Here is a 57,583-nt window from a genome sequence, read left to right as displayed (position 1 = left end):
CATCGCACTGGTACTGTTCGTTGGAAAAGCCCATACACCGGCAGCCAACGGCAAGATTTTCGTGAAATCCAAATAATTTTTCCCAGTCAGCCGACATGACCGGGAACCCATTTCAAACATAGAAGGAGGATGAAATATGTCGAATATTCCAACAGCTCACAACAATGCAAAAGCAAACGATTTTGCCAAAACCGTACTGATGCCGGGGGATCCGCTCCGCGCAAAATACATTGCAGAGACTTACCTGGAGAATCCAAGACAGGTGACAGCTGTCAGAAATATGTTCGGTTACACCGGAACCTACAAAGGAAAAGAAATCTCCGTCATGGGAGGCGGTATGGGTATGCCGTCCATCGGAATCTATTCCTATGAGTTATTTAATTTCTATGGTGTAGACCAGATTATCCGTATCGGTTCGGCAGGAGCCTTGCAGGATCATATTAAAGTGATGGACGTGGTGATCGGTATGGGTGCCTGCACGGATTCCAATTACGCATATCAGTACGGACTGCCAGGAACCTTTGCACCGATCGCAGATTATGAGTTAATGAATAAAGCCATTGAGACTGCAAAACGTCAGGGAACCAATGTAGTCGTTGGAAATGTCGTGTCCTCTGATGTATTTTACAATGCAGATCCGACTGTCAATGACCGTTGGCGCAGTATGGGAGTACTGGCAGTAGAGATGGAAGCGGCAGCTCTTTATATGAATGCAGCAAAAGCAAAGAAAAAAGCGCTCTGTATGCTGACTATTTCCGATCATATTTATACCGGAGAGGCTCTGTGTGCAGAAGACCGTCAGCTGGGATTCGGCAAGATGATGGAGATCGCACTGGAGCTGGCATAGTTTTCATATTACAGATAAAAAGGAGATCGATGAAAATGGACGTAAAAGAGATTTTAAAGCACGTGGATCATACACTGCTGACACAGACTGCTACCTGGGCAGAGATCAGACAGATCTGCGATGATGCGGTTAAATACGGAACTGCTTCTGTATGTATTCCACCTGCATATGTGAAACAGGTAAAAGAGTATGTGCAGGATCAAATGGCAGTGTGCACGGTCATCGGCTTTCCGAATGGCTATATGACCACCGCAACGAAAGAGTTTGAGACCAAAGATGCACTGGCGAATGGTGCAGATGAGATCGATATGGTTATCAATATCGGCTGGGCAAAAGACGGTAAATTTGATGCCATTGAGGAAGAAATCCGTACTCTGAAAAAAGCATGCGGTTCCAAGATTCTCAAAGTCATTATCGAGACCTGTCTGTTGACGGATGAGGAAAAGAAAGCAATGTGCAAGGCTGTGACTGCAGCAGGCGCAGATTATATCAAGACCTCTACCGGATTTTCAAAAGCAGGAGCAACCTTTGAGGATATTAAGCTGTTCTCCGAACATATCGGACCGAATGTGAAGATGAAAGCGGCAGGAGGTATCTCTTCTCTGGATGATGCGGAGAAATTCTTAAGCCTTGGCGCAGACCGTCTGGGAACCAGCCGTATCGTAAAGATTGTAAAACAGGAAGAGGCTACCGGATACTAAGAAGGAAAGTTGAGGAAGACGATGAAGAAACTGGAAGAAACACAGATTCAGGAACTGATCGAAAAAGCAATCAGCATGATGGATCATTCTTATTCCCCATATTCTCATTTTCATGTAGGTGCGGCACTACTGGCGAAGAATGGGAGTGTATATGGCGGCTGCAATATTGAAAATGCTGGTTATACACCCAGCAATTGTGCTGAGAGAACTGCATTTTTTAAGGCAGTCAGTGAAGGGGTGCTGGAGTTTGATGCAATCTGTGTGGTTGGCGGCATGAACAAGGTGCTGAAAGAGTATGCAGCTCCCTGCGGAGTGTGTCGTCAGGTCATGATGGAGTTCTGTGATCCGGATACATTTCAGATCATTCTGGCAACCAGTAAAGATCAGTATGAGATCTTCACGTTGAAGGAACTGCTCCCACTTGGATTCGGACCGAACAACTTGAAGTAGGAGAACACAATATGGAAAGATTTAAGAGAGTATTTGTAGTAGTCATGGATTCTCTGGGAGTTGGGGCTATGCCAGACTCTGCTGACTTTGGTGATATTGGAGTGAATACGTTAGGCCACATCTCTGAGTCTGTAGACACCTTCAAGATTCCAAACCTTCAGAAACTGGGAATGGCAAATATTATTCCGTTAAAGCAGGTTCCGGCAAACGGGCATCCAATCGGATACTATGGAAAGCTTCGGGAGACCAGCCGTGGCAAGGATACCATGACCGGACACTGGGAGATGATGGGTCTGGAAGTAACGAAGCCGTTTAAGACCTTTACAGAGACCGGATTTCCGCCAGAACTGATCAAAGAGCTGGAAGAACGTACTGGTCATAAGGTGATCGGCAACAAGAGCGCCAGCGGAACAGAGATCCTGGATGAACTGGCAGAAGAGGAAATTGCAACTGGACATATGATCGTTTACACGTCTGCTGATTCTGTACTGCAGATCTGCGGTAATGAGGAGACCTTCGGATTAGATGAGCTGTATCGCTGCTGTGAGATTGCCAGAGAACTGACTATGAAAGACGAGTGGAAAGTAGGCCGTGTCATTGCCAGACCATATGTAGGTAAGAAAAAAGGCGAGTTTGTCAGAACCAGCAACCGTCATGATTATGCACTGAAGCCATTTGGACCGACTGCGTTGAATGCTATGAAGGATGCAGGATTGGATGTGATCTCCATCGGTAAGATCAATGATATTTTCGTGGGCGAGGGTATTACGGAAGCTTATAAATCCAAGAGCTCTGTCCATGGGATGGAGCAGACCATCGATGTGGCGAAGAAGGATTTCCATGGACTTTGCTTTGTAAATCTGGTGGATTTTGATGCGCTGTGGGGACATAGAAGAAATCCATCAGGCTATGCACAGGAGATCGAAAAATTCGATGTGAACCTGGGTGTGCTGCTTGAGACCCTTCGCAAGGATGATCTTCTGATCATCACCGCTGATCATGGAAATGATCCGACTTACACCGGAACCGATCATACCCGTGAGAAAGTGCCGTTCCTGGCTTATTCCAAAGCTTTTGAAGGAAGTGGAGCACTGCCGGAGCAGGATACCTTTGCAGTGATCGGTGCTACGATCACAGAAGATTTCGGTGTGAAGATGCCGGAAGGAACCATTGGTCACTCTGTTCTGGATGAACTGAAATAATATGAATAATGGACAGCTGTTTTCTGTGCGGGAGACGGCTGTCTTTTTTAATAAAATTCCGGTCATGATTCATCATAGCCACGGTTTTTCAGATTTGCTATAATAAATCCAGAATGACCACAAGAGAGGAGCGTTTCATTTATGGAAGCGGCAGAACAGAATAAACTGATTGAACAACATCCTATATTGGCAGATCTAAAAGAAGCAAAAGAGATCGTCTGGATCAATCCGGACAAAGTTATCACGGCAGAAGGGCTTGCCAGATCATCTCTTGGAATGGCAGATATTGATGATGCGGAAGCAAGACTTAAGAGATTTGCACCATTTATCGAGCGGTGTTTCCCGGAGACCAGGGAGCGCCACGGTCTGATTGAATCCCTATTGAAGCCGATTCCAGGCATGAAGGCGCGGATCAATGAGCGGTATGGAAGTAATCTGAAAGGTGATCTGCTCCTTAAGATGGACAGCCATCTGGCCATTGCAGGATCGGTCAAAGCAAGAGGCGGTATCTATGAAGTGTTGAAACATACGGAAGATCTGGCACTGGAGCATGGGCTGTTAAAAGAAGGCGATTCCTATGCGAAGCTGGCAGATCCAAAATGCAGGGAATTTTTCAGTCAGTATAAGATCCAGGTTGGCTCAACGGGCAATCTTGGTATGAGCATCGGTATTATGAGCGCGGCAGTAGGATTTACAGTCATTGTACATATGTCAGCAGATGCCAAGCAGTGGAAGAAGGATCTGCTCAGGTCTCATGGTGTGACTGTCATGGAATATGAGTCTGATTACAGCGAAGCTGTGAAAAACGGACGGAAACTGTCTGATGAGGATCCGAAGAGTTATTTTGTAGATGATGAAAATTCCAAAGATCTTTTCCTTGGGTATGCGGTAGCTGCCAAACGTCTGGCAGAGCAGTTGGAAGAGCAGAAGATCAAAGTGGATCAGGATCATCCGTTGTTTGTATATATCCCCTGTGGAGTAGGAGGTGCGCCGGGCGGTGTGACCTTTGGTCTGAAAGAGGTATTTGGCGATGCGGTCCACTGCTTCTTTGCAGAGCCGGTACAGGCTCCGTGTATGGCACTTGGTATGATCTCCGGACTTCATAACAAGATCAGTGTACAGGATATGGGGCTGACCGGACTGACTGCAGCAGACGGACTGGCAGTTGGGCGCCCATCCGGATTCGTAGGTGGTGTGATGGCACCTCTGCTCAGCGGAGAATTTACCGTGGATGATGCCATGCTTTACGAATATATGCGTGATCTTCTGGATACGGAAGAGGTACTTCTGGAGCCAAGTGCATGCGCAGGATTCCAGGGTCCCGTGAAACTGTTTGTTACAGAGGCAGCGAACGCTTATCTGAAGGAACAGAGACTGGATGAAAAGATGGAGCATGCTTCTCATATTGTATGGGCGACGGGCGGAAGTCTGGTGCCGGAGACTATGAGAGAAGAGTATAAAAATACGTTTTGACAATTTTTCGACAAATTCTGAAAATCTACTGGACGAAATCGTGATTTTATGAAATAATAAATCCGTATGGGATTCTTGTGTCCAAAGACCCTTACAGGATTATTTGAAAGGAGTTTCAAACAAATGATTTATTCACGTGAAGTAGAAGAAATGTGTCCGGTAGCTCAGGGCGTACATCATGGCGCTGCTCCGATCCCGGAGGAGGCAAAATGGGTACAGGCGAAAGAAGTAAAAGATATTTCCGGATTTACCCATGGTGTGGGCTGGTGTGCTCCGCAGCAGGGTGCCTGCAAACTGTCTCTGAATGTTAAAGAGGGTATCATCCAGGAAGCACTTGTAGAGACCATCGGTTGTTCCGGTATGACCCACTCCGCAGCTATGGCAGCAGAGATCCTTCCGGGTCTGACTGTTATGGAAGCACTGAACACTGACCTTGTATGTGATGCTATTAACACCGCTATGAGAGAGCTGTTCCTTCAGATCGTTTACGGACGTTCTCAGTCTGCATTCTCTGAGGATGGACTTCCGGTAGGTGCAGGACTTGAGGATCTTGGAAAAGGACTTCGTTCTCAGGTTGGTACCATGTACGGTACTCTGAAAAAAGGACCTCGTTATCTTGAGATGGCAGAAGGTTATGTAACTGGAATCGCTCTGGATGCTGATGATCAGATCATTGGATACCAGTTCGTATCTCTTGGAAAAATGACTGACTTTATCAAAAAAGGCGACGATCCGAACACTGCATGGGAGAAAGCAAAAGGTCAGTATGGCCGTGTAGCGGATGCAGTTAAGATCATTGACCCGCGTAAAGAGTAATTCTGGGAGGTAAACGAAAAATGGCATTATTTGAATCATATGAGAGACGTATTGATAAAATCAACGCTGTTCTGAACAGCTACGGCATCGCTTCTATCGAAGAAGCTGAGAAGATCACCAAAGATGCTGGACTGAACGTATACGATCAGATCAAAGGCATCCAGCCGATCTGTTTCGAGAACGCTTGCTGGGCTTACACAGTAGGTGCAGCTATTGCAATCAAAAAAGGATGTCGTAAAGCTTCTGAGGCTGCTGCTGCAATCGGTGAAGGTCTTCAGGCTTTCTGTATCCCGGGCTCCGTTGCTGATACCCGTAAAGTAGGTCTTGGCCATGGTAACCTTGGAAAAATGCTTCTTGAGGAGGAGACCGAGTGTTTCGCATTCCTGGCTGGCCACGAGTCCTTCGCAGCAGCAGAGGGTGCTATCGGTATCGCTGAGAAAGCAAACAAAGTTCGTCAGAAACCGCTTCGTGTTATCCTGAACGGTCTTGGAAAAGACGCAGCACAGATCATTTCCCGTATCAACGGATTCACTTTTGTTGAGACTGAGTATGATCCGTACACCAACGAGGTAAAAGAGATTTCCCGTAAATCTTACTCTGAGGGTCTTCGTGCAAAAGTTAACTGCTACGGCGCTAACAGCGTTCCGGAAGGTGTTGCAATCATGTGGAAAGAGAACGTAGACGTTTCCATTACTGGTAACTCTACCAACCCGACCCGTTTCCAGCATCCGGTAGCAGGTACTTATAAGAAAGAAAGACTGGAAGCAGGAAAGAAATACTTCTCCGTAGCTTCTGGTGGTGGTACCGGACGTACTCTGCATCCGGACAACATGGCAGCAGGACCGGCTTCCTACGGAATGACCGATACTCTTGGCCGTATGCATTCTGATGCACAGTTCGCAGGTTCTTCTTCCGTTCCGGCTCACGTTGAGATGATGGGTCTGATCGGAGCAGGAAACAACCCGATGGTTGGTATGACTGTTGCAGTTGCAGTTTCGATCGAGGAAGCAGCACAGGCTGGTAAATTCTAAGGAATTTCAGAACTGAAAACAGGAATTATTAAAAGTGCCGTAATTGTTGAGATTACGGCATTTTTTGTGCTATATAGTGTAAAATTATAAAAAATCCTGTTGCAATCATAAAAATATTTTATAAAATTTGCTATTAAAACTGGATAAAACATCTGTTTTGTGATACATTTAACTAGGCAGTATGTGGAAAGCTTATTTATTGGGCTTTTGCAGTTCTTTTTTATGCAGAGAGAAAGGACTGCTCATAAGAACATAAATTTTTATAAGGAAGGTGAGCAATTGGAAAACTATACGAAGTACAGGCTGAAAAGCAGTGAAGAGCTCGCATCCGTACTGGAAGGCAAAGACAACCTTTTTGTGATTGCCTGCAACAAATGTTTCAAAGAATTTGAGACTGTTGATGAACCGGATTGCGATGAATTTCTGAAAATCGCTGCCGAGCAGGGAAAGACCGTTACAGGCAGTGCGAAAGTTGATTTCTTATGCAATAAGATGCATACAGAAAGAAAATTACAGGATCTGATTCCGGAAGGAACAGAGAATGTAGTAGTGATTTCCTGCGGCCTTGGTATTCAGACAGTTGCAGATCTGGCTGGAAAGCCGGTTATTGCTGCAAGCAACACTCTGAATTACAGAGGACATCACGGTATGGCACTTACTAAGAAGAGCTGTGACGCATGTGCACAGTGCTATCTGAATGTGACCGGAGGTGTCTGTCCGATCGTCGACTGTTCCAAGAGCCTTGTGAATGGACAGTGCGGTGGCGCAAAGAATGGAAAATGTGAAGTAGATCCCAACAAAGACTGTGCGTGGGAAAAGATCTACCAGAGACTGGCTGCTCAGGGCCGTCTGGAAGAATTCCTCAACCAGCCGGTACAGGTGCGCGATTTCTCTAAAGTGAACTTCAAGGTAATCAACGAGTATGTGAAGTCCATCAGAGAAGACAGACTGAATGGATACTATGGAGGCGTCCATCCGTCAGAGCATAAGGAATTCAGTGAGCATATTGATCTGAAGAGATTCCCGGAACCGAAGACTCTTGTGATCTCTATGTCACAGCATCTTGGAGCACCGGCCAATCCGATCGTTCAGGTTGGAGATAAGGTTAAAGTTGGTCAGAAGATCGGTGAAGCTGCTGGATTTATCAGTGCACCGGTACATTCCAGCGTAAGCGGAACTGTTGTTGCAGTAGAGCCGCGTATGCATGGTACCAGAGGCAGTGAAGTAATGGCTGTTGTAATTGAATCGGATGGAAAAGATACTCTGCACGAATCCGTTCAGCCGCATGGTGATCTTGACAGTCTGACTCCGGATGAGATCATTGAGATTGTCAAAGAAGCAGGAATCGTTGGTATGGGTGGTGCAGGTTTCCCGACCTGCGTCAAACTGAAACCGGCCAAACCAGTTGATACGATTCTTCTCAACGGATGTGAATGTGAGCCTTATTTAACAGCAGACCACAAGGTTCTCCTTGAGTTTGCGGATGACATTATTTTTGGACTGAAAGCAATCCTCAAGACAACAGGTGCCGAGAAGGGTATCATTGTGATCGAGGATAACAAGCCAGATGCCATTGAATTGATGCAGGAAAAAGTTGCAAATATTGGCAACATGGAAGTGTTTGTTGCAAAAACCAAGTATCCGCAGGGCGCTGAGAAGACTCTGATTAAGCGCGTGATGGGAAGAAAGGTTCCAAGCGGCGGTCTCCCTGCAGATGTTGGTGTTATCGTAGATAATATCAGTACCGTAAAAGCAATTTCCGATGCGATTCAGAAAGGTATGCCGCTGATCGAGCGTGTTACAACTATAACAGGCGAGAAGATCAAGAACCCGGGCAACTTTATTATCAAGATTGGTACCAGCGTAAAAGATCTGATCGACTATTGTGGTGGATTTACGGATGATGATGTTCTGGTTAAGATGGGCGGACCGATGATGGGATTCCCTCTGAATACACTGGAAGTGCCGATGATGAAAGGCTCCAATGGTATTATTGCTATTGAACCGGATGAGACAAAAGAACAGCCGTGTATCAAGTGCGGCCGCTGCGTAGATGTCTGCCCGATGGAACTTTCTCCTCTGTATTTTGTTAAATATGCAAAAGAAGAGAACTGGCAGGGAATGAAAGACATGAACGTGATGGATTGCGTAGAGTGCAGATGCTGTCAGTATATCTGTTCTTCCAAGATTCCGATCATCAACAGTATCAAAGCCGGAAAAGGTGCAGTAAGGGGGATGAAGTAATATGTTGATTACCCAGTTAAAAGCAAAAGAAACGATCACTTCCCTGACAGCTGGAAAGAAAGTTTTTATCATCAACTGTCATGGATGCAAAGAAGTTCGTTTTCCGGAAAAAGAAGCTGTTGAACTTCAGAAGGAACTTGCCGCTGAAGGAAATGTGACAGGAATCATGACAACGGATTATATCTGCAACCCGGAAAACATGGAATTACGTCTTAAGAAACATATGAGCAAGATCCAGGAAGCAGACCTGGTTTTAGTATTCTCCTGCGGTGTGGGTGTACAGACCGTTGCGGAATATCTGGATAATAAGATGGTCTGCGCAGCCTGCGATACATACCCGGTACCTGGTTTCCAGGGCGTGACACCGCTGGAGTACAAATGTGACCAGTGCGGTGAGTGCTATCTGAACCTGACAGGCGGGATCTGTCCGATCACGGCATGTTCCAAGAGCCTTGTAAATGGTCAGTGTGGTGGTTCCAAGAATGGTAAATGTGAAGTAGACAGTGATATGGAATGCGGATGGGAGCGTATCTACAGACGCCTGAAAGAGATCGGACGGCTGGATGTACTGAAATGTCCGACACAGATCCATAACTTCGCAACAGACGATGATGTAAAATAAAAGGATTGGAGCAAATATACGATGAAAATGAAAGAATTATTCGACCGTGGTGAATTTGTAGTTTCTGCAGAAGTAGGACCGCCAAAAGGAATCCATGTAGACGAGCTTGTAGAAGAGGCAAAGACCTATCTTAAAGGTGTTCATGCAGTGAATGTAACAGATAATCAGTCTTCTGTTATGCGTCTTGGATCTCTTGCAATGTGTAAAGTTCTCAAAGATGCTGGCATGGATCCGATCTTCCAGCTTGCATGTCGTGACAGAAACCGTATCGCTCTGGAGTCTGATCTTCTGAGCGCTGCTATGTTCGGCATTGAGAACATTCTCTGTCTGACTGGCGATCATACCAAGATGGGTGATCATCCGCAGGCAAAGCCGGTATTTGACCTGGATTCTGTATCCCTTCTTCATACTGTGAAGCTTCTGGAGTCAGGCAAAGATCTGGGTGGAAATGAACTGGTTGGCGAGCCGCCAAAATTCTCCAAGGGAGCAGTTGTATCTCCGTGCAGCGATTCTGTTGATGCACAGCTTGCAAAGATGGAAAGAAAAGTTGCTGCAGGTGCAGATTACTTCCAGACTCAGGCAGTATTTGAGCCGGAGAAATTCATCAAATTCATGGAGAAAGCAAAACAGTTCGGAAAACCGGTACAGGTTGGTATCATCATTCCGAAGTCAGCTGGAATGGCAAAATTCATGAATAACAATGTTGCCGGTATTCATGTTCCGGACGAGATGATCGAAGAGCTGAAGGCAGACAAAGAGAAAACCAAAGCAGGTATCACGGGCGTTGAGATCGCTGCACGTATTATCAAAGAGTGTAAGCCATACTGCCAGGGTGTACATATCATGGCACTTGGATGGGAGTCCAAGATCCCGGACCTGTTGAAAGCAGCTGAAATCTAAAAAATATTGAAGCTATTATGGGGGCTGCCTGAAAAAACAGGCGGCTCCTTTTTGATGCATTTTCTATAGATTTATTTGTTGAATTTATTGAAAATAGCTTGCTAAAAATCCCCCTGGGGGGTATAATACATTATAATAATGTCAAAAAATTAACAGAATGCAAATTTTGATATAGGATTTGACAAAAAAGGAGGCAAGTCGAATGCACGTAACGAATGAAGAACATAGTCATTGTGGATGCGGATGCGGCGGTCACGATCATGAGCACAGCCATGAACATACACATGATGGCGTGACTCATACTCATGCACATACCCATGAGGGGGAACATGATCACGAACATGCACACTGCGGATGCGGTCATGATCACGGAGCACAGCCAAAAGACGAAGACACCGCTGTTCTGGCATATATGCTGGATCACAATAAGCATCATGCAAGAGAACTGGCAGAGATCGCCAAACACCTGCGCGAACAGGGCAAGGATGATGCAGCAGCCCAGATTGAAAAGGGTGTTGAAGATTTCGAAAAGGGTAATATGAGATTATCCATTGCGCTTTCTCTTGTTCAGTAGAGGAGGGATTAACCAATGTGTCTTGCAACAATTTATGGTAAAAAGCAGGAGGACGAAACGATCCTGCTGAAAAATGCAAGCAGAATTGATGTAGATGGAACAACCATCCGCATCAGAGATATTATGGGCATGGAGATCACTGTGGAAGGCGCCATTACCATGGTGGACCTGGCAAACTCGGTTGTAAAGATCAACTGTACAAACAATTAAACTCCATGAAAGGTTACAACAATCAGGCTGTGGATACAGTCTGATTGTTAGTGCAGACAGGTATCTGGATCCTGAGCATGCCTGGATGATGTGATTCTGCCTGCGAACATAAAATTTACCATATGGAGGTGGTAATCCGCTCATATAGAAAAATTTAAAGAGAAGGTACATAAGCCTTCGAACAAATTATCAAGAAGTAAACTAGTTTAGGAGATGACAGTTATGCCATATACAATTGCAGTAGCCGGAAAAGGCGGTGTAGGAAAGACTACATTGACCGGCATGATGATTCAGCGTCTTGCCGAGCAGAAGAAAGGCCCGATCCTGGCAGTGGATGCAGACGCAAATTCCAACTTGAACGAAGTCCTCGGTGTAGAAGTGGAGATGACACTGGGAGATATCCGCGATGAGCTGTCAAATGCAGAGCTTTCCAATGAAAGCCCGATTCCGAAAGGAATGTCCAAACAGGACTATACTGAATTTAAGTTTGATTCCGCACTGGTGGAGGAAGATGATTACGACCTGTTAGTGATGGGACATACACAGGGAAAAGGATGTTATTGTTTTGTAAATGGTCTGTTATCTGCCCAGGTTGCCAAACGTGCCCAGAATTACAATTATGTGGTCGTGGACAACGAAGCAGGAATGGAACATATCAGCAGAGGTATCCTTCCCGGCGTTGACACGGTGATTCTGGTCAGCGATTGCTCACGCAGGGGAATTCAGGCGGTTGGACGTATCGCCCGTTTGGTTCCTGAATGTGGATTAAAACCGAAGAAGATCGGTTTGATCGTAAACCGTGCTCCTAAGGGAGTACTGAACGATGGCGTCCGGGAAGAAATTGAGAAACAAAACCTGGAACTTCTGGGAGTCGTTCCCCAGGATGAAGGCGTATATGAGTTTGACAGTGCCGGAACACCGACCACACAGCTTCCGGAAGACAATCCTGTCAGACAGGCGTTATACAAAATCATGGACGGTCTGGAATTATAAAAAGGAGATGACCTGACCGCGTAAAAGGAGATTTATATGGGAGACTTTAAATTAACAACAGTCGAAGAGATGGAAGCAGCGACTAACCGACTGCTTGAGACCGGCGCGAAAGTCGGTGCTGACGCATGGCAGATTCGTGTAAAGAATCAGACCCCGCATTGTAAATTCGGAGAGCAGGGTATCTGCTGTCGTATCTGTGCAATGGGACCTTGTCGTATTACTCCGAAGGCTCCGAGAGGAATCTGTGGATGTGATGCTCATGGTATCGTAGGACGTAACTATCTGAAATTTACTGCCGGTGGAGCAGCTACTCACTCTGATCATGGACGTGAGATCTGTCATACCCTGTATGCAGCAGATCCGAATGGCGCTTACAAAGTAAAAGATCCTGAGAAACTGATCCGCATCGCAAAAGAGTGGGGTGTAGAGACAGAAGGAAAAGATATCTATGATCTGGCTCATGAGATGGCAGAACTGGCTCTGATGGAATATGGTAAACCGTTTGGTGTTCAGAGATGGCTGAAGAGAGCTCCGGAGCATACCCAGAAGCTGTGGCATGACGCAGAGATCGAGCCGAGAGCAATTGACCGTGAAGTTGCTGCTTCCTTACATATGACTCATATGGGATGTTCATCAAAGCCGGAAGCACTGGTTCGTCAGTCCTTAAGAGCAGGTCTTGCTGATGGATGGGGCGGTTCCATGTGTGGTACTGAGTTCTCTGACGTACTGTTCGGAACTCCGAAGCCAATTGACACCGAAGCAAACCTTGGCGTTATGAATGCTGAGAACGTAAACATCGTAGTACATGGACATGATCCGTCACTGTCCGAGATGGTCTGTGAATATGCAGATGATCCGGAGATGATCGCATATGCAAAGAGCATGGGTGCTAAGGGAATCACCGTATCTGGTGTATGCTGTACTTCCAATGAGGTAGCAATGCGTCGTGGTATTCCGATGGCTGGTAACTTCCTGCAGCAGGAGAATGTAGTCCTGACTGGAGCATGTGAGGCTATCGTAGTAGACGTTCAGTGTATCTTCCCGGCACTTGGACCTCTGAGCAAATGTTTCCATACCAAGTTCATCACCACTTCACCGATCGCTCAGATGCCGGATTCCGATTACATCCGTTTTGATGTAGGAACCGCAGCAGAGAAAGCAAAACAGATCGTTATGACTGCATGTGAGAACTTCAAGAACCGTAAACCGGATCTTGTATATATCCCGGATATGAAGCAGAAAGCAACTGTTGGATATTCTCTGGAAGCACTTGTGAAAGTACTTGACGGTGTTACCAACAGCCAGGTAGATGTAACCGGAACAACCAAACCGCTTCTTGAGTGTGTAACATCTGGTGTTATCCGTGGTGCAGTTGCAATGGTTGGATGTAACAATCCGAAGATCCGCCCGGACTATGCACATATCGAGATGATGAAGAAACTGATCGCTAACGATATCGTAGTCGTAGCATCCGGATGTTCTGCACAGGCTGCTGCAAAAGCAGGTCTGATGGATAAATCCGCAAAAGATCTCTGTGGTGCAGGTCTGAAGAGAGTATGTGAGCTGGCAGATATCCCACCGGTACTTCATATGGGATCCTGCGTAGATATCAGCCGTATGATGATCCTTGTATCTGAGCTTGCAAAAGACTCTGGCCTTAAGATTTCTCAGCTTCCGGTTGTAGGATGTGCTCCTGAGTGGATGTCTGAGAAAGCAGTTTCCATCGGAAACTATGTAGTAGCTACTGGTATTGATACCTTCCTTGGTGTTGATCCGTATGTATCTGGTTCCAGCGAGATGGGCGAGTGGCTGACCAATGGCGTTCGTGATTGGGTTGAGGCTGCTTACACTGTTGAGACCGATATCGATAAGCTGTGTGATCTGATGATCGAGCGTATCGAAGAGAAGAGAACCGCAATCGGAATCTAATCCGGATGAAAAAAGTAAATTGATGACCGGAGGGAATAGAAAGTGAAAATAGCAATTACCGGAAAGGGCGGAGTCGGAAAGACGACCTTTGCAGCCACCCTTGCAAGATTATATGCAGAGGAGGGACGCACAGTTCTGGCAGCCGATGTGGATCCAGATGCAAATCTGGGACTGGCGCTTGGATTTCCGGAAGAGATTCTGGATTCGATCACTCCGATCTCCAAGATGAGAAGACTCATCGAAGAGCGGACAGGTGCGGGCCCGGATAATCAGATGTATAAGCTGAACCCAAAGGTGGACGACATCCCTGATACATATAGTAAAGTATATAATGGTGTGAAACTTCTGCTGCTTGGTACGGTTGAGACCGGCGGCGGCGGATGTGTTTGCCCGGAACATGTAATGCTGAAACGAATCATTAATCATCTGATCCTCCGCAGCAATGATGTGGTGATCATGGACATGGAGGCTGGTCTGGAGCATCTGGGCCGCGGTACATGCGAATCCATGGAACAGTTTGTTGTCGTGATCGAGCCAGGCGCCAGAAGCGTGCAGACATATAAGAATGTCAAGCGACTGGCTGAGGACCTGGGTGTGAAGAAGGTTCGCGTAGTCGCAAACAAAGTTCGTGGCACAGAGGATGAAGAATTTGTCCGCTCGAAGATTCCGGCGGAAGATTTACTTGGATTTATCCATTACAACCCGGAAGTGATAGACGCAGACCGCCAGGGCAAGTCACCATATGACGTCAGCGAGTCTGCAAAGGAGGAGATCCGAAAGATCAAGGAAATCCTCGATCAATCGAATTAAAATTTGGAGGTATAATACCGTGACATTATTTGATAGAGTATTCGGCGGCAACGATGCAGTCTATGGACTGACTGAGGCTGCCATCGATGGAGCAATTGCTCAGTACGGAGCAGATCAGGCAGTAGCTTTCCCGAACACTGCTTACAGCCTTCCCTGCTACTACGCCGTAACTGGTACAAAAGTTACCAATCTTGGAGAATTAAAAGAGGCTCTTGGAGTTGTAAAAACTCTTATGACCAGAGAAAAAAGACTGAATGATGCATTCATGAGCGGTGTTGCAACAGCTCTGTGTGCAGAGTTTATCGAAGTTCTGAAATATATCAACGGTGCAGAACCGTACAGCGAGCCGTGTTACGGACATCTTGCAGATGCTATCATCCGTGAGCTGGGTGTGCCGCTGGTAACCGGAGATATCCCGGGCGTTGCAGTTATCCTTGGAAGTGCTCCGAGCAAAGAAGAAGCAGTTGAGCTGGTTAAGAGCTATCAGGCACAGGGTATCCTGGTTACGCTGGTAGGCGGAGTGATCGATCAGTGTGTAGAGGCAGGCCTGAAGATGGGCAACGCTGTACGTATCGTACCGCTGGGTAAGGATGTAACAGCAGTTATTCACGTTGTATCTGTTGCACTTCGTGCAGCACTGATCTTCGGTAACGTAACACCTGGCGATGCAGGCGCACTGATGAAATACACCTTCGAGCGTGTACCAGCATTCGTAAACGCATTCAAACCGCTGGATGACGTAGTTGTAGCTTGCGGTGCAGGCGCAATCGCACTTGGTTTCCCGGTTGTTACCAACGAGACAGAGAACATCTTCCGTGTACCGAAGAGCCTGATCGTTCAGGAGGATGTATCCAAATTTAATGCTACTTCTCTTGAAGCACGCGATATCAAGATTAAGATCACCAAGATCGACATCCCGGTATCCTTTGCATCTGCATTTGAGGGCGAGATCATCCGTCGTGGAGATATGCAGGTTGAGTTCGATGGTTCCAGAAAAGACTGTTTCGAGCTTGTATGTACTAAGGATGCAAGCGAAGTTGAGGATCACAAGTTTACTCTTGTGGGACCGGATTTCGACCAGATGGAAGTTGGAAGCAAACAGCAGATCGCTTACATCGTAGATGTAGCAGGAAAGAATATGCAGTCTGACTTCGAGCCGGTATTTGAACGTAAATTCCACAGCTACATTAACTGTATCGAGGGTGTTATGCATACCGGTCAGCGTGATATGATCCGTATTCGTATCAGCAAAAATACATTCGATGCAGGCTTCAGAGCAAAGGATCTTGCAGAAGTTCTGTATGCAAATATTAAAAATGAGTTTGACGCAGTTGTTGATAAATGTGCAATTACTATTGTAACTGATGCTGAAGAGTGTACCAAGCTTCGTCATGAGCTGGCTGTTCCGGCATATGATCGTCGTGATGAGAGACTTACTTCTCTGACTGATGAGTCCGTTCCGGTATATTATAGCTGTATTATGTGCCAGGCATTCTCCCCAAGCCATGTATGTGTAGTAACACCTGAGAGACTTGGTCTTTGCGGTGCTGTATCATGGCTGGATGCAAAAGCTACCCATCAGCTGGATCCTCAGGGACCGTGTCAGGTAATCACCAAAGAGCGTGTTATTGATGAGAACCTTGGACGTTACGAGGACGTTGATGAAGCAGTTGCTAAATTATCCCAGGGTGCTCTTGAGCATGTAACCCTGTACTCCATCATGGAAGATCCGATGACATCCTGCGGATGCTTCGAGTGCATCTGTGGTATTGAGCCATTCTCTAACGGTGTTATCATCGCAAACCGTGAGTATGCTGGCATGACTCCGCTTGGAATGACCTTCCCGGATCTGGCAAGTATGACCGGTGGTGGAGTTCAGACTCCTGGATTCATGGGACATGGAAAACACTTTATCTCTTCCAAGAAGTTCATGAAGGCTGAGGGCGGTATCGAGCGTATCGTATGGATGCCGAAAGATCTGAAGGAGCAGGTTGCAGAAAGATTGAACGAGACAGCAAAAGAGCTGTATGGTATCGACAACTTCTGCGATATGGTTGGTGATGAGACCATCGCAACTGATCCGGAGACACTGCTGGAATTCCTTACCGAAAAAGGACATCCGGCACTTGGAATGGATCCGATGATGTAAGGAACCAAATCCGCATAGCGGATTTGCCGGATGTGCTTTGCACAGACGGTGAGGCTTCCGTCAGGAAGACGGGTTCCTTAGCTCTAAAAATGCGAAGCATTTTTAGAGCCTATCTAATGAATCCGTACGCAGAGTAAGCTGTGGCAGATGTGCGAAGCACAGATGCGATTCTTGAGCCTGAGTTCAAAGGGGAACCCTGTACCCACACAGGGTTGCCCTTTTGGAATGCATGAAAGTCTTTTACAATTCAGATTTTTGTGTTATAATTTTGACGAAATGTTTTTAAGGAGGAAATGTACCAATGCCATTCAATGGAAAATCAGGAAAATTCAACGCTTCCATCAATACAGTTGAGTTCGGCTGTGGTGATAAAGCAGTGAAAATCGGTGGCGAGAATGTATTACCGTTATATACATTTGACGCTCCGATCGAAAACGCACCGAAGATCGGCGTTATGATCTCTGACCTTGGTCTGGAGAACGAGCCGGCAGGTGTAAAAGCATACTATGAAGGATGTACCACTATCGGCGAGATCGCTAAAAAAGCAGCCGAGATGCCGGGTGCAGATTTTGTATGCCTGAAGCTTGAGGGCGCAGACCCCAACGGCGCAGACAAGACCACAGAAGAGTGCATGAAAGCAGTCAAAGAGGTTGTTGACGCCATCGACGTACCGCTTGTTATCGCTGGATGTAAAAATGTGGCAAAAGACGGTGAGCTTTTATCCAAAGCCGCTGAAGTTGCTCAGGGTAAAAATGTGATCATCCTGTCCGCTAAGGAAGAGGATTACAAAGGTATCGGAGCTGCAGCAGGTCTTGCATACAACCAGAAGGTTGGAGCTGAGTCTGCAGTAGATATCAACCTTGCAAAACAGCTTAATGTATTACTCTCTCAGCTTGGTGTCGCACCGAGCAACATCGTTATGAACGTTGGTACTGCAGCAGTCGGATATGGTTTCGAGTATGTAGTATCTACTATGGATCGTGTAAAAGCAGCAGCACTTGGACAGGCTGATGCACAGCTTCAGATGCCGATCATCACACCGGTAGCTGATGAGGCATGGAATGTAAAAGAGGCTATGGCTTCTGAAGATGATATGCCGGAGTGGGGAAATCAGGAAGAACGTGGTATTGGTATGGAAGTATCTACCGCTGCATCTGTACTTGCCTGTGGTTCTAACGCAGTCATTTTGAAACATCCGACTTCTGTTGCAACGATCTCTAAGTTGATCAAAGAAATGATGTAAGAGGGAGGAGGAAAATACAATGGCTTTAAAAGGATTAGACATCTTTAAATTAACACCGAAAACTAACTGTAAGGAGTGCGGAAGCCCGACCTGTATGGCATTTGCCATGAAAGTAGCGCAGGGTGCTGTAGAACTCAGCAAATGTCCGCATATGTCTGCAGATGCACTTGCAACTCTGTCTGAGGCAACTGCTCCGCCAATGAAATCCATCAAAGTTGGTACTGGCGACGCAGAGTACACCCTCGGAGGAGAGACTGTTCTTGCAAGACATGAGAAAACTTTCGTAAGCAAAACAAGATTTGCAGTAAAACTGTCTCCGGATATGGATATCGACGCTGCTCTGGCTGAGTCCAATAAAGTTGATTATGAGCGTATCGGTGAGAGAATGCATGCTGAGATGGTATATGTAGAGTATACAGGAGATGTTGCTGCATATGTTGAGGCTGTTAAGAAAGTAACTGGTATCGGCAAAACCATCATCCTTTCCTGTACTGATGTAGAAGCTGCAAAAGCTGCTCTGGAAGTATGTAAGGCTGAAAAACCGATCCTGGATGGAGCAAATGCTTCCAACTACGAGGCAATGGTTGAGGTTGCTAAAGCAGCAGGTGTTGTACTTGGTGTATCTGGCGCTGATATCAACGAATTGTATGATACTACCGCAGCTATTGAGAAACTTGGTTACAAAGACCTTGTTCTGAATACTACAGGAGCTACGATCAAAGAGACCTTCTCAACAACTGTTCAGGTCAGACGTGCCTGCCTGGCTAAGAATCCGGACAGAACCTTCGGATATCCGTCTATTGTTAATCTGTGCAAGATCGCTCCGAACGATGAGCCGATGCAGATTTCTCTGGCATCTGTATTCGTTCTGAAATATGGTTCCATCGTTGTTATGGATACCATGAACTACGCAAGAGCTCTTCCGCTGTACGGACTGAGACAGAACGTATTTACCGATCCGCAGAAGCCGATGAAGGTTGAGCCGGGCATCTATGCACTGAATGGCGGAGATGAGAATTCCGTATGTCTGACTACTGTAGACTTTGCTCTTACATATTTCGTAGTATCTGGTGAGCTGGAGCGTTCCGGTATTCCGTGTAACCTGATCATCAACGATGCAGGTGGACTTTCCGTACTGACTGCTTGGGCAGCAGGAAAACTTTCTTCCACATCTGTATCCAAGTTCATTCAGGAGACCGTAGAGCCGAAGATCAAATGCAGAAAGCTGATTATTCCTGGAAAAGTTGCTGTACTGAAAGGCGACATCGAAGCAAAACTTCCGGGCTGGGAAGTAATCGTTGCTCCGAACGAGGCTGTACAGCTTGTTAAATTCCTGAAAGATCTGAAAGCTAACGGCGAAATCTAATTGAAAATCATCGCAGTACCTGCCCAGTTAGGACATTTCCTTTGGGACAGGTATCTGACGAATTAAAAAGGAGAACAAAACTATGGCAAAATTTGTTACCATTGGTGAGAGACTTTCCACCACAGCACCGGCTGTAAACAAAGCATTTACAGAGAGAGATCCGGAGCCGATCCTGAAACGTGCAAAACAGCAGCTGGATGCAGGCGCTACCTATCTTGATGTAAACATCGGACCGGCAGAGAATGATGGACCGGAGCTTATGAAATGGGCTGTTGAGCTTCTTCAGAGCAACTTCGACAATGTACCGCTGGCACTGGATACTTCCAATGTAGCAGCTATCGAGGCTGGTATTTCCGTTTACAATCGTGCAAAAGGAAAACCGATCGTTAACTCTGCAGATGCTTCCGGAAGAATTGCGTATGTTGATCTTGCAGCAGCAAATGACGCAATCGTTATCGCTCTTTGCAACGGCGAAGGAATCGCTAAAGACAATGACGAGCGTATGATGTACATGCAGACTCTGATGGAGCGTGGTATGGAGCATGGTATGGATGTTGCTGAGGATATGTGGTTCGATCCGCTGTTCCTGGTTATCAAAGGAATGCAGGACAAACAGATGCAGGTTCTCGAGTTCATTAAGATGATTTCTGATATGGGTATGAAATCCACCGGTGGTCTGTCCAATAACTCCAACGGTATGCCGAAACATATCCGTCCGATCATGGACTCTGCTATGGTAGCTATGGCTATGATGAACGGTCTGACTTCTGCAATCGTTAACCCGAACGATCTCAGACTGATGGAGACCATCAAATCCTGTGATATCATCAAAAATAATAATCTGTATGCAGACTCCTATCTGGAGATCTAATTCTGAGAAGGCAGGAGGCACAATTTTTTGTGCCTCTATGTTTTTATATTAGCTATTTACAATGTCTGCCCTAGTTTAATGACTTCAGGACAGGAAAAATTTTATGGGAGGCATGACAAATGAGTGCTTTAACAGATCTGATTTACAGTGGATCAAACGCAGTCGCTGGACTGACAGAAGGTGCAGTCAACGATGCAATCGCAAAATATGGTGAGGATAAGAAAGTATCTTTTGGAGATACGGCATATTTTCTTCCGACCATCTATGCAGCAACCGGTGTAAAGGTTAGTCGTCTTGGCGATCTTCCTGCCTGTGTAGGAGTATTAAAAAGCCTGATTACCAATAAAGAGGAACTGGGAGATGCCCTGAATGCAGGACTTGCAACTGCAGTTGGTGCTGAGATTCTGGAAGCTCTGAAATATGTGGATAACGAGAATCCATATGCAGAGGACAGCGGAATCGGTTTTGTTCCGGATCCGGTTATTCGTTCTCTGGGTGTGCCGCTGGTAACAGGTGATATTCCTGGTGTGGCGGTTGTTCTTGGTAAAGCTGATAATGGCGCTGATGTGGCAAAAATTGTAAAAGATTACCAGAACAAAGGTATTATGACATTCCTGGTAGGTGATGTGATTGAACAGTGTGCAGAGGCTGGTGTTAAGATCGGTCTTGACTATCGTCTGGTTCCGCTGGGACATGATGTGACTTCTGTGATCCATGTTGTAACGGTTGCTATTCGTGCGGCTTTGATCTTTGGTAATATCAAACCTGGAGATCTACCTGGACTGCTTGCTTATACGAAAGAGCGTGTGCCGGCATTTGTCAATACCTTCGGAGCTTTAGATGCTGTGACTGTGTCTGCAGGTGCAGGTGCGATTGCACTGGGATTCCCTGTTGTTGCTGATATTGATCTTGGCGATATGCAGGTTCCGGGAGCACTGGAGTCAGTTCTCAACCATGAAGAGACCGTAAAGAAGAGTCTTGAACTTCGCAACATCAAGATCAAAGTAACAGAAATCCCGATTCCGGTTGCATTTTCCTCCACTTATGAAGGTGAGATCATCCGCCGTGGTGATATGCAGGTAGAGTTCGATGGATCCAGAGTAGACTGCTTCGAGTTGGTATGTACCAAAGAGGCCTCTGAAATAGAAGATCATGAATTCAAGCTGATCGGACCGGATTTTGATCAGATGGAAGTTGGAAGCAAACAGCAGATCGCATACATTGTAAATGTAGCAGGAAAGAATATGCAGTCCGACTTTGAACCAGTATTTGAGCGTAAATTCCACAGTTATCTTAACTGCATTGAAGGTGTGATGCATACCGGACAGCGTGACATGATCCGTATCCGTATCAGCAAAGCTACCTTCGAGGCCGGTTTCCGTGCAAAAGATCTGGCAGAAGTACTGTACTGTAACATTATGAATGAGTTCGACGCAGTTGTTGATAAATGCTCTGTAACGATCATCACAGATGGTGTTGAGTGTACCAGACTTCGTCATGAGTTGGCAATTCCGACTTACGACCGTCGTGATGAGAGACTTGAGTCTTTGACTGACGAGTCTGTACCGGTATATTATAGTTGTATTATGTGCCAGGCATTCTCTCCAAGCCATGTATGTGTGGTAACACCTGAGAGACTTGGACTTTGTGGTGCTGTATCATGGCTGGATGCAAAAGCTACTAATCAGCTGGATCCGGAGGGACCGTGTCAGGTGATCACCAAAGAGCGTGTGATTGACGAGAGATTAGGACGTTATGAGGATGTAGATGAAGCAGTTGCTAAATTCTCCCAGGGTGCTCTGGAACATGTTACTCTATATTCTATCATGGAAGATCCGATGACTTCCTGCGGATGCTTTGAATGTATCTGCGGTATTGAGCCGTTCTCTAATGGTGTCATTATTGCAAACCGTGAGTATGCAGGCATGACTCCGCTGGGAATGACCTTCCCGGATCTGGCAAGCATGACTGGTGGCGGAGTCCAGACACCTGGATTCATGGGACATGGTAAACACTTTATCTCTTCCAAGAAGTTCATGAAGGCTGAGGGCGGTATCGAGCGTATCGTATGGATGCCGAAGGATCTGAAGGATCAGGTAAGCGAGCGTCTGAATAAGACTGCAAAAGAACTGTACGGAATCGACAATTTCTGCGATATGGTCGGAGATGAGACTATCGCAACGGATCCAGAGACATTGCTGGCATTCCTGACTGAAAAAGGACATCCGGCTTTAGGTATGGATCCAATGATGTAAATGCGAGGAAGAAAATCAAGCACGAGCAGAGCGAGTATTTGATTTTATCCGAGCATTTAGCGACAGAATCAGGTACACAGCGTAAGCTGTGGCAGATGTGCGAAGCACAGATGCGATTCTGGAGCCAAAGGGCTTTAGAGCCCAATAACCTGAACAAAAGGCCCCGCAGACCTGCATTTGGCCTGCAGGGCTTTTTTAGAAAATATGGAGAAATAATATTATGCCAAAAGTAACATTTCAGTATGAAGATGGCACTTCGACCATCGTTGATGTGACAGCCGGAGAGAATCTGTTGGAGGTAGCGCGTAAAGCAAATGTAGCCATTGATGCACCTTGTTCAGGCAACGGATCCTGCGGTAAGTGCAGAGTCAGATATATCAGTGGCGAATTAGAGAGTGAACAGACAAGACATATTACAGATGAAGATTATGCTGCAGGATGGAGGCTTTCCTGTTGTAGTAAGGTAACCGGCGATGTGACGGTACTTGTACCCGATATTGCGTCTGCATATAAGAGCCGCATGAAAGTGGCAGATCTTAGCTCACCGGAAGAAGTCGCCATCTTTGACCGTGCAAAGCAGGATGTGGCAGATGCAGGAATTACTTTTGAAAATGAATTTACGGTTGTGGAACTTCAGATGACAGCTCCGTCATTGGATGATACCATGCCAGATAATGAGCGGTTGTCCTGGGCAATTGAGGCAGCAACCGGAATAGAGAATGTAAAATTAACTTATCAGGTATTGAAAAAGCTGCCGGATGCACTGCGGGACAATGATTTCCATGTGAATGTAGTTCTGAAGAAACTTCATCACAGTGTACTGGTTTATGACGTGGTACCTGTAACAGAGCAGAGAATCTGTGGAGCGGCTATTGATATTGGTACCACTACCGTATCAGGAGTTATTCTGGATCTGAGAGATGGGACGATCCTTGCCAAGGCATCTGCCGGAAATGGTCAGATCCGTTATGGTGCAGATGTTATCAATCGTATTATTGAATCCCGGAAACCGGGTGGAGAAGCGAAACTTCAGAAAGCGATCATTGATGAGACATTGAATCCCATGCTTCATAATATGTGCCGTGCGGCAGGTATCAAAGGAAGCCAGATTTATCATATGTGCATTGCGTCCAATACGACTATGAATCATCTACTTCTTGGAGTCAATGCGGATCCGCTCCGTATGGAACCTTATATTCCGGATTTCTTCGAGACAGAAGATGTCAGTGCCTACGACCTGCACCTGGATGTGCATCCCAATGCAAAGGTTATCATTTCTCCGAATATCGGAAGCTATGTAGGAGGAGATATTACAGCCGGTACTCTGGTCAGCATGATCTGGAACAAACCGGAGTTTAATCTGTTCATTGACCTTGGTACCAATGGGGAGATCGTATTTGGAAATTCTGATTTCATGATGAGCTGTGCATGCTCAGCCGGACCGGCATTTGAGGGCGGAGATATCAGCTGTGGTATGCGTGCAACGGATGGAGCTATCGAGGCTTGCTCTATTGATGCGAAGACCATGGAACCAACACTGCATATTGTTGGAAACGAAGGCCAGAAGCCAGTAGGTCTTTGCGGTTCTGGTATCATTGACGTGATTGCGGAATTGTTCCGCTGTGGAATCATCAGTCCGAAAGGTAAATTCATCCGTGAAGGAGACCGTGTCCGTCATGATCACTATGGAATCGGAAGTTATGTACTGGCATTTAAGGAAGAAGCAGCAGGACATAAGGATGTAGAGATCAATGAAGTCGATATCGACAATTTTATCCGTGCGAAGGGTGCTATTTTCTCAGCTATCTGTACCATGCTCCGGTCTCTGGATTTTGATGTGTCCATGATCGAAAACGTATATGTAGCAGGTGGTATTGGAAGCGGTATTAATATGAAAAATGCAGTGACCATCGGTATGTTCCCGGATGTGGAGATCGATAAGTTCCATTACATTGGTAACTCTTCTCTCACAGGCGCATATAATATGACGCTTTCGGTAGAAGCTGAGCATAAAGTGCATGAGCTTGCTCATAACATTACATACATGGAACTTAGTACAGATCCAAGCTATATGGATGAATTTGTGGCTGCATGCTTTATTCCTCATACAAATACAGCGCTGTTCCCAAGCGTAAAACAGGAGGAAATATAGTTGGAAATCGAAAATCACAAAGAAGAAGTCCCTTTTGAGCATTACTTAGACAAATTTCATACATTAGATCCCAAAGAGGCAGCACAAAGATTGAACATTCTGTATGATGAAAGTGCAAAAAAGTTTCAGCTTCGCTTCCTTGGACATCTGTATGAAGTGGAATATCCGGACTTCCATGTGACTGTATTAGACAAACCGCAGGAGGATATGGAAAAAGATCTTCTTATGACCAGTCTTCCTGCACAGACATTTATCATGCGTTATCTGCTGGAAGGACAGTATATTTCATCCAGCGGAAAATTCATGACTTTCAGGGAAGTACCCACTTACGGAGAATTGTATATTCAGCCGTTTACTGGTCGCTGTATCAAGCGTCTTACTTACGGATTCGGCTATAAACTGAAGGCTTTTTCAGAAGCAATGGAAAAAATCCCGGGCTGTGAGAAGATTGATATGGGAGATGTGGCCTACGAATTTGAGCTGGTCAATGGATATCGTATGAGATTTATTTTCTGGGAAGGAGACGAGGAATTTCCACCTTCTGCTCAGATCCTGTACAGTGATAATTTCCAGTTTGGATTCCATGCAGAAGATATGGTAGTTGCTGGAGACCTCTCAATCACAACTGTGAAAATGCTCTGTGTATAGTACAAACTGTATGATGTCAAAAAATTATCAAAGTAATATAATTTGGTCAGTGCAAGGGGGAAAGAGATAAATCCCTTTGTTAAAAACATCACAAAAACGCAAGGGCGTAAGAACACAAAAAATATTCACTGTGTTCATTAAAGAAAGGAGATTTTCTTTTATGGGATTCAAAACTGACATTGAAATTGCACAGGAGTGCGAAGCAAGACCAATTACCGAGATTGCTGCAAAAGCAGGTATTGATGACAAATATCTGGAGCAGTACGGTAAGTACAAAGCAAAAATCGACTACAATTTATTAAAAGAAGTTCCGGGTGAGAACGGAAAACTGATTCTTGTAACGGCTATCAACCCGACTCCGGCAGGAGAAGGAAAGACCACCACATCCGTAGGTCTGGCAGATGGTATGAGCAAGATTGGTAAGAAGGTTATGGTTGCTCTCCGTGAGCCGTCCTTAGGACCGGTATTCGGAGTAAAAGGTGGAGCAGCAGGCGGCGGATACGCACAGGTTGTTCCGATGGAGGATATCAACCTTCATTTCACCGGTGACTTCCATGCGATTGGTGCAGCTAACAACTTGCTGGCAGCAATGATCGACAACCATATCTTCCAGGGAAATGCGCTGAACATCGACCCGAGAAAGATCACTTGGAGAAGATGTGTGGATATGAATGACCGTCAGCTTCGTAATGTAGTAGACGGACTTGGCGGAAAGACCAATGGAATGCCTAGAGAGGACGGATATGATATCACTGTTGCATCTGAGATCATGGCAGTTCTGTGTCTGGCAAGTGATATTGCAGACCTTAAGAAGAGACTTGCAAGAATCATCATTGGTTATACATATGGTAAAGTAGCTGAGCAGAAACCGGTAACCGCTGGTGACCTGCATGCTGAAGGTGCTATGGCAGCACTTCTGAAAGATGCTCTGAAACCGAACCTGGTTCAGACTCTGGAAGGAACTCCGGCTATCGTTCATGGTGGACCGTTCGCTAACATCGCTCATGGATGTAACTCTGTAACTGCTACCAAGATGTGTCTGAAGCTTGCAGATTACACCATTACCGAGGCTGGATTCGGTGCAGATCTGGGTGCCGAGAAATTCCTTGATATCAAGTGTCGTATGGCAGGACTGAAACCGAATGCTGTTGTTATCGTGGCAACTGTTCGTGCTCTGAAATACAATGGTGGTGTTCCGAAGGCAGATCTGAATAATGAGAATCTGGAAGCACTGGAGAAAGGTCTTCCGAACCTGCTGAAACATGTAAGTAATATTACGAATGTATACAAACTGCCGTGTGTAGTTGCTATCAATGCATTCCCGACCGATACGGAAGCAGAGCTGAAGCTGGTTGAGGAGAAATGTAAAGAGCTTGGAGTTAATGTGGTTCTGTCCGAGGTATGGGCAAAAGGTGGAGAAGGCGGCGTGAAGCTGGCTGAGGAAGTTGTTCGTCTCTGCGAGCAGCCGAATGATTTCACATATTCCTATGAACTGGAAGGAACTACAATTGAGGAAAAACTGAACGCAATCGTTACCAAGATCTACGGTGGTAAGAAAGTTGTTCTGACTGCAAATGCACAGAAACAGGCAAAAGAGCTGACTGCACTTGGATTTGCTAATTGTCCGATCTGTGTAGCTAAGACCCAGTACAGCCTGACAGATGATCAGACAAAACTTGGTGCACCGACAGACTTTGAAGTAACCGTTCGTAATCTGAAGGTTTCCGCAGGTGCAGGATTTATCGTAGCTCTGACCGGTGAGATCATGACCATGCCAGGTCTTCCGAAGGTTCCGGCTGCTGAGAAGATCGATGTAGATGAGAACGGAAAGATTACTGGTCTGTTCTAAAAACAAATAGGACTTATACAATTCCGAATAAAAACATTTCATGGCAGGCAGGGAACAGGTGTCCCCTGCCATCTGCCATGTTCAGAATAAGGAGGACTTATATGGGATTTACAAAAAGCAGCTGTGAAGAATTTGTAGATGTACTTGCGTCCAAAGCTCCGGTTCCGGGTGGCGGTGGTGCATCTGCACTGGTAGGAGCCATTGGTATGGCTCTTGGCAACATGGTTGGAAGCCTGACAGTCGGCAAGAAAAAATATGCAGATGTTGAGGCTGATATCATTGCGCTCAAAGAAAAAGCAACCGCTCTGCAGGCAGATTTTCTTCGTCTGGTAGAGGCTGATGCAGAAGCGTTTGAGCCGCTGGCAAAAGCTTACGGAATGCCTCGCGAGACTGAGGAAGAGAAAGCTGAGAAAGCACGTGTCATGGCAATCGTACTGAAAGATGCATGCGCAGTTCCCATGGAGATCATGGAAAAATGCTGTGAAGCAATCGATGTGATTGAGGAATTTGCAGCAAAAGGATCTGCTCTGGCTATCTCTGATGCAGGTGTTGGTGTGACCTTCTGTAAGGCAGCACTTCTGGGAGCTTCCCTGAATGTATTCATCAATACTAAATCTATGGCAGATAAAGAGTATGCAGCTTCTCTGAATGAGAAAGCAGATAAAATGATCGCTGATTACAGCAAAAAAGCAGATGAGATTTTTGCGGCAGTGAATGCACGCCTCAGATAACAAAAAAGTGGGAGAATAATAATCATGGCAAAACAGTTATTAGGAAAAGAAGTAACCGCAGCTCTGAATGAAAAAATCATCGGACAGGTTGCACAGTTAAAAGAAAAAGGAGTTTCTCCGAAGCTTGGCATCATCAGAGTTGGCGAGAGACCGGATGATATCTCTTATGAGACAGGTGCAACTAAGAGATGTGATACCCTTGGTGTTGAAGTTGAGAAGATCCTTCTTCCGGAAGATGTATCCAAAGAAGAACTTCTGGAAGTGATTGATAAAGTAAATAAAGATGATTCTATTCACGGTGTTCTGATGTTCCGTCCGCTTCCGGCTCATCTGAAAGCAGTTCAGTCTGAGATCGAGAATGCACTGGATCCGGCAAAAGATGTTGACTGTATGACACATCTTTCTCTGGCAGGTGTATTTGAAGGAAAACCACTGGGATTCCCGCCGTGTACTCCTCAGGCATGCATGGAGATCCTGGATTACTACGGAATCGACTGCAAAGGTAAGAATGCTGTTGTCATCGGAAGAAGCCTTGTAGTAGGAAAACCGGCAGCTATGATGCTGATGGGCAAAAATGCAACGGTAACCGTATGCCATACCAAGACTGTTGATGTTCCGGCAATCGCAAGAGAAGCAGATATCCTGATCTCCTGTGCAGGTGTCCTGAACAGTCTGACAAAAGAATATGTTCGTCCGGGTCAGGTAGTGATCGACGTATCCATCAACTGGGATCCGGAAAAGATCAACAAAAAAGGCGGCAAGGGAGCCATCGCAGGTGATGCTGTATTTGACGAGGTAGAGCCGATCGTTGAGGCTATCACTCCGGTTCCGGGCGGAGTAGGAAGCGTGACTACTTCTGTTCTGGTTGGCCATGTAGTTGAAGCAGCCATGAGAAAATTCGCATAGTTTATGCGTATCAGTATGCAGATTCTGGCGGACAGGCTCCGCCAGAATTATCCTGATTGCTCTTTTGGAGAGCTTTCAGGAGAAATGAACCTGAAACGTCCGCTTTTTTATCAAAGCGGAACAGAATTCCGGAAGAATAAAGTTTATATTGTCCATGAAACAGATATCAGTGAAACAGATCTTCTGGAGCATGGAGATAACCTGGTGCTTGTTGTAGGAGAACGATTTGTTTCTTTGAGTAAGCGCCTTTTTGGCGTATGCTTTTTTCCATCTGAAAATTCAGCTGAGATGCTTTTTAATATTGTACAGCGTGTGTTTGATACCTATGACGCGTGGGATGAGCGTATGCAGCGCATGGCGCTCTCTGAGCGGACCATGCGAACACTTCTTGATAGCTCCTATCGTATTTTTCATAATCCGATCCTGGTGTGTACCTCGGCAGGATTCATCATTGATTACAGCACCATGATGGATACTATGCCAGAATTTCAGGACATTCTTCAGCATAATCAGATCCTGGCAGCAGTAAAATCTGAGATATCATCACCTTCTGGTGAAGTGCAGAAGTACGAAGATCCACAGACACAGAAAAACAATCTGTTTGTGGAAATCTATGATAAGAACCATAATGCCTATCGGGTGATTCTGGCTGAGTCATCCAGAAAATTCCGGCATTATGATGAGTATTTACTCGTTCATCTTTCAAAATATATTCAGCAGATGCTGGAAAAATATACTGTTCTTCAGTCGGATCTGAGTTACACACTGGATCGTCTGCTTTCCAATATTCTGACCGGTGAGATCAAGAATGACAATTCACTGACTCCAAGATTTGCCAAGTTTCGATGGGAAGAAACCCATCAGTATTTCTGTATGAACATCCATGTGTCCATGGTGGATCGGCAGAATCTGACCGTTGTGCGTTTTATCTGTAATCGTCTGGAAGGATTGATGAAGGGAAGTTGTGCCTTTTTGTTGGATGAAAACATTGTGGTATACGTGAATTTAAACCATTATGGTAGATCCATGGAAGAGGCTCTGGCGGCTGCCAATGACTTCTTACAGGACAGTTATCTGAAGGCGGGTATCAGCTATATGTTTACAGGGCTGAATCGTCTGAAATCTTATTATCTTCAGTCGAAGATCGCACTGGAAGAAGGACTGCGGCTGCATCCGCTCCGGTGGGTCAATCGTTTTGAGGACATCGCTCTTGATTATCTGCTTGGAAAATGTACCGAACGTCTGGAGTCTGATATTGTATGCAGTCATGCAGTACTGACTTTGAAAAAATATGATGCAAAGTATAAGACAGAGTATTACCAGACGCTGAAGATCTATCTGTCCTGCCAGATGAATGCTGTCAAAGCAGCAAAAGAACTGTTCATTCACCGCAGTACCTTTCTGTACCGGATGGCACATATTAAAGAACTGGTGCAGATCGATCTGGAAGAGCCTGATCAATTATTGTATCTGCTGTTGACCTATCGACTGCTGGAGATGAATGAGCAGGACAAGTAGGAGAAGAATATGGAAACATATGATGAAACAATGGAATACACCAGACAGGCAAAGAGAGATTTTGCTATAGTTGGAAGAGCCTGGTTCTTTTATTTTGCAGTAAGCATTGCTGTTGCATTTCTCGCAAGTTTTCTGGCTGGAATCTTTGGTGGAACATGGCTGGAGAGTGACTGGGGATTATATATGGTCGGGCTTGTGATACCGTATCTGTTTGCATTTCCGGTATTTTTCCTGTTGATCAGAAGAAAGGCTGCTCCCGGTACATTTTCACCGGAGAAGAGGAAACTGCCTTTCAGAAGCCTGTTAAAGTGGTTCTGCATTGCACAGTTTCTGATGGTTCTTGGGAACTTGCTGGGACTGTTCTGGAGCACAGTCATCGAGATGCTTACAGGTGCAGAGACAACCACAACGATAGATCTGGTCAGTACCAGTGATATGCTTCCCGTCATTACCATGGTGGTATTGCTTGCTCCCATTGTAGAAGAGCTGGTATTTCGGAAATATGTGATCGACCGGATGTATCCTTATGGTGAAAAGACGGCAATCTTCCTGTCTGCAACTGTATTTGCAGTGATGCATGGGAATCTCAATCAAGTGTTCTATGCATTTTTTCTCGGATGCGCGCAGGGATATCTGTATTGCAAAACGAGGAATGTTCGCTATACAATCTGTATTCATATGATGGTGAATTTTGTGGGAAGTGTATTGCCACTTTTTGCCCAGAATTTTTCGGACATGGCAATGGCTGTGGTGGTTATTATTGATTTTGTGATCGGAATTGCAGGACTGGTATTTCTGCTGACGGATTTTGCCAGAAACCAGCTGTGGCTGGAAGAAGGGGAGATTGCACTCCCGGAACATAAAAGGATATCAATTACCTGGCTTAACAAACCATTTATGATCTTTACATGGATCTACCTGATCGGTGCTTTTGTATCGAATTATATACTGCCGGTTTTGATACAATAAATTTAGGCAGGATTCAACTTTTATAGTTTGAATCCTGCTTTTTTATTGACAAAAAAGATATCTCTGATATACTATCAATTGATAGTACAAACATATTAAAGGAGATGGATGTCATTTTTCTTAGTACACAATCTAGCAGGAAGGAAGTTCAGAAATTTCTGACAGAATTAAAAAAATTCTTAAATCAGCCAGATTTTGATACTGAAAAAAATCTGGTAATAATAAAAAAGAAGAAAAAAGCAGAAGACGAAAAATTTTCAACACCTTATACTTTGTTAGATTTAGAATATGAGGCGGAGGATGTGGTTAAACGACTAAAAGAATTAAGTGTACAGGAATATTCTGAGACTAAGATTGATAAGGATGATATAAATCCCCCATTATTATTTGTCTTTGGTAAAGATATTGAAGAGAAGCTTATTTACATAAAGTTGAAAGTGAAAAATAAAACGCAAAAGCATGTTCTGTGTGTATCTTTTCACTATGCAAAAGAAAAAATGATTTTTCCGTATGCACAACCATAATGAAAGAGAGGTAAAGGGTATGGAGAATACTATGTTAGTTAGAAAAATTTATATGGAGTGCCCATTATGTGACAAAACACATGAAATTGAAGAACGGAAAAGAATTGTTACCACTACATTAAAAGGAGAGAAAGTTGCTTATGAGGAGCATTTTTATTTTTGTGAAAATGCTGATGAAGAAGAAAATGAATTTGAAACGGGTGCTATGACCAATGCGAATCTGATGAATGCAAGAAATGCGTATCGTGTACGTCATGGATTGCTTACATCTGATGAGATTATTGACATTCGGGAAAATTATGGATTGTCACAAGTAGATATGGCAAGATTACTTGGTTGGGGAGAAGCAACTATTTCCAGGTATGAAAGCAAAGCGATACAGGATGAGGCTTATGATACGATGCTTCGTCTGATTAAAGATAATCCACTTCAGGCATTAGAGTTTCTGAAGAAGAATGCGGATAAATTTTCGGATACAAAGAGACAGGAGATACGCCTGAAAATGGTTAAAAAACTGGACTCCTATGGCAGGGAATATTTAACCCGTCAGACATTCGAAAGTGAATATGCAAACTATACAGAACCCGATGATTCCAATGGTTTTACATTGCTTAATATTGATAAGATAGAAGCCATCATATCTTATTTTGCAAAAGAAGTAGCAAATTTATATAAAGTAAAATTAATGAAGATGTTATGGTATGCAGATGCAATCTCGTATAGAGAAAATGGTTTTGCTATGTCTGGATTGATTTACAGACATGAAGCAATGGGGGCATTGCCTGTTGGACATAACAGTCTTATGAATCTGGAACGGGTGCATGTGGTAGAAGAGATGAGCTATAATTTTGAGTCCATGTTTCATGTTCATCCTGTAGAAGGAATGGATTATTCTGTTTTGAATGAAAAGGAAAAGAAAATACTGGATCGCATAATTTCAAAATTTAAAGATTATAAAGCAAAAGACATTGTGGATTATATGCATAGGGAAACTGCTTATACAAAAACAGAAAATGGAGCAATCATTCCGTTTTCTCTTGCAAAAGAAATAAAAGAATTTTAAAGAATGGGAGACCCTATCTATTCAGACAGGGTCTCCCATTCTTCATAAAGTCCTTCCAGTTCGGTCTGGATGGCATCTTTTTCCTTAGAGAGTTTTGTGACTTCCGCCACATTCGTGAAGACTTCTTCTTTGGCAAGGAGTTCGTCGATCTCTTTGTCGCGGGTTTCCAGTTCTTCAATCCGGCTTTCTACTTTTTTCAGATCATTCTGTCGTTTGCGGAGCAATGCCTGCTGTTCTTTTTGCTGTTTCCAATCTAATTTGGATTCTGACTGCATGGATTCCTCAGCAACAGAGGCTGTAGTGGAAGAAGGAGCAGAAGTAAAGTTGGTCATAGTCTCCTTTTTCTCCAGATAATAGTCATAATTTCCAATATAATTAGTCAGTGTCTCGTCTGCCAGATCCAGAATACGGGTAGCAACGGTATTGATAAAGTATCGGTCATGGGATACGAAAAATACAGTTCCTGTGTAGCGGTTGAGAGCCTGCTCCAGTACTTCCTTGGATACAATATCCAGATGGTTGGTGGGCTCGTCAAGGATCAGGAAGTTGGCCTCTGACAGCATCAGCTTGGCAAGGGACACACGGCCGCGCTCCCCACCGCTTAAGTCGCTGATCCGCTTAAATACATCATCACCGGTAAACAGGAAAGCAGCCAGTACATTGCGGATCTTGGTGTTGGTAAGTGTCGGGTAAGCATCGGAGATCTCTTCAAATACCGTTTTTTCCATATGTAACACATGGTGCTCCTGATCGTAATAACCGATCCGTACACGAGAGCCTAGCCGGATCTCACCGGCATCAGCCGGAACAACACCGTTGATGATCTTAAGAATCGTGGTCTTTCCAGTTCCGTTATTACCGATCAAAGCTACGCGTTCGCCGCGTTTGATCTCAAAATCCAGATGACTGAACAGAGTCTGTGGCGGAAATGCTTTGGACAGACCTTCTACAGTCAGCACATCTTCCCCGCTGACGATCTGCGGTTCCAGCTCAATATGCATATCGGCCTTCACTTCAGTAGGACGTTCCAGAACTTCGATCTTATCCAGCATTTTCTCACGGCTTTCGGCGCGTTTGATGGATTTTTCACGATTGAAGGACTTCAGCTTTGCAATGACTTCCTCCTGGTGTTTGATCTCACGCTGCTGATTCAGATAGGCCTGCATCTGTGCTTCTCTGAGCATAGCTTTTTTCTGAGCATAAGCCGTATAGTTTCCGGTAAAAGTGGTGACATTTCCCTGATCGATCTCCACGATCTTGGTAACGACCCGGTTCAGGAAATACCGGTCATGGGATACGATGATAACTGCTCCCTGATAATTCATAAGAAATGTCTCCAGCCATGCGATAGAATCCATATCCAGATGGTTGGTAGGCTCATCAAGCATAATAATATCCGGGCGGGAGAGAAGAAGCTTTCCTAAAGATACGCGGGTCTTCTGGCCTCCGGACAGAGTATTTACATGTTTTTCAAAATCTTCTTCAGAAAATCCAAGCCCCTTTAAGACTCCGGTGATCTCACTTTTCCAGGCATAGCCGTTTTTCTGCTCAAAATCATGATTGAGTCTGGCATAGTTATCCATCAGTTCCTGAAGTTCAGCGCCTTCTGCATGCTTCATGGACAGCTCCAGGCTTCGGATCCGTGCTTCCAGATCCAGTACATCCTGCTTGACTGTCACAAGCTCCTGGAAAATGGTTCCGTTACTTTCCATTTCCTGATGCTGTGCCAGACAGCCGATGGTCTTTCCTTTGGTGATGATGACCTGACCGTCATCAGCTGATAGTTCCCCCATGATGATCTTCAGGAGGGTAGATTTACCAGCGCCATTGATTCCTACAATAGCGGCTTTTTCCCGTTCTTCTATATGAAAAGATGCATCCTTTAAGATGACCTTTTCTCCAAATGCTTTGTGTATATTCTGACATGCTAAAATCATATGTGTCTCTCCGTCTTACTGCAAAATTGTTATTGGCATACTATTTTTAATTATATCGAAACTGGCAGAAAAGGCAAGAGGTTATTTGGCAGGACCTATTGACAAGAGACTTCTCCTTTGAGTATAGTTAAAGATAATGAAAAAACGCATGAGATGACAAGGAGATGGAAATGATAGATTTGAACAGACCGGCTCCGACAACAGAACCGGAAAGACAGTATTATTTTATAAAGAAAGTACAGGAATATGTAAAAGCACAGTCTGAGAAGCTGGGGCGTCCCCTGACTGCTAATATAACCACTTTTGGGTGTCAGATGAATGCCCGTGATTCGGAGAAATTATCCGGTATTTTAAGGGAAGCCGGATATGTAGAGACCGAGAGTGAGGATGCAGATTTTGTGATCTACAACACCTGTACTGTCCGTGAAAATGCAAACTTACGTGTCTATGGACGTCTGGGCGTGCTGCATGGATATAAGAAAAAGAATCCGAATATGAAGATCGCCCTGTGTGGATGTATGATGCAGGAAGCAACGGTTGTAGAGAAGCTGCAGAAGAGTTATCGTTTTGTGGATCTCATCTTTGGAACCCATAACATTTTCAAATTTGCTGAACTTCTGGCCATGACACTGGAGTCAGACCGGATGATCATCGATATCTGGAAAGATACGGATCAGATCGTGGAAGATCTTCCAAATGAACGAAAATATGCCTTCAAGTCCGGAGTCAACATTATGTTCGGCTGCAATAATTTCTGCAGCTACTGTATTGTACCATATGTACGTGGCCGGGAACGCAGCCGTGAAGCAAAGGATATTGTACGGGAGATTGAAGCCCTGGTCAAAGATGGGGTTGTGGAAGTCATGCTGCTGGGACAGAATGTAAACTCGTATGGTAAGAATCTGGAGCAGCCCATGACATTTGCAGAACTTTTGAGAGAGATTGAACAGATCGATGGTCTGGAACGGATCCGTTTCATGACATCTCATCCGAAGGATCTGTCTGATGACCTGATCGAAGTCATGGCAAATTCCAAGAAGATCTGTCCGCATCTTCATCTGCCGTTACAGTCGGGAAGCAGCCGGATCCTGAAGGCTATGAACCGTCGTTACGATAAGGAAAAATATCTGGCTCTGGCGAAAAAGATCCGGGAACGGATGCCGGATATTGCGCTGACCACGGATATTATTGTGGGATTCCCGGGTGAGACGGAGGAAGATTTCCAGGAGACACTGGATGTGGTAAGACAGGTACGCTACGACAGTGCATTTACTTTTATATACAGCAAACGGACAGGAACACCAGCAGCCGTGATGGAAGATCAGATTCCGGAAGATGTGGTGAAAGACCGGTTTGACCGTCTCTTAAAAGAAGTACAGACCATTTCCAAGGAAATGTCAGAGCGTTTTACCGGAAATGAGGAGACGGTTCTGGTAGAAGAGAAAAACAGTCAGATGGATGGCTATGTGACCGGCCGCCTGGGTAACAATCATGTGGTACATTTTGAAGGAAGCGAAGAACTGATCGGAAAACTGATCCGTGTTCGCCTGGATGAATGCCGCGGATTCTATTATATGGGTACCATGCTGGACAAATAGGCATTTATTCAGAAGCAGGAGGAAGTGGATATGCGAAAAAATAAATATGTCATGCTGGCAATGAAACTGGTGGTGATTACAGTCGCATCCATCATCTATGCAGTCGGCATCAGCCTGTTTCTGGATCCCAATAATTTAGCACCTGGTGGCGTGACCGGTATCTCAGTCATCTTAAATCGTATGACCGGAGCACCCACAGGTACGATTTATTTTCTGATCAATATTCCCATCGTAATTCTTGGTATCTGGAAATTTGGTTTTCAGTTCATGGGAAAGACGTCTTTTGCTGTCATGATGACATCATTTTTCACAAATCTCTTTGCAGGAATGGGGGCTTTTACAGACGACCCGATTCTCGCTGCGTTGTTTGGAAGCGTACTCATGGCAACAGGGATTGGACTGATTTTCCGTACAGGTGCAACCACAGGTGGAACAGATATTATTATCAAGATCATCCGTCAACACTTTCCTTATCTGAAAACAGGTTTTCTGTTCCAGTGTACGGATGTGATCATTGTAGCTATTTCCGGTCTGGTATTTAAAAATGTCAATACGGCGCTGTATGCGTTGATTGCTGTTCTGATCAATGGAAAAGCTCTTGATTATGTTCTGTACGGTGGAGATGAGGCTAAGATGGTCTATATTATAACATCAAAGCCAAATGAGATTGGAAAGCAGATCATGAATGAAATTGAATCCGGGGTAACGTATCTTCATGGAACGGGCGGCTGGACAGGAGATGAGAAGAAAGTGATCTTCTGTGTGGTACGAAGAACCCAGGGACCCCAGGTAGAAGAGCTGGTAAAAGAACTGGATCCGCAGGCATTTATGATCGTGACCAGTGCAAATGAGATCTATGGAGAGGGCTATAAAAGTTTTTTTGCAGATAAATTCTAATATTGGACATCCAGGATAATCTTCACGAAAAACATTTAGCCTGTACAAATTGTCCTTGCACTTCTGATCGTTTAGTGATACTGTATTTAGTACAGGGATAAGAACTAAAATACTAGATATAGTTTTGGAGGAATGAAAATGAGGGAGAGTACAATTACGTGTCCGGAGACGATCAAGAAGAGGAATGGAACTCCGGTTCCGTTCGATATAAAGAAGATCAGCAGTGCAATTCATAAGGCAAATGATGCTGCAATGGTAGAGGCCATTTCTCCATTAGAGTTTGAAAAACTGGTGACTGAGATTGTAGAATCCATTCCGCATGGTCAGATTCCGAACGTGGAACAGATACAAGATCTTGTGGAAGAGAAGCTGATCGAGCATGGCTATGCCAAGACAGCAAAAGCATATATTCTATATCGGGCAGAGCATACCAAAGTCAGAAAAACGGAAGCAGATCTGGTAAATATTTACCGGGAACTTACATTTACCAGCGCGGCTGATGCAGATATCAAGCGTGAGAATGCCAATATTGATGCGGATACTTCCATGGGAACCATGCTGAAATATGGTTCTGAGGGTGCTAACTATTTTGTAGACAACTATATTTTGCCGAAGGATATTGCGGCTGCGCATATCAATGGCGATATTCATATCCATGATAAAGACTTTTACATGCTGACAGAGACCTGCTGCCAGATCGATCTGGTGAAGTTGTTCCATGATGGATTCTCTACTGGTCACGGATTTATCCGTCAGCCAAAATCCATTGCAACCTATGCTTCCCTGGCATGTATTGCGATCCAGGCAAACCAGAATGAGATGCATGGTGGACAGGCAGTACCGAACTTTGATTATGCCATGGCAGAAGGTGTGGCATGTACGTTCCGTAAAGAATATTATGATGCAGTTCAGCGGTATTTCTGGCTGGAATATGACTGTGAAAATGTATTGGGTGAACCGTTCCGCAACGCACTGAAGGCAGCCATGCCGGAGCGGATCAATATGAGCAATATTGACAGCTATGAGGAAGCTTTCGTGCAGTGGGTGATGAAGGAAGGTGCTGGCTGGATGGAAGTAGTTCCGAAGGAAGAGGACATCCGCAGATGTCATAAGACTTCTATTCGGATCGCTATGAAGGAGACAGATCTTGCCACCTATCAGGCGATGGAATCATTGGTTCATAACCTGAATACCATGAATTCCAGAGCCGGTGCGCAGGTACCGTTCAGCTCCATCAACTACGGAACCTGTACCAGTCCGGAAGCGCGGATGGCTATGAAAAATCTTCTGAAGGTGACGGATGCAGGACTTGGAAATGGCGAAACTGCTATTTTCCCGGTACAGATCTTTAAAGTAAAAGAAGGTATCAACTATAATCCGGGAGATCCTAACTATGATCTGTTCCGTCTGGCCATCAAAGTATCTGCAAAGCGGCTGTTCCCGAACTTCAGCTTTATCGATGCACCATTTAACCTTCCGTACTATAAAGAAGGTGACTATAACACGGAGGTTGCTTACATGGGATGCCGTACCCGTGTTATGGGAAATCATTATGATCCGACCAAAGAAGTGACCTGCGGAAGAGGAAACTTAAGCTTTACTTCCATCAACCTTCCACGACTTGGAATTCTTGCAAAAGGTGACATGGATGTATTTTATAAAACACTGGACAAGCGTCTGGCTCTTTGCTGCAGACAGCTTCTTCACCGTTTTGAGATTCAGAAGAAAAAGACAGTGAAAAATTATCCGTTCCTGATGGGACAGGGAATCTGGATCGATTCTGAAAATCTGAATATCAACGATCAGGTGGGAGAGGTTCTGAAAAATGGTACGTTAAGTGTTGGATTTATCGGACTTGCTGAGACTTTGGTAGCTCTGACCGGCAAGCACCACGGCGAGAGTGAGGAGAGCAGAAAGTTAGGTCTTGAGATCATTACTCACATGAGGAAATATCTGGATGAAGAGTCTGAGAAGACCGGCCTTAACTTTACCTTACTGGCCACACCTGCAGAAGGTCTGTCCGGAAGATTTGTCCGTATTGATCAGAAACGCTTTGGAAAGATCCCGGGTGTGACGGACAGAGAGTATTACACCAATTCGTTCCATGTGCCTGTATATTATCCGATCAGTGCATTCGAGAAGATCCGTATTGAGGCACCGTACCATGCACTGACCAATGCGGGACATATCAGTTATGTGGAGCTGGATGGAGATACTGCAAAGAATCCGGAAGCATTTGAAGCAGTGATCCGCTGCATGAAAGAGAGTGGAATCGGATATGGATCTGTAAACCATCCGGTGGATCGTGACCCTGTATGTGGATTTACGGGTGTGATTGATGACGTGTGTCCAAGATGTGGCCGGCATGAAGGAGAAGCAGTATCCATTGAACGACTGAATGAACTTCGGAAGAAATACCCGGATATTCCGGTATATTTTGACCCGAATCACTAATACATAGAAAAGGAGATTGGTATTATGGCAGGAAGAGTATTACCTGAAAATGGAATGGTAGGAGCAGATGTAAAATTTGACCGGATCCGCAGAATTACCGGTTACCTTGTAGGAACCACCGATCGGTTCAACAATGCAAAGAGAGCGGAGGAGCGGGATCGTGTTAAACACAGCCTTTCCTAAAGAGCTTCGGATCGCCGGGACCATCCAGGATTCTATTGTGGATGGTCCCGGCATCCGTTATGTGATCTTTACACAGGGATGTCCCCATCATTGTCCTGGCTGCCATAATCCGCAGACCCATGATTTTGCAGGCGGCCATATTGCTGATGTGGAGCAGATCCTGGAGAGCATCCGACAGAATCCACTGCTGTCCGGTGTGACCTTCTCCGGCGGCGAACCATTTTGTCAGGCGGAGGCACTGGTTCCTGTTGCAGAGGCGGTCAAAGCCATGCACAAGCATCTGATGATCTATACTGGCTACTTATATGAACAGCTTCTGAAAATGGAAGAGTCAGGCGTACAGCGTCTTCTGGAGCTGGCCGATGTACTGGTAGACGGCCCGTTTCTGATGGCAGAACGAAACCTGACCCTGCAGTATCGAGGAAGTGAGAATCAGAGGGTCATTGATCTTGCAAAGACCCGTGCAGCCGGTGAGATTATTTTATATAAGAGTGAATACGATGAGTTATAGTAAAGCATTTTGCAATGTGTACAACCAGTTTGGCTGGAATTATTTTCCGGAGGCATTTGGTGAACAGCTATTAACATGGATGGAACAGAATCAGATCCATATTGAGAAAAGTCTCGACCTCGCCTGTGGAACCGGCGTCCTCTGCGAGATCCTGCATGCTCATGGGATCAATGCCAGCGGCATGGACTTTTCAGAAGGGATGATCGCGATCGCACGAGAGCGTAATCCGAAGATTCATTATGACGTGGCAGATATGATCACTTACCGGCCGGATCAGAAGTTCGATCTTGTGACCTGTACAGGTGATGCCCTGAATCATATCATGGAGCTTTCTGATATTGACCGGATCTTTGCCAACGTATATAATGATCTGGAAGACGGTGGTTATTTTATATTTGATATTCTCAACGAGAAGGAAGTTCCTATGGAAGAGCCTATCGATCTTGATTTCAGCGATACGGTGAAGGCACAGTTTATGGTAACCCATGACCCGGATGGAAGGATCAATCTGAAGACGACTGTGTTCGAAAATGGAATCAGGCAGTTCGAGGAAAACATCAAAGAGATCGTTCATGATGAGAAGGCCGTCTGTGAGCTGCTTTGTAAAAATGGGTTTCGCGTGGAAAAATGTTCCAATCATTTCCTGGAAAATGAAGGAAATTACAGTAAAACCTGGTATGTGATTGCAAGAAAATAAAAGGATGATCGTATGTTCTTATTTCATTTGACCAAGGAAGACCGACAGAAGATCCATCAGATCCTGAAGCAATATCAGGAAGACAGTAGGGTACAGTCCATGCATGGATTTGTGCAGCATGGAAGGACATCTACCTATGAGCATTGCATGAATGTGGTAAAATTAAGTTTCTGGATCAATAAGCATCTACATTTAAGTGCCAATGAGCGTGCGTTGCTGACAGGAGCTCTTCTTCATGATTTTTATCTGTATGACTGGCATGAGAAGAGTACCTGGCACAGATGGCATGGATTCAGTCACCCTTCCCGTGCATGGAAAAATGCAAGACGGCATTTTCCTATGGGAGCCAAAGAAGAAAATATTATCAGGAGCCATATGTGGCCGCTGATTCCCTGGCAGATTCCTAAGAGCAGGGAGGCGGTGATCGTCTGTCTGGCAGATAAATGTTGTTCTCTTTATGAAACGACCGCCAGATAAGAGCATTGTATACGAAAGAAGAAATAACAGGAGAGAGACATGTTACTATCAAGAGATTTTAGAAAAATTGCAAGAGAGAACCTGCGTGGGCGATGGTTTCCGGCCATTGTTGTTGGTTTTCTTGGAGGACTGTTGGGTGCGGTCATGGATGTCAGCTACAGTACCGAGATATTTACTCAGACGGGCACAAGCAATACAGATGCTTTGGATCAGTTGAAGTCCGCAGGTGTCTATGATGCAATACTTCCGTTTCTCATAGGACTTGGGATTACGTTGATCGCAATGGTTCTGATTCAGCTTGTGATCGGTGGAGCAGTGACGCTTGGATATGCTCAGTTTTTTCTGAATGTGACCGATGACAATGATCCGTCTGTGGGAAATCTGTTTTCCCATATCCGCAGACTCTGGGAAGGCTTCTGTATGCAGTTCTTCCGCGGCATGATGGTTATGCTCTGGTCCATCCTGTTTGTGATTCCCGGATATATTGCTTTGTATCGATATGCTATGACACCCTATATTATGGCAGAAAACGAAGATTTGTCAGTGATGGAAGCGATTACCGAATCCAAACGGATCATGATGGGAAATAAGTGGCGTCTGTTCTGCCTGGATGTAAGTTTCTTTGGCTGGTATCTTGTGGGAATCCTGACACTGGGAATCGGATTCTTCTGGATCACTCCGTATACGGAAGCTACGCGTGCTGCTTTCTATCGTGAAATCACTGAGCAGCGTTACAGCAACCCGGCAGTAAACAGTCATCCGATCAATGAGGATGTGAGACCGGAGTGGCAGACTGATTCTGATGATTTTACAGAATAGATAATGAAAATAGATTTATATGACCGTCGAATTATTCTGATAGATAATTCGACGGTATTTTTATATAATTTTACAGATAAACAGCATATAACAGTTGACAACAGTTCTATGCTGTTATATACTGTTTATTACAAGGAGGAACTCATATGAACTTGATTATCAATCATTCCTCAATGGAGCCGATCTATGAGCAGTTATCCAGACAGTTCCGGGCATTGATCAGTACCGGGCAGATGAAAGAAGGCGAGCCGCTTCCTTCGGTGCGTGCTCTGGCCAAAGAGCTAAAGATCAGCGCATTGACGGTCAAAAAAGCCTATGACGATCTGGAGCAGGCAGGATTTGTCAGAACCGTACATGGCAAGGGGAGCTTTGTATCATCCGCCTGTCAGGAATTATTTTTAGAGCAGCAAAAACAGGAAGTAGAAAATCTGCTTGAGCAGGCGGTCCGAAAAGGACGAAGCCTTGGTCTTAGCAATCAGGAGCTGACTGATACATTTGAACTCATATTGGAGGATTTATCATGATCAGATTAGAGCATGCAAAGAAAACATATTCGGACTTCCAGCTGGATTGTTCCATGGAGATAAGAGAAGGACAGATTACCGCATTGATCGGTGCTAATGGAGCAGGTAAAAGTACGACTTTTAAGTTAATTCTTGGACTGATCCGTCCAGAGAGCGGTGAGGTAGCTGTTTTTGGGCATCCAGTCAGTGAACTAACGATAGAGGAACGGCAGCAAATTGGTGTGGTACTGTCAGATGCGGGATTTTCTGAATACCTGACGATCAAAGATCTGCTCCCGATTCTGGAAGCTCTGTATCCGGTTTTTGATAAGGAGCGGTTCTGCAATTACTGCGAACGTTTTTCACTTCCCATGGATAAAAAAATCAGGGAATTCTCTACAGGTATGAAAGCCAAATTAAAGGTACTTACAGCAATCTGTAACAGAGATGCCAGACTGTTGATTCTGGATGAGCCTACCGCCGGACTGGATGTGATGGTAAGAGAGGAGATTCTGGATCTGCTGCGGGAGTTTATGATTCCAGGTGACCGGTCAATCCTGATCAGTTCACATATTTCTTCAGATCTGGAAGGATTGTGTGATGATATTTATCTGATCGATCATGGGCAGATTCATTTTCATGAACAGACAGATGTGCTGCTGGAGCAGTATGGAATCCTGAAAGTGACGCCGGAGCAGTACGAAACACTTGACAAAGAATGGATCCTGAAGGAAAAGGAAGAGTCGTATGGCTATGCGTGTCTGACCAATCAGAAGCAGTACTATATGGAGAACTGGCCACAGATTGCTGTTGAAAATGGCAGTGTTGATCAGGTTCTGATGATTATGGCAGGAGGGAGATAGCATGAAAGCTCTTTTTATCAAAGACTGGAAATTATTGAAAAATCAGGGAAAAATGTTTGGCGCTGTGCTTGTTTTTTATGGGTTGTTGGCTGTAATGGACAACAGCATGGGACAGTCTATTCTTGGATTCTTTCCGTTTTTATTCGGACTTTTTACCATCAGTACAATAAGCTATGACGAATACCAGCATGGTATGACCTATCTGATGACTTTGCCGATCAAGCGAAAAACATATGTAACAGAGAAATATCTGTTTGCCATGGCACTGGCAGGAGCAGGCAGTCTGCTGATCCTTATACTGGAACTGCTGTATCATGTCATCAGGCATCGAACGATGACAGAAGTCGTTATGTGGGAGATCCTGAGCAGTACATGTTTCATGATTCCTGTTGTGATTCTCTTCCTTGCACTGGCACTTCCGCTGAATCTTAAATTTGGAAGTGAGAAAGGAAGGAGTCTCTTCAGCGGTATGATGCTTGGTTTCTTTCTGAGTGGGATTGTCGGTGTAAAGAAACTGAAAGGGTCATTACTGCTGGAGCAGATACAGACACTGCTGCAAGCGAAAGGATTACTGCTGGTGCTTGTCGGGATACTCATCTATGCATTAATACTTGGGATATCTTATCGAATCTCTGTTCGGATTATTGAAAAGAGGGAATTTTAGAAAATGAAATGGCAGCATATGATTAACGTAAGAATATTATGTTAAGTATATGCTGTTTTTATAGTTTATTCAGTAATTTACAGAACTATGCAACACGAAATGCAACATGAAAATAAAAAACCCCGAGATTTCGGGGTTTTTTACATGGAAGTAATGGGGCTCGAACCCATGACCTCTCGCGTGTGAGGCGAACGCTCATCCCAGCTGAGCTATACTTCCTGAACAAAGAATATTATAACACTTCTTCTTCAAAATGCAACAGTCGGATTCAATTTATTCAGCACCTCTGATCCGCAGGACAAATTTCTGGAGAGCTTGTCCGGCATTGTCTGATTTCCAGACTGCAATGATCTCTTCGTATTCTTCTTCTCCGACCAGTGGAACGAAGACAAGATTATCGGCATCTTTCAGCTTATTTGTTACGTAAGCAGGCAGAATGGAAATGCCTTCCTCGGCGGCTACCATCATAAGAATACTTTCGGCATCAGAGGAGCGGAACAGAATATCCGGTTGATATCCCGCTTTTCGATACAACTCCATAAAATGGCTATCCCCGAAGGAATCACCCACACCGGAGGGAGACATGTAGAGAATCTGTTCACCTTTTAACTCCATACGGTTCAATGTATGACGGCCGGAAAGGGGATGACCGGCATAGAGTGCAACGATCAGCGGAACTCGTTCTACCAGCCGGTGACAGACTTGATCCTCCAGCAGAATATTGGTGCTGTCCCAGGTAAAGATCATATCATAATCGCCGTTTAACAGACCAGCCGCCAGCATATCGGTATCGCAGCGGCTGCAGGTGATCAGAATGTTCGGATATTCCTGGTGAAAGCTGCGGAGCAGATTAGAAAGATTGCTTCGTTCATAACCTTTGGTATAACCGATTCGCAGAGTTCCCACCAGTCCGGTGGAAGCATCACGTACCCGGCTGACTGCCATATCCATCCGTTCCAGAATGGCCCGGGCTTCATTTAAAAACACATTTCCTGCTGGGGTCAGCATAATGGGGCGGCGGGAACGGTCAATGAGGGTCACGCCCATACTTTCTTCCAATGCCTGGATCTGCTGGGTAATCGCTGTCTGGGAGATGTAAAACTGATTGGCAGCTTTGGTAAAGCTCCGGTATTCTGCCACGGAGATAAAATATTTCAATTGATTGATGTTCATAGATATCTCCTGATAATATAAGTTTTTCTTATTCTAATATAAAAATCGTGTGGTTGCAAGGGTGACAGGAACATTTTATAATGATTAAATGTTATATATACGGAGGGAGTATAGAGTATGAAACGAGAAAAATTCAGTTCCAGACTGGGATTCATCCTGGTTTCCGCAGGATGTGCCATCGGAATTGGCAACGTATGGAAATTTCCGTACATGTGCGGTGAATACGGAGGAGCCGCATTTATTTTAATTTACTTATTGTTCTTATTGATCATGGGTATTCCGGCTATGGTCTGCGAATTTTCCATTGGACGCGGAAGCAAGAAGAGCGTAGCTATGGCATTTGAACAGCTGGAGCCAGCGGGCACTTCCTGGCATCTGATGAAATATATCGGTATTTTCGGCTGTTATCTTCTGATGATGTTCTACACCATGGTTGGCGGCTGGATGATATATTACTGTTTCAGAAGTCTAAGGGGTGATTTTTCCCAGGCTGATCCGGAATACGTTACCAATGCATTTGGATCCATGCTGGCTGATTATCCGACCATGATCTTCTGGACCGTCCTGATCTGTGTCATCGGATTTATCGTATGTAAATTTGGGTTGCAGTCCGGTATTGAGAAAGTAACAAAAGTTATGATGATAGCGTTGCTTGCGATCATGGTTGTATTGGCGATCCATTCGGTGTTCCTTGAGGGAGCAGTGGATGGCATTCGTTTCTATCTGGTTCCTGATTTCCAGAAGATGGTAGAGACCGGTATTGGAAATGTGGTATTCGGAGCCATGAGCCAGGCATTCTTCACCCTGTCCCTTGGTATCGGCGCTATGATGATATTCGGAAGTTATCTGGATCATTCCAGAAGCATGACAGGTGAAGCAATCAATATTACGATCCTTGATACTTTTGTAGCACTGACCGCCGGTTTTATTGTTATTCCGGCATGTTTTTCCTATGGAATCGAGCCTGGAGCAGGACCGAGCCTTGTATTTATCACTCTGCCCAATATTTTTGCACAGATGACCGGTGGATTTTTATGGAGCGCACTGTTCTTCCTGTTCCTGACCTTTGCAGCACTGAGTACGATTATTGCTGTATTTGAAAATATTATTGCATTTGATATGGATCTGTTCGGATGGTCCCGTAAGAAAAGTGTGGCAGTCAGTGCAGTCCTGGTGATCCTGCTGTCCATGCCTGCTGTTCTTGGCTACAATCTGTGGTCTGGTATTCAGCCGCTGGGAGAGGGCAGTACGATCATGGATCTGGAAGACTTCATCGTATCCAATAACCTGCTTCCGCTGGGAAGTCTTGGCTATGTTCTGTTCTGTACCAGAAAGAACGGATGGGGATGGGATGGATTTATGGATGAGACAAATGCCGGTGAGGGAATCAAATTCCCGGCCGCACTGCGCGCTTATGTGACCTGGTTCCTGCCACTTTTGATCGCGTTCATCTATCTGAAAGGTTATTACGATATGTTCAGCGGAAAAGACACTCTGACATTCGTCTGCTGGATGATCGCAGCAGTGGTATTCCTTGGGTTTATCTGCTGGTGTGCATGGAAAAAAACAACTGCAAAGAAAGCTGTATAATGGAAGATCGGTAAATATGCAGATCTGTAGATAAAAAATAGAACTCCGACGAGAATTGAGTGATTAAGGTACTCAATATCCTGTCGGAGTTTTTTGATTGTCCGTACCAGCCCTGGAGTATGGTGTCTATCACAGGGGATAGCAGCTTTTACATTTCAAGTCCAAATTCCGCAGGCAGAAAGCGAGGACATACATTTTCAGAAGAAGTGATCACAGAAGCTGCCAGACGGGTACCTATCTCAACGGCTTCTGGAAGAGTTTTTCCGTATGTCAGTCCGCTGGCAACACCTGCACAGAAGGAATCACCTGCACCAGTGGTATCTTTTACAGATACATTCTTAGGTGGGCAGAACCCCCGCAGTCCTTCGCAGTCCGCATAGACAGAGCCTTTTCCACCCATAGTAACAACCATAGAAGGAATGTTGCCGTTTTTCAGACAGTCTGCCAGAATCTCCTGAAGTTCTTCCTGGCCTTTTTCGCTGTAATCATCGGAGAAGAACATGCCAGCTTCCTGCTGGTTGCAGATAAAGCAGTCGAATTTCTGAAGAAGATCACGGCGTTCCATAGCAATACTCATGTTGCTGACCACACCATACAGCTTCCGGTCATATTTCTCGCAGAGCTGCACCACTTTTTTTACAATATCCTTATCCATATCAACTTCGATTACCACAGAATCAGCCTCTGCGAAGATCTCGTCCCCTTTTTCCTCTAAGGTATCCATGATCGGCAGAAGGTTTGGTCTCTGAGAAATAGAGCCAGCTACATCGCCGTTGTGATCAAATACGGCAAGCCAGGTTCCCATTCCATTGGGGATTGTCTGCATATATTCGGTGTTTACTTTATGATTCTTCAGCTTGTGGATGACATCCTCACCCAGTGCAGAGTCATCTACAATACCAAGAAATGTAGGGCGCAGCTCAAGATTGGCAATGTCCTCCACCACGTTCCGGCTTACTCCGCCATGAACATATTCTACCGTTCCTGCATTCCGTCCGTCCGGAATATAAATATCCTCCGGAAACCCTTTGATATCAACAAATACTGCTCCTAATACAACGATTCCGTTTTTACGAATTGCCATCTGAAAAACTCCCTCACTATTGTTCTCTTATTATCTTTTTCCTTAGAATGAAAACTAATTATAGCATGTCTGTGTACATAAAGTAAACAAGGAAATGACAGGTCACTCGCTTCATTTGTAGAATTCCGACTGCATGAAACAGAACATATTTTCCGAACAAATATTCGATTTATCTGTTGACAAACATGTGTTCTGATACTATAATAAGCACATAGAACAGATGTTTGGTTCTTGATAAAAGGAGAGTGAATGAAATGTATGCAGCACAGACAGTTCAGAGAGAAGATATGAGAAGAGAGCGCAGAGCAAGAGCACTGAGAAAGCAGCGAGAAAAGAGAAAGATGATCCTGCTGATTGTGCTGACACTTGTAGTAATATTTGTGATCGGTATGGGATTCGGTTCCATGATCACCAGAGCAAAGGAACCGGCTGCGCCTGCTATGTATAAATATTATGCGAATGTGGAGATCCAGGACGGAGATACTCTGTGGGATCTGGCAGGAGATTATATGGATGCTGCACATTATGAGGATCGCATGGATTATATTAATGAAGTTATGACCATCAATGGCATGCATGATACATGCCTGATCGAAGGACGGAAGATTATTCTTCCATATTATTCTGACGAGCTATTATAAGGTTCAATTTTGACACGACAACAGCAAAATGCTATACTGGGCAGCAAAGACAGTAGCGTGAGGTTACTTGGCTGCTCGTATGGAGTTATGTGAAATAATCGTATCAGATGGAGAATCAATATGTTCAGAAAAATTGGAGAAGAAAAGGCGTTTGACGCTATCTTAAATCAAATTATAGATAATATTCAGGATGGAAATATTAAAGGAGGGGATGCCGAAAGCATTTGACAAGAGAGTTGGTCCGGCGGTTGCAAAAGCAGTGGCCGAGGCTGCAAAGAAGACGGGTGTTGCACGTCTTTAAGATTTTGTTAAGTTTGTTTTAAGATTCATGCGCTTCCATTGTCCCTCCTTCTAAAATATGGTAAAGTAGTTCTATCAAATCATATACGAAGGAGGGCATGCATGAAACGCAAATCCTATTATTTTCTGTTTGTCTTATATATTCTGATGTTAGGATTTATTCTGTACATCAATGGAGTCTTTACGGGGGAAATCGGCTCCATCAGTAATTTTGCTATCAATCTGACATTTTTCATTCTGATCGGTATTCTGATGATTATTTCCGCTGTATTTTTCAACCGGTTAAACCGGGCAGGTGACGCACTGGAACGGGTAGCTAAGAGTATGAGTACCCAATACGAAGTATCTTCTGCAAATCTCTGGAGTCAGTATAAAGAAAAAGAGAATGTGTTTGAAGATAGTGTTCTTGACGCACAGTTTGCTAAATATCAGAGACGAATCAAAGCCCATACAACAAAAAAGGGAACGGTTACCTCTGCCTGCAGTGTGGAAGAATATATCAACGAGGATCTGCTGGATCAGATTGCAGGGACACACTATAATTCCGTAGTCTCTGGAACGATGTCCGGTCTAGGTATTCTTGGTACATTTCTGGGACTGACTCTGGGAATGCTTTCTTTTACCGGTAATGATATTTTTACTATTTCTGATAATATTGCACCGTTATTATCAGGTATGAAAGTGGCATTCCATACGTCCGTATATGGAATCTTCTTTTCACTGGTATTTAACTTTGTGTATCGTGGAATCATGGCAGATGCTTATACAAGGCTGACTACATTTTTGGAGACATTCCATGAGTGCACAGAGCCGCCAGTGAGCCAGGTAGACGAGAACATGAATGCCATGCTGATCTATCAGGCAAATATGGCGAACTCCATGAAGTCCATCATGGAACTGATGAAATGCAATGAGGAAAGTCAGATCAAAGGTCTGGACAAGATCGTGCAGCAGTTTATGAACCAGTTGTCCGAATCTCTTGGAACTGAGTTTGACAGTCTCGGAAGAAATCTGAAAGATGCCTGTGAGGCGCAGAGTACATATGCCCGCAATTTTCAGCGACTGGAGGAGAGTACCCGTCTGCTGCTGGATGCAAGCCGCGCTATGCAGGATTCTATGCAGCTTTCTCTGGAACGCCAACAGCATGTAGAAGAAAAGCTGAACCGGGCATGTGAAAACCTTGGCAATGAATTGTATACGTTTCATCAGATGAGGGATTTATATGAAAAATAAGCGAAAAGGGAGAGAAGTGTTTCAGGCTCCAAGCTACTGGCAGTCTTATTCTGATATGATGGCAGCACTTTTACTTCTTTTTGTGCTGATCATTGCCATTACGCTTGGCATCTACAAGATGAAGACTACAGACTTGGAACAGGCGGAATTACAATTGAACAACACCAGAACAGAACTGGAAGAGTCAGAGAAAGAACGGCAGGCATCCCTGCAAAAACTGGAAGATGCTTATGCCAGGCAGACGATGACGGAAGAAGAGCTGCAGTCAGCTTATCAGATGATTGATGAGGCAAGAGATGAATTGAACAGTGCCAAAAGCGAACTGCAGGATATTGTAGGAATCCGGACAGATATTATTGGGGAATTACAGACGAAGTTTTCCAACTCTACCATGCAGGTAGATCCTCAGACCGGTTCCATCAGTTTTTCTACAGATGTGCTGTTCAAATATAACAGTGCTACACTGACCGCGGCTAGTAAAAATACCTTGAAGGAAGTAATTCCCATGTATTTGGATGTGCTTCTCCAGGATAATTTCCGCCCATATATTGCGGAGATCATTATTGAAGGTCACACAGATACAGTCGGAGATTATCAGAGTAATATGACACTTTCTTTCAATCGTGCCAACTCGGTTGCGAAGTTCTGTCTGAACTCATCCAATGGACTGAGTAAGGAAAATATCAAAGTACTGGAACAGTTATTGACGGTGAACGGACGCTCATTCAGTGATCCGGTTTATAAGGCGAACACAGATATCGTAGATATGCCGGCTTCCAGACGTGTGGAGATCAAATTCCGACTGAAAGAAGATGAGATGATCCAGAAGATCACAGAAGTGTTGAATCAGTAGAGAGAACGATATAGAAAATACACTACATAACAAAAAAGCAAGGTCATCACAAAATCCATGTGGTGACCTTGCTTTTATAACGCATTATTAATTAAAACTGATTATTATCCTCTGAACCGGTTCAGGCAGGCATAGAGTTCCTGTATCCGGGGCTTTGCAAGTCCGCAGGGAATATAGGAGCTGCAAAATGGAAGCCAGCCCTTCTGATCCATCAGTTTCATCAATTGTTCTGCAGTCTCCTGAACGGTTTTTTGACCGTCGATTATCTGTTCGAGTCCATATCGCAGGAAATAAGAAAGTGCAGCTGTCTGCTCTGCGTCTACAAGCTGTTCCACGTAGCGCAGATCTACCGTCTCTTTATCAATGGAAAAAGAATCCTTCCCGTAGAGTTTGGTTTTCATATGCTCATGAGACGTTGTCCGGCTGTTCAAGTCTCCACGGTTCCGTCCGCATCGAGATCTTCTGGAATCCTCTGTACGGCGGAAGGGTGGGATAGTTCGGTCGAATTTTGGAACCTGAAAATCAGGTGCTTCTGTCCGAGGAGTCGGATAATTATTACAGAGAGCTTTTACTTTCTCTGTGATCTCGACTGGATGATAATTGTCCATCTGGATCACATGATCCGCAATATAGAAGAAAGCACCGGAACTGCCAGCCACCAGAATGGTGGAAACACCAGCTCTTTCATACAGATTTCTAGCACGCTCCAAGAAGGGTGTGATTGGTTCCTTTTCCCGGCTGATCACCTGTTGCATGAACTCATCCCGAAGCATGAAGTTGGTAGCAGAGGTGTCCTCGTCAATTAAGAACAGATGTGCACCTGCCTCCAGACTTTCGATCACCCCGGCTGCCTGAGAAGTACTTCCACTGGCGTCCATGGAAGAGAAGCAGGTTGTATCCTTCTTATTGGGAAGATCATTGATAAACATGGAAATATTTACATTTCGTACGGATCGTCCATCTTCAGCCCGCAGCTTGATAGCGGTAGCGTCTGTGATGACAAATTCCCGGCCATCACCGTAAATATGGTTGTATACGCCGGTCTGTAAAGCTTCCAGAAGGGTTGATTTACCATGGTATCCACCACCCACAATCAACGTAATACCTTCCGGAATCGCCATTCCCGTGACAGCTCCTATATGTTTTAGAACAAACGTTTGTTCCATGGAAGCAGGAGAGCAGAAGGGAATGGGATCCTTCATAGGCAGATCGGAAACACCGCTTTTTCTCGGAAGAATCGCACCATTTTTCACAAATGCTTTCAAATGGTGTTCCTGAAGCAGTGCCCGAAGCTCCTGCTGGTCTTCATAGAGATGAATGGCTGTTTCCAGCTTCTTTGCATCCAGCTTTTTGAAAAAGAATGTATTTTCAACACAACGTGGAAGAAAATCAAACAGGATCTTCTCCAGCTCACCGGCATTGATGGATCGACCAAATGCCGGGAATCCTACATGGAATCTGGCGATGATCCGGTCATCGAGCACCTGACAGGCAGAACGCTCCAGCACTTCCTGCCCGCAATGGGTTGTAGAGATCAGACCACTTTTTCCGGATCCCTTTGCTTTAAAATTATATGTTTCGAACTGAGCAGACAGACACCTGGTCAGATGATCTGCCAGTGCGATCCGGGCATCCGCTGAATCCAGATAAGCAGAAGGAAATCCAGCCTGTCTGTGAAGAATCTCTACATGTAAGCTGGACGGGGATGCGAATGGATCACCTTGTACATGATCGATGGCTAATATAAATCGCTCAAACTGATAGTTTCCGGCCAGAGATTTATATGCCGGATAACCTTTATGATCTATGGCGCGTAAACTGGTACGCAGGTCATTGGATGATTTCATAATCAAATACTCCCTGAAAAATAGTCGTTCTTAAGAACAATTCCGTGTAACATTTTATCACACAAAAAAAGACTTTCAAGCATCAATCCGCACAAATTTTCCTTGTGAAAGAAGGCTGACAACAGTACAATGGATAGAAAGGGGAGATGTGCGATGGGGATGAGTATCAGGCAGTACAAAGTGAAAAAAGAGAAAATTGAAAAGCAAAATTTATCCATAGAAGATTTCACCTGGAGGTTCAATCATTTTGTAAGCAATCCGAAAGAATTGAAAATGACAGGTTTTGTAGGAAAAATACATGGAAATATGTTTTGGGTCAAATATTATCCAGAACATGTAACTATTAAAAATTTATTTGAACTATACTCGCCGACAATCATGCAAGGAAAAATTTGCAGATCGGCAAATGGTATTTGCATTGAATATTATTATGATAAAGATGAATTGGTCTACGCACTTTCCTATGGTGCCATTGGCTTTATATTATTTATGATATATAAACTTATAAAAATCGGATTAGGATTAGATTACAGTATGATTCAGTCGCTGATTGTATCTGTGATTTGTTTGATACCATTTGTAACAATTCCGGTTTTGGGAATCTGGTTATATATGAAACCTTCGAAGGCTTCGCAGGACAAATTAAAGAAGGCTTTATTAGAAGATATGTTGGGGATTTATAATAGTGGGGAAAAAGCGTCAGATGAAAAATCCAATACTTGAACATGTAAATTTATTTGCAAAAGGTCTTATAGTAACAGTTGGAATATTTGTTTTAACAATCTTTATATCCGGTTTTTATGAAAAGTATTTGCTTAATATAATGCCAGTATGTGTTACATGGATTTTTGCAGTATTTACAATACTTTGGCCGTTCATCGGCTTAACCATAACACTTATGAAATCAATCAAGTTTATTATTAAAAACATTTTATTAGCTGATTTATCAGAATACAAATTAGCACCCAAAGAAATGTATTTTATTGGTGTGGTTTTAGAATGTTTTGGTGTTATCGCTTGCATATATATAATCTGGTGTCAAATACATAATATTATAACGGGAATTACATAAGGGAGCAGATGAGATGATAATAGGAGATCCATACAAATTTGCTATTGATATGCAAAAAATAGAAGAGTGGAATTATTCTGGAGATAATACGTTTCTTAATGGGGTATTGTTATTTTTTATTGATGGAGCTATATTTCCAACAGAGATAAGAACAGCTACGCTTATAAGTGAATTAGAACCATTGAAAAATGTATTAGAAAATCCGATTATTGATAAAAGATTGTTTAATATGGAAAAAGGAGATGCCTATATGGAATTGTATGATTTGACTTTTCCAGAAAACGACGCAGACAATAATTATGGGTACCATTTGACACCTGCATCACTTTCAGAAGATCATTGCCATGTGTTTTGCGTCAGTGATGGATTAAAAACCAGAGTTTTAGGGGCGCATTTAGATTATCTGTTTGATAGATCAAGGCATAATTTAGAGAACATTCAAGTAAAAGAAGGTGTGGTTTCAAAAGAAGATGTTATTCGGATTATTAAATATATTGATCAGTTATTAGAGAAACGTTAAAGATTTTCCTAAATAATAGAAAGACGAGGAATTGATATGAAAATCTGGAAGTTAAAATTTAACGTAGAAGAATATGATAGTCTGGTTCCAGTGAAATATTCACTTGATAAATTTCAAATTTTTGATGGTAAAAAAAAGAAAGTTACTGGATTCCATTGCCTGTAAAAAGAATGGAACCAGAAACAGGGTTAGATTTAGGCGATGCATCTGGTTTTATGGGTTTTCCGGCATTTAATCAAAAAGATTTGAATGATAAAAATGATAGAGATAATATGGAGCAGAGCTATTGATTGTATTATAACAAGGAAGAAACTCATTCAATAACGCAAAATAGCTGTGTTCTTGGGGCAGAAAAGAGTGATGTGATGTGACAAAAGAAGAATGGTATACACAATTATTTGAACATCTCGGAAATTCAAAATTTCGGAGCAGTTTTCACCTGAAGCAAAAAGACATTGATTATATCAAGGAAAAAGGTTTGAAAACTATAAGAGAACATGCGATGGATTTCATTGCCAAAAGAGAAGCACCTGCAGTAATTCCCAATGATGGGAAGCAGACACCGACCAAAGGACATCCAGTCTTTATTGCCCAGCATGCAACTGCCACCTGTTGCCGGGAATGTATCAGAAAGTGGCATAAAATTCAACCAGGCAGAGATTTGAGTCAGATTCAACAGGAATACCTAGTAGATGTGATCATGACCTGGATCCAACAAGAACTTGATAGCTACGGAGTGGAAGAATAATATGTTTTTTATGATGGGAATTACGGATGGAAGAAAAGATTTGGACTTTTCGCAGCTTATTACATGTAATATTTGTGGGAAATATGGAAGCTTTCATGTGTTTATGACCTATACAGTGTTGTCACTATTTTTTATCCCATGTTTTAAGTGGAACAGGCGCTATTATGTAAGGACAAGCTGCTGTAATACTTTATATGAATTGGATCCGGAAGTAGGAAAAGCGATTGCAAAAGGTGAGAAACCTAAGATACTGCCAGAACATCTGGAAAAAATCAATCAGGGAAGGCATTCCTTCCGGCGGTGCTCTTACTGCGGATATGAGACCACAGAGGATTTTGTTTACTGTCCCAAATGTGGGAACAGATTTTGATGTGAAAGAGGGACAATGGCCATGGGAAACGAATCTGGGACATGGATCATGTATGGAGTGGACTGGGATGATCCAGAATGCCTTCGGACTGTCGAAGATACAATAGACTATATAAATGAAATTGGGTTTCTTCCTCTATTTAAGAATGAAATCCCAGGATTTTCTCTGGAAGAGAGAACGGTGCCGGCACACTGGTGGTGCGAGGATCCAGAAAAAGATCCCTGGATGTGGAGAGCTATCATTGCAAGAAAACATGATATTGTCTATGGAAAATTCTTTGATAAAAAGGCGGGATTCATATCAAAAAAGTGGTTGCCTGTGTTCGCAAATTACCGAAGGGACGGCTATGATTTTGATGCCCTATATGAAGATGGAAAGGCACCATATAAACATAAAATGATCATGGATCATTTTATAGAAGATAAGGCAGAATCCGAGATCTTTTCAAATCTATTAAAGAAACAGGCAGGATTTGGAAAAAACGGAGAGAAAGGATTCGATGGCGCGATTACAACACTTATGATGCAGCTCTATCTTTGTAACTGTGATTTCCGGAAGAGAGTAAATAAAAAAGGGGAAGTATATGGTTGGGATGTGGCAGTATACTCATCTCCGGAACATATTTATGGCTACGACTATGTGACATCCTGTTATAAAGAGGATCCGCAGAAGTCATGGAAACGGATCGTGGATTATATGCATGAGATTTATTCGATCGCAACGGATAAACAGATAAAGAAAATACTGAAGTAGGAGGATCTGACTATGGAACGAGTAGAAAAATTTTTAAAAGAAGCCGAAACCTATTACCTGGCAACAATGGAAGGTGATCAGCCAAGAGTCCGGCCATTTGGTACAATCCATATTTTTGATGGTAAGCTTTATATCCAGACGGGTAAGAAAAAAGAGGTGTCTAAGCAGTTACATATCAACCCGAAAGCAGAGATCTGTGCATTCAAAAATGGGGAATGGTTACGTGTATCTGGGGAACTTATAGAAGATGACCGTCGGGAAGCAAGACAATCTATGCTGGATGCATATCCCTCCTTGCAGAAAATGTACTCGGCCGATGATGGAAATACAGAAGTATTTTATTTTCGGAATGTTACGGCAACATTTTCTTCTTTTACGCATGAGCCAGAGGTAGAGAAATTTTAATTTTCCTGTAGATTGTATGGACTTCGTAAGTATAAGAAGCAAATAGAAGGAGATGAAGAAATTGCTAAAGAGCTTCAAGACGGAAATCAATCCGACAGTCGAGCAGAAAATCAAAATTAACAAGACCATTGGCACTTGCAGATATGTATATAATTTTTATCTTGTTCATAACAGGAATTTACATGATCAAGGTGATAAGTTTATGACAGGCAAGAGTTTTAGCGTATGGCTTAATAATGAATATATTCCAAACCATCCTGATAAAGCGTGGATCAAAGAGGCTTATTCAAAAGCGGTAAAGAAGTCCATTGAAGATGGATGTACTGCATTCACAAGATTTTTCAA

The 57,583-nt window shown here is 44.2% G+C and carries 56 protein-coding genes, 1 tRNA gene and 1 pseudogene; 53 read left to right on the top strand and 5 right to left on the bottom strand.

What is annotated here, in order from left to right; genetic code table 11:
• Positions 1 to 136: 136 nt before the first annotated feature.
• From deoD to WMO62_RS11910, 29 genes are all read left to right on the top strand, one after another.
• Positions 137 to 847: a purine-nucleoside phosphorylase gene (gene deoD / locus WMO62_RS12050; protein WP_117495954.1), complete on the top strand. Its 711-nt coding sequence runs from the start codon at positions 137 to 139 to the stop codon at positions 845 to 847.
• A gap of 35 nt (positions 848 to 882) precedes the next feature.
• Complete coding sequence (gene deoC / locus WMO62_RS12045; RefSeq protein ID WP_349144812.1) at positions 883 to 1,548, top strand: deoxyribose-phosphate aldolase; 666 nt, start codon at positions 883 to 885, stop codon at positions 1,546 to 1,548.
• 21 nt (positions 1,549 to 1,569) lie between these two features.
• Positions 1,570 to 1,998, top strand: a complete 429-nt coding sequence (locus tag WMO62_RS12040; RefSeq protein WP_349144811.1) for a cytidine deaminase — start codon at positions 1,570 to 1,572, stop codon at positions 1,996 to 1,998.
• Positions 1,999 to 2,009: 11 nt separating this feature from the next.
• Complete coding sequence (locus WMO62_RS12035) at positions 2,010 to 3,200, top strand: phosphopentomutase (protein ID WP_349144810.1); 1,191 nt, start codon at positions 2,010 to 2,012, stop codon at positions 3,198 to 3,200.
• Between the two features lie 141 nt (positions 3,201 to 3,341).
• A complete protein-coding gene (gene dsdA / locus WMO62_RS12030) occupies positions 3,342 to 4,673 on the top strand; it encodes a D-serine ammonia-lyase (protein WP_349144809.1) in 1,332 nt (443 codons plus the stop codon).
• Positions 4,674 to 4,796: 123 nt separating this feature from the next.
• The gene (locus WMO62_RS12025) at positions 4,797 to 5,489 is read left to right on the top strand and encodes an iron-sulfur cluster assembly scaffold protein (protein ID WP_117495959.1); all 693 of its coding nucleotides are present in this window, start codon (positions 4,797 to 4,799) and stop codon (positions 5,487 to 5,489) included.
• Between the two features lie 20 nt (positions 5,490 to 5,509).
• Entirely contained in the window at positions 5,510 to 6,520 is a 1,011-nt protein-coding gene (locus tag WMO62_RS12020) for a GGGtGRT protein (RefSeq protein WP_349144808.1), read from the top strand.
• A 279-nt stretch (positions 6,521 to 6,799) separates the two neighbouring features.
• Positions 6,800 to 8,764, top strand: coding sequence for an electron transport complex subunit RsxC (gene rsxC / locus WMO62_RS12015; RefSeq protein WP_349144807.1), 1,965 nt, complete (start codon positions 6,800 to 6,802; stop codon positions 8,762 to 8,764).
• 1 nt (position 8,765) lies between these two features.
• Entirely contained in the window at positions 8,766 to 9,386 is a 621-nt protein-coding gene (locus WMO62_RS12010; protein ID WP_117495962.1) for a methylenetetrahydrofolate reductase C-terminal domain-containing protein, read from the top strand.
• Positions 9,387 to 9,407: 21 nt separating this feature from the next.
• On the top strand, positions 9,408 to 10,286 hold the full coding sequence (locus WMO62_RS12005; protein ID WP_117495963.1) for a methylenetetrahydrofolate reductase: 879 nt from the start codon (positions 9,408 to 9,410) through the stop codon (positions 10,284 to 10,286).
• Between the two features lie 202 nt (positions 10,287 to 10,488).
• Positions 10,489 to 10,860, top strand: a complete 372-nt coding sequence (locus tag WMO62_RS12000) for a DUF8180 domain-containing protein (RefSeq protein ID WP_147600579.1) — start codon at positions 10,489 to 10,491, stop codon at positions 10,858 to 10,860.
• A gap of 15 nt (positions 10,861 to 10,875) precedes the next feature.
• Positions 10,876 to 11,070: a CooT family nickel-binding protein gene (locus WMO62_RS11995; RefSeq protein WP_349144806.1), complete on the top strand. Its 195-nt coding sequence runs from the start codon at positions 10,876 to 10,878 to the stop codon at positions 11,068 to 11,070.
• Positions 11,071 to 11,292: 222 nt separating this feature from the next.
• Positions 11,293 to 12,063 (top strand): ATP-binding protein, encoded by a 771-nt coding sequence (locus tag WMO62_RS11990; protein WP_117495966.1) that lies wholly within the window; start codon positions 11,293 to 11,295, stop codon positions 12,061 to 12,063.
• A gap of 36 nt (positions 12,064 to 12,099) precedes the next feature.
• On the top strand, positions 12,100 to 13,992 hold the full coding sequence (cooS, locus tag WMO62_RS11985; RefSeq protein WP_349144805.1) for an anaerobic carbon-monoxide dehydrogenase catalytic subunit: 1,893 nt from the start codon (positions 12,100 to 12,102) through the stop codon (positions 13,990 to 13,992).
• Between the two features lie 42 nt (positions 13,993 to 14,034).
• Positions 14,035 to 14,802, top strand: a complete 768-nt coding sequence (locus tag WMO62_RS11980; RefSeq protein ID WP_117495968.1) for an ATP-binding protein — start codon at positions 14,035 to 14,037, stop codon at positions 14,800 to 14,802.
• Between the two features lie 19 nt (positions 14,803 to 14,821).
• Positions 14,822 to 16,951, top strand: coding sequence for an acetyl-CoA decarbonylase/synthase complex subunit alpha/beta (acsB, locus tag WMO62_RS11975; RefSeq protein WP_349144804.1), 2,130 nt, complete (start codon positions 14,822 to 14,824; stop codon positions 16,949 to 16,951).
• 301 nt (positions 16,952 to 17,252) lie between these two features.
• Positions 17,253 to 18,194 (top strand): acetyl-CoA decarbonylase/synthase complex subunit delta, encoded by a 942-nt coding sequence (acsD, locus tag WMO62_RS11970; RefSeq protein ID WP_117495970.1) that lies wholly within the window; start codon positions 17,253 to 17,255, stop codon positions 18,192 to 18,194.
• 19 nt (positions 18,195 to 18,213) lie between these two features.
• The gene (gene acsC / locus WMO62_RS11965; RefSeq protein WP_117495971.1) at positions 18,214 to 19,560 is read left to right on the top strand and encodes an acetyl-CoA decarbonylase/synthase complex subunit gamma; all 1,347 of its coding nucleotides are present in this window, start codon (positions 18,214 to 18,216) and stop codon (positions 19,558 to 19,560) included.
• Positions 19,561 to 19,642: 82 nt separating this feature from the next.
• Positions 19,643 to 20,431, top strand: coding sequence for a carbon monoxide dehydrogenase/acetyl-CoA synthase methytransferase subunit (acsE, locus tag WMO62_RS11960; RefSeq protein ID WP_118510369.1), 789 nt, complete (start codon positions 19,643 to 19,645; stop codon positions 20,429 to 20,431).
• Between the two features lie 119 nt (positions 20,432 to 20,550).
• Positions 20,551 to 22,686, top strand: a complete 2,136-nt coding sequence (acsB, locus tag WMO62_RS11955; protein ID WP_349144803.1) for an acetyl-CoA decarbonylase/synthase complex subunit alpha/beta — start codon at positions 20,551 to 20,553, stop codon at positions 22,684 to 22,686.
• A gap of 220 nt (positions 22,687 to 22,906) precedes the next feature.
• Complete coding sequence (acsV, locus tag WMO62_RS11950) at positions 22,907 to 24,838, top strand: corrinoid activation/regeneration protein AcsV (RefSeq protein WP_147600585.1); 1,932 nt, start codon at positions 22,907 to 22,909, stop codon at positions 24,836 to 24,838.
• Positions 24,839 to 25,486, top strand: a complete 648-nt coding sequence (locus WMO62_RS11945; protein WP_349144802.1) for a DUF3786 domain-containing protein — start codon at positions 24,839 to 24,841, stop codon at positions 25,484 to 25,486.
• A gap of 160 nt (positions 25,487 to 25,646) precedes the next feature.
• Entirely contained in the window at positions 25,647 to 27,335 is a 1,689-nt protein-coding gene (locus WMO62_RS11940) for a formate--tetrahydrofolate ligase (RefSeq protein ID WP_117495977.1), read from the top strand.
• 101 nt (positions 27,336 to 27,436) lie between these two features.
• Complete coding sequence (locus tag WMO62_RS11935; protein ID WP_117495978.1) at positions 27,437 to 28,066, top strand: cyclodeaminase/cyclohydrolase family protein; 630 nt, start codon at positions 27,437 to 27,439, stop codon at positions 28,064 to 28,066.
• A 24-nt stretch (positions 28,067 to 28,090) separates the two neighbouring features.
• The gene (locus tag WMO62_RS11930) at positions 28,091 to 28,972 is read left to right on the top strand and encodes a tetrahydrofolate dehydrogenase/cyclohydrolase catalytic domain-containing protein (protein WP_147600587.1); all 882 of its coding nucleotides are present in this window, start codon (positions 28,091 to 28,093) and stop codon (positions 28,970 to 28,972) included.
• Between the two features lie 3 nt (positions 28,973 to 28,975).
• Positions 28,976 to 30,490 (top strand): PucR family transcriptional regulator, encoded by a 1,515-nt coding sequence (locus tag WMO62_RS11925; protein ID WP_349144801.1) that lies wholly within the window; start codon positions 28,976 to 28,978, stop codon positions 30,488 to 30,490.
• 9 nt (positions 30,491 to 30,499) lie between these two features.
• Positions 30,500 to 31,459: a CPBP family intramembrane glutamic endopeptidase gene (locus WMO62_RS11920; protein WP_349144800.1), complete on the top strand. Its 960-nt coding sequence runs from the start codon at positions 30,500 to 30,502 to the stop codon at positions 31,457 to 31,459.
• A 104-nt stretch (positions 31,460 to 31,563) separates the two neighbouring features.
• Complete coding sequence (locus WMO62_RS11915) at positions 31,564 to 31,983, top strand: hypothetical protein (RefSeq protein WP_349144799.1); 420 nt, start codon at positions 31,564 to 31,566, stop codon at positions 31,981 to 31,983.
• 31 nt (positions 31,984 to 32,014) lie between these two features.
• Complete coding sequence (locus WMO62_RS11910; RefSeq protein ID WP_349144798.1) at positions 32,015 to 33,046, top strand: type II TA system antitoxin MqsA family protein; 1,032 nt, start codon at positions 32,015 to 32,017, stop codon at positions 33,044 to 33,046.
• A 17-nt stretch (positions 33,047 to 33,063) separates the two neighbouring features.
• Here the strand turns inward: WMO62_RS11910 and WMO62_RS11905 are convergent, their stop codons facing one another.
• Positions 33,064 to 34,983 carry an ABC-F family ATP-binding cassette domain-containing protein gene (locus tag WMO62_RS11905; protein WP_349144797.1) on the bottom strand — a complete coding sequence of 640 codons (1,920 nt, stop codon included), beginning with the start codon at positions 34,981 to 34,983 and terminating at the stop codon, positions 33,064 to 33,066.
• Between the two features lie 164 nt (positions 34,984 to 35,147).
• Here WMO62_RS11905 and miaB point away from each other — a divergent pair, with 164 nt between their 5' ends.
• The 11 genes from miaB to WMO62_RS11850 all read left to right on the top strand — a co-directional run bounded on the left by miaB (position 35,148) and on the right by WMO62_RS11850 (position 44,649).
• Entirely contained in the window at positions 35,148 to 36,581 is a 1,434-nt protein-coding gene (gene miaB, locus WMO62_RS11900; RefSeq protein WP_435390495.1) for a tRNA (N6-isopentenyl adenosine(37)-C2)-methylthiotransferase MiaB, read from the top strand.
• Positions 36,582 to 36,611: 30 nt separating this feature from the next.
• Positions 36,612 to 37,478 carry a YitT family protein gene (locus tag WMO62_RS11895; RefSeq protein WP_349144795.1) on the top strand — a complete coding sequence of 289 codons (867 nt, stop codon included), beginning with the start codon at positions 36,612 to 36,614 and terminating at the stop codon, positions 37,476 to 37,478.
• Between the two features lie 138 nt (positions 37,479 to 37,616).
• On the top strand, positions 37,617 to 39,932 hold the full coding sequence (locus tag WMO62_RS11890) for an anaerobic ribonucleoside triphosphate reductase (protein WP_349144794.1): 2,316 nt from the start codon (positions 37,617 to 37,619) through the stop codon (positions 39,930 to 39,932).
• Positions 39,933 to 39,956: 24 nt separating this feature from the next.
• Entirely contained in the window at positions 39,957 to 40,115 is a 159-nt protein-coding gene (gene nrdD / locus WMO62_RS11885; protein ID WP_117495986.1) for an anaerobic ribonucleoside-triphosphate reductase, read from the top strand.
• The gene (nrdG, locus tag WMO62_RS11880; protein ID WP_349144793.1) at positions 40,093 to 40,626 is read left to right on the top strand and encodes an anaerobic ribonucleoside-triphosphate reductase activating protein; all 534 of its coding nucleotides are present in this window, start codon (positions 40,093 to 40,095) and stop codon (positions 40,624 to 40,626) included. Before nrdD ends, nrdG begins: the two co-directional genes overlap by 23 nt.
• A complete protein-coding gene (locus WMO62_RS11875) occupies positions 40,616 to 41,323 on the top strand; it encodes a class I SAM-dependent DNA methyltransferase (protein ID WP_118510383.1) in 708 nt (235 codons plus the stop codon). The genes nrdG and WMO62_RS11875 overlap by 11 nt, the downstream gene beginning before the upstream one ends.
• Before the next feature lie 12 nt (positions 41,324 to 41,335).
• Positions 41,336 to 41,800 (top strand): HD domain-containing protein, encoded by a 465-nt coding sequence (locus WMO62_RS11870; RefSeq protein WP_147600593.1) that lies wholly within the window; start codon positions 41,336 to 41,338, stop codon positions 41,798 to 41,800.
• A 39-nt stretch (positions 41,801 to 41,839) separates the two neighbouring features.
• Positions 41,840 to 42,619 (top strand): DUF975 family protein, encoded by a 780-nt coding sequence (locus tag WMO62_RS11865; protein ID WP_349144792.1) that lies wholly within the window; start codon positions 41,840 to 41,842, stop codon positions 42,617 to 42,619.
• Positions 42,620 to 42,765: 146 nt separating this feature from the next.
• Positions 42,766 to 43,143: a GntR family transcriptional regulator gene (locus tag WMO62_RS11860; protein WP_349144791.1), complete on the top strand. Its 378-nt coding sequence runs from the start codon at positions 42,766 to 42,768 to the stop codon at positions 43,141 to 43,143.
• Positions 43,140 to 43,985: an ABC transporter ATP-binding protein gene (locus WMO62_RS11855; protein ID WP_349144790.1), complete on the top strand. Its 846-nt coding sequence runs from the start codon at positions 43,140 to 43,142 to the stop codon at positions 43,983 to 43,985. Before WMO62_RS11860 ends, WMO62_RS11855 begins: the two co-directional genes overlap by 4 nt.
• 1 nt (position 43,986) lies before the next feature.
• Complete coding sequence (locus tag WMO62_RS11850; RefSeq protein ID WP_349144789.1) at positions 43,987 to 44,649, top strand: ABC-2 transporter permease; 663 nt, start codon at positions 43,987 to 43,989, stop codon at positions 44,647 to 44,649.
• 145 nt (positions 44,650 to 44,794) lie between these two features.
• Here the strand turns inward: WMO62_RS11850 and WMO62_RS11845 are convergent.
• A tRNA-Val gene (locus tag WMO62_RS11845) sits at positions 44,795 to 44,868 on the bottom strand.
• A 54-nt stretch (positions 44,869 to 44,922) separates the two neighbouring features.
• The gene (locus WMO62_RS11840) at positions 44,923 to 45,822 is read right to left on the bottom strand and encodes a LysR family transcriptional regulator (protein WP_349144788.1); all 900 of its coding nucleotides are present in this window, start codon (positions 45,820 to 45,822) and stop codon (positions 44,923 to 44,925) included.
• A 117-nt stretch (positions 45,823 to 45,939) separates the two neighbouring features.
• Between WMO62_RS11840 and WMO62_RS11835 the strand changes: the two genes are divergently transcribed.
• Positions 45,940 to 47,412 (top strand): sodium-dependent transporter, encoded by a 1,473-nt coding sequence (locus tag WMO62_RS11835; protein WP_349144787.1) that lies wholly within the window; start codon positions 45,940 to 45,942, stop codon positions 47,410 to 47,412.
• 148 nt (positions 47,413 to 47,560) lie between these two features.
• Here WMO62_RS11835 and WMO62_RS11830 read toward each other — a convergent pair whose 3' ends face one another.
• A complete protein-coding gene (locus WMO62_RS11830; protein ID WP_349144786.1) occupies positions 47,561 to 48,496 on the bottom strand; it encodes a carbohydrate kinase family protein in 936 nt (311 codons plus the stop codon).
• A 254-nt stretch (positions 48,497 to 48,750) separates the two neighbouring features.
• Between WMO62_RS11830 and WMO62_RS11825 the strand changes: the two genes are divergently transcribed.
• From WMO62_RS11825 to WMO62_RS11815, 3 genes are all read left to right on the top strand, one after another.
• The gene (locus tag WMO62_RS11825) at positions 48,751 to 49,137 is read left to right on the top strand and encodes a hypothetical protein (RefSeq protein ID WP_118438724.1); all 387 of its coding nucleotides are present in this window, start codon (positions 48,751 to 48,753) and stop codon (positions 49,135 to 49,137) included.
• Positions 49,138 to 49,539: 402 nt separating this feature from the next.
• On the top strand, positions 49,540 to 50,670 hold the full coding sequence (locus WMO62_RS11820; RefSeq protein WP_349144785.1) for a MotA/TolQ/ExbB proton channel family protein: 1,131 nt from the start codon (positions 49,540 to 49,542) through the stop codon (positions 50,668 to 50,670).
• Positions 50,660 to 51,523, top strand: coding sequence for an OmpA family protein (locus tag WMO62_RS11815; RefSeq protein ID WP_117496002.1), 864 nt, complete (start codon positions 50,660 to 50,662; stop codon positions 51,521 to 51,523). Before WMO62_RS11820 ends, WMO62_RS11815 begins: the two co-directional genes overlap by 11 nt.
• A gap of 104 nt (positions 51,524 to 51,627) precedes the next feature.
• On the opposite strand, the gene WMO62_RS11810 is transcribed toward WMO62_RS11815, so the two are convergent.
• Positions 51,628 to 53,370: an ABC-ATPase domain-containing protein gene (locus tag WMO62_RS11810; protein ID WP_349144784.1), complete on the bottom strand. Its 1,743-nt coding sequence runs from the start codon at positions 53,368 to 53,370 to the stop codon at positions 51,628 to 51,630.
• Between the two features lie 153 nt (positions 53,371 to 53,523).
• Here WMO62_RS11810 and WMO62_RS11805 point away from each other — a divergent pair, with 153 nt between their 5' ends.
• From WMO62_RS11805 to WMO62_RS11770, 9 genes and pseudogenes are all read left to right on the top strand, one after another.
• A complete protein-coding gene (locus tag WMO62_RS11805) occupies positions 53,524 to 54,093 on the top strand; it encodes a hypothetical protein (RefSeq protein WP_349144783.1) in 570 nt (189 codons plus the stop codon).
• On the top strand, positions 54,074 to 54,442 hold the full coding sequence (locus WMO62_RS11800) for a hypothetical protein (RefSeq protein ID WP_349144782.1): 369 nt from the start codon (positions 54,074 to 54,076) through the stop codon (positions 54,440 to 54,442). Before WMO62_RS11805 ends, WMO62_RS11800 begins: the two co-directional genes overlap by 20 nt.
• 13 nt (positions 54,443 to 54,455) lie before the next feature.
• Entirely contained in the window at positions 54,456 to 54,962 is a 507-nt protein-coding gene (locus WMO62_RS11795) for an immunity 42 family protein (protein WP_349144781.1), read from the top strand.
• 367 nt (positions 54,963 to 55,329) lie between these two features.
• On the top strand, positions 55,330 to 55,710 hold the full coding sequence (locus tag WMO62_RS11790) for a DUF4186 domain-containing protein (RefSeq protein WP_349144780.1): 381 nt from the start codon (positions 55,330 to 55,332) through the stop codon (positions 55,708 to 55,710).
• 1 nt (position 55,711) lies between these two features.
• Positions 55,712 to 56,080 carry a zinc ribbon domain-containing protein gene (locus WMO62_RS11785; RefSeq protein WP_349144779.1) on the top strand — a complete coding sequence of 123 codons (369 nt, stop codon included), beginning with the start codon at positions 55,712 to 55,714 and terminating at the stop codon, positions 56,078 to 56,080.
• A gap of 21 nt (positions 56,081 to 56,101) precedes the next feature.
• On the top strand, positions 56,102 to 56,833 hold the full coding sequence (locus tag WMO62_RS11780; protein WP_349144778.1) for an AlkZ-related protein: 732 nt from the start codon (positions 56,102 to 56,104) through the stop codon (positions 56,831 to 56,833).
• 12 nt (positions 56,834 to 56,845) lie between these two features.
• Positions 56,846 to 57,238, top strand: coding sequence for a pyridoxamine 5'-phosphate oxidase family protein (locus tag WMO62_RS11775; protein ID WP_349144777.1), 393 nt, complete (start codon positions 56,846 to 56,848; stop codon positions 57,236 to 57,238).
• A pseudogene (locus WMO62_RS15930) lies at positions 57,239 to 57,358 on the top strand (IS607 family transposase); the annotation flags it as partial.
• The coding region (locus tag WMO62_RS11770) for a helix-turn-helix domain-containing protein (protein WP_435390497.1) at positions 57,324 to 57,583 on the top strand (260 nt) is incomplete at its 3' end. The pseudogene WMO62_RS15930 and the gene WMO62_RS11770, both read left to right, overlap by 35 nt.

Source organism: Hominiventricola aquisgranensis, from assembly GCF_040096225.1.
Taxonomy (GTDB): domain Bacteria; phylum Bacillota; class Clostridia; order Lachnospirales; family Lachnospiraceae; genus Hominiventricola; species Hominiventricola aquisgranensis.
The sequence above is the reverse complement of the archived record's forward strand: the minus strand, read 5'-3'. Positions and strand labels throughout refer to the sequence as shown.

Coding starts and splice junctions, on each gene's coding strand:
- WMO62_RS12040 (WP_349144811.1), top strand. CDS start 1,570: ATGAAGAAACTGGAAGAAACACAGATTCAGGAACTGATCGAAAAAGCA.
- WMO62_RS11925 (WP_349144801.1), top strand. CDS start 28,976: ATGCGTATCAGTATGCAGATTCTGGCGGACAGGCTCCGCCAGAATTAT.
- WMO62_RS11905 (WP_349144797.1), bottom strand. CDS start 34,983: ATGATTTTAGCATGTCAGAATATACACAAAGCATTTGGAGAAAAGGTC.
- WMO62_RS11865 (WP_349144792.1), top strand. CDS start 41,840: ATGTTACTATCAAGAGATTTTAGAAAAATTGCAAGAGAGAACCTGCGT.
- WMO62_RS11940 (WP_117495977.1), top strand. CDS start 25,647: ATGGGATTCAAAACTGACATTGAAATTGCACAGGAGTGCGAAGCAAGA.
- WMO62_RS11780 (WP_349144778.1), top strand. CDS start 56,102: ATGGGAAACGAATCTGGGACATGGATCATGTATGGAGTGGACTGGGAT.
- WMO62_RS11775 (WP_349144777.1), top strand. CDS start 56,846: ATGGAACGAGTAGAAAAATTTTTAAAAGAAGCCGAAACCTATTACCTG.
- WMO62_RS11815 (WP_117496002.1), top strand. CDS start 50,660: ATGAAAAATAAGCGAAAAGGGAGAGAAGTGTTTCAGGCTCCAAGCTAC.
- acsD (WP_117495970.1), top strand. CDS start 17,253: ATGCCATTCAATGGAAAATCAGGAAAATTCAACGCTTCCATCAATACA.
- miaB (WP_435390495.1), top strand. CDS start 35,148: ATGGAAATGATAGATTTGAACAGACCGGCTCCGACAACAGAACCGGAA.
- WMO62_RS11835 (WP_349144787.1), top strand. CDS start 45,940: ATGAAACGAGAAAAATTCAGTTCCAGACTGGGATTCATCCTGGTTTCC.
- acsE (WP_118510369.1), top strand. CDS start 19,643: ATGGCAAAATTTGTTACCATTGGTGAGAGACTTTCCACCACAGCACCG.
- WMO62_RS11805 (WP_349144783.1), top strand. CDS start 53,524: ATGGGGATGAGTATCAGGCAGTACAAAGTGAAAAAAGAGAAAATTGAA.
- acsB (WP_349144803.1), top strand. CDS start 20,551: ATGAGTGCTTTAACAGATCTGATTTACAGTGGATCAAACGCAGTCGCT.
- WMO62_RS11915 (WP_349144799.1), top strand. CDS start 31,564: ATGGATGTCATTTTTCTTAGTACACAATCTAGCAGGAAGGAAGTTCAG.
- WMO62_RS11890 (WP_349144794.1), top strand. CDS start 37,617: ATGAGGGAGAGTACAATTACGTGTCCGGAGACGATCAAGAAGAGGAAT.
- WMO62_RS11895 (WP_349144795.1), top strand. CDS start 36,612: ATGCGAAAAAATAAATATGTCATGCTGGCAATGAAACTGGTGGTGATT.
- acsV (WP_147600585.1), top strand. CDS start 22,907: ATGCCAAAAGTAACATTTCAGTATGAAGATGGCACTTCGACCATCGTT.
- WMO62_RS11825 (WP_118438724.1), top strand. CDS start 48,751: ATGTATGCAGCACAGACAGTTCAGAGAGAAGATATGAGAAGAGAGCGC.
- WMO62_RS11840 (WP_349144788.1), bottom strand. CDS start 45,822: ATGAACATCAATCAATTGAAATATTTTATCTCCGTGGCAGAATACCGG.
- WMO62_RS11935 (WP_117495978.1), top strand. CDS start 27,437: ATGGGATTTACAAAAAGCAGCTGTGAAGAATTTGTAGATGTACTTGCG.
- WMO62_RS11855 (WP_349144790.1), top strand. CDS start 43,140: ATGATCAGATTAGAGCATGCAAAGAAAACATATTCGGACTTCCAGCTG.
- WMO62_RS11810 (WP_349144784.1), bottom strand. CDS start 53,370: ATGAAATCATCCAATGACCTGCGTACCAGTTTACGCGCCATAGATCAT.
- WMO62_RS11850 (WP_349144789.1), top strand. CDS start 43,987: ATGAAAGCTCTTTTTATCAAAGACTGGAAATTATTGAAAAATCAGGGA.
- WMO62_RS12010 (WP_117495962.1), top strand. CDS start 8,766: ATGTTGATTACCCAGTTAAAAGCAAAAGAAACGATCACTTCCCTGACA.
- WMO62_RS12035 (WP_349144810.1), top strand. CDS start 2,010: ATGGAAAGATTTAAGAGAGTATTTGTAGTAGTCATGGATTCTCTGGGA.
- WMO62_RS11870 (WP_147600593.1), top strand. CDS start 41,336: ATGTTCTTATTTCATTTGACCAAGGAAGACCGACAGAAGATCCATCAG.
- WMO62_RS11795 (WP_349144781.1), top strand. CDS start 54,456: ATGATAATAGGAGATCCATACAAATTTGCTATTGATATGCAAAAAATA.
- deoC (WP_349144812.1), top strand. CDS start 883: ATGGACGTAAAAGAGATTTTAAAGCACGTGGATCATACACTGCTGACA.
- WMO62_RS11910 (WP_349144798.1), top strand. CDS start 32,015: ATGTTAGTTAGAAAAATTTATATGGAGTGCCCATTATGTGACAAAACA.
- dsdA (WP_349144809.1), top strand. CDS start 3,342: ATGGAAGCGGCAGAACAGAATAAACTGATTGAACAACATCCTATATTG.
- WMO62_RS11990 (WP_117495966.1), top strand. CDS start 11,293: ATGCCATATACAATTGCAGTAGCCGGAAAAGGCGGTGTAGGAAAGACT.
- WMO62_RS11920 (WP_349144800.1), top strand. CDS start 30,500: ATGGAAACATATGATGAAACAATGGAATACACCAGACAGGCAAAGAGA.
- WMO62_RS11860 (WP_349144791.1), top strand. CDS start 42,766: ATGAACTTGATTATCAATCATTCCTCAATGGAGCCGATCTATGAGCAG.
- WMO62_RS12025 (WP_117495959.1), top strand. CDS start 4,797: ATGATTTATTCACGTGAAGTAGAAGAAATGTGTCCGGTAGCTCAGGGC.
- WMO62_RS11785 (WP_349144779.1), top strand. CDS start 55,712: ATGTTTTTTATGATGGGAATTACGGATGGAAGAAAAGATTTGGACTTT.
- cooS (WP_349144805.1), top strand. CDS start 12,100: ATGGGAGACTTTAAATTAACAACAGTCGAAGAGATGGAAGCAGCGACT.
- nrdD (WP_117495986.1), top strand. CDS start 39,957: ATGGCAGGAAGAGTATTACCTGAAAATGGAATGGTAGGAGCAGATGTA.
- WMO62_RS11875 (WP_118510383.1), top strand. CDS start 40,616: ATGAGTTATAGTAAAGCATTTTGCAATGTGTACAACCAGTTTGGCTGG.
- WMO62_RS11830 (WP_349144786.1), bottom strand. CDS start 48,496: ATGGCAATTCGTAAAAACGGAATCGTTGTATTAGGAGCAGTATTTGTT.
- acsC (WP_117495971.1), top strand. CDS start 18,214: ATGGCTTTAAAAGGATTAGACATCTTTAAATTAACACCGAAAACTAAC.
- WMO62_RS12000 (WP_147600579.1), top strand. CDS start 10,489: ATGCACGTAACGAATGAAGAACATAGTCATTGTGGATGCGGATGCGGC.
- WMO62_RS11800 (WP_349144782.1), top strand. CDS start 54,074: ATGAAAAATCCAATACTTGAACATGTAAATTTATTTGCAAAAGGTCTT.
- WMO62_RS12005 (WP_117495963.1), top strand. CDS start 9,408: ATGAAAATGAAAGAATTATTCGACCGTGGTGAATTTGTAGTTTCTGCA.
- WMO62_RS11995 (WP_349144806.1), top strand. CDS start 10,876: ATGTGTCTTGCAACAATTTATGGTAAAAAGCAGGAGGACGAAACGATC.
- deoD (WP_117495954.1), top strand. CDS start 137: ATGTCGAATATTCCAACAGCTCACAACAATGCAAAAGCAAACGATTTT.
- WMO62_RS12020 (WP_349144808.1), top strand. CDS start 5,510: ATGGCATTATTTGAATCATATGAGAGACGTATTGATAAAATCAACGCT.
- WMO62_RS11930 (WP_147600587.1), top strand. CDS start 28,091: ATGGCAAAACAGTTATTAGGAAAAGAAGTAACCGCAGCTCTGAATGAA.
- WMO62_RS11820 (WP_349144785.1), top strand. CDS start 49,540: ATGAAACGCAAATCCTATTATTTTCTGTTTGTCTTATATATTCTGATG.